Raw genomic sequence first — 56,871 nt, 5'->3', positions numbered from 1 at the left:
AGTCGTGGACAGGCCGGAACGCCGGCCCTTCCCCCTTGTCCGCAAACCAAAATTGCCAGAATTCGGGGCGTCGCACAATATGTTTCGGCGCGACGATCCCGGCGTTGCAGGCTTATTCCACGGTCACGGATTTCGCCAGGTTGCGCGGCTGATCGACATCGGTACCCATGAAGACGGCGGTGTGATAGGCGAGCAGCTGGATCGGCAGAGAGAAGATCATCGGCGCGATGATTTCGTCGACCACAGGCAGGGTGATCGTCGCCATGGTCGGCAGTTTCGAGGCCGCCGCACCCGCCTCGTCGGTGATGAAGATGATGCGGCCGCCGCGGGCTGCGACCTCCTGCATGTTCGAAACGGTCTTTTCGAAGAAGCGGTCGTAGGGAGCGATGACGATGACAGGCATGTTCTCGTCGATCAGCGCGATCGGCCCGTGCTTCAATTCGCCGGCGGCATAACCTTCGGCGTGAATATAGGAGATTTCCTTGAGCTTCAGCGCGCCTTCCATGGCAAGCGGAAAGCTGGTGCCGCGGCCGAGATAGAGCACGTCCTTGCACTTCGACAGTTCGCGCGACAGGCTTTCCATTTGCGGCTGGATCAGGTTCAGCACCCGGCTCATGATGCGCGGCATTTCGGCGAGATGGCGCACCAGCGCCCTCTCTTCGTCGGCACTCACCGTGCCGCGCGCCTTGCCGGCGCCGATTGCCAGCGACGCCAGCACGGCAAGCTGGCAGGTGAAGGCCTTGGTCGAGGCGACGCCGATTTCGGGGCCGGCCATGATCGGAAAGACGGCGTCGGATTCGCGGGCGATCGTCGATTCGCGCACATTGACGACGGCGCCGATCTTCAACCCGTTGTCGCGGCAATAGCGCAGCGATGCCAGCGTATCGGCGGTCTCGCCGGATTGCGAGATGAAGAGCGCTGCCTGCGACGGCGACAGCGGCATTTCGCGGTAGCGGAATTCGGAGGCGACGTCGATTTCAACAGGCAGGCGGGCATAACGCTCGAACCAGTACTTGCCGACGAGGCCGGCCAGATAGGCAGTGCCGCAGGCCGAGATCGCCAGGCCGGTGGCCGCCTTGAAGTCGATCGCGGCGGCATTGGCGCCGATCGTGTTTTCGGCGAAATCGACATAGTGGCTGAGCGCGTGGGAGATGACCTCCGGCTGCTCGTAGATTTCCTTTTCCATGAAATGGCGGTGGTTGCCCTTGTCGACGACATAGGCGGTCGCCTGCGAGATCTGGCGGGCGCGCTTGACCGGCTTGCCGGCGAAATCGAGCACCGACACGCCGTCGCAGGTGAGGACGGCGCAATCGCCGTCGACGAGATAGCTGATCTCGTTGGTGAAGGGCGACAGCGCGATCGCGTCCGAACCGAGGAACATCTCGCCGCGGCCATAGCCGACCGCAAGCGGCGGGCCGGAACGGGCGGCCATGATCGTGCCGGGATCGTCCTTGAGCATGACGGCGAGCGCATAGGCGCCGGTCACCCGGTTCAGCATCTTCAGCATGGCGGCGCGCGGCTCCAGGCCCTCGCGCAGATATTTCGCCATCAGCTGGGCGACGACTTCGGTATCGGTCTGGGTTTGAAAGACCGCGCCCCCTTCGGTCAACTCGTCGCGCAGCTCGGAGAAATTCTCGATGATGCCGTTATGGACGACGGCGACACCTTCGACGAAATGCGGATGGGCGTTGGTCTCATTGGGAACGCCATGGGTCGCCCAGCGTGTATGGGCGATGCCGGTCGTGCCGGGCAGCGGTTCGGTGTCGAGGCGCTTTTCCAGATTGAACAGCTTGCCCTCGGCGCGGCGGCGATCCATCACGCCGTTATGAATGGTGGCGACGCCGGCGGAATCATAACCGCGATATTCAAGGCGCTTCAGCGCATCGACCAGGCGCCCGGCAACAGGCTGAGCTCCGACGATCCCCACAATACCGCACATAAAATATCCCCATGAACCTCTGACAATGAGGCCAGTCCTAACGATTTTCGCTTATTTCTCAATCGCCTCGGCGGTCACTTTGAATTTCCGCCGGTTACGCAAATCAGCCTCAGCTCTTCGCCTTCTTCGCCGCCTTGATGGCGAGCGCGCGTTCACGCAGCAGCGTCGCGCGGCCGGGCTTGATCTCCTGCCGGGCACGGCCGAGCGCCAGCGCATCGGCCGGCACATCGACGGTGATGACGCTGCCGGAGCCGATATAGGCGCCGTCGCCGATGGTCACGGGCGCGACCAGTGAGGAGTTGGAACCGATGAAAGCGTTTTCGCCGATCACCGTCTCGTTCTTGTTGACGCCGTCATAATTGCAGGTGATCGTGCCGGCGCCGATATTGGCTCCGGCGCCGATGACGGCATCGCCGATATAGGTGAGATGATTGACCTTGGCGCCCTCGCCCAGCCGGCCGTTCTTCACTTCGCAGAAATTGCCGACCTTCGAACCGTTGCCGAGGTCGGCACCCGGCCGCAGCCGCGCGAAGGGGCCGACGGTGGCACCCTGGCTGACATGGGCACCTTCGATGTGCGAGAAGGCATGGATGACGGCGCCGCTGTCGATCACTGCGCCGGGGCCGAAGACGACGTTCGGCTCGATCAGCGCATCCTGGCCGATGACGGTATCGTAGGAGAGAAAGACGGTTTCCGGCGCGATCATCGTGACGCCGGCCAGCATCATCTCGTGGCGGCGGCGCTCCTGCCAGAAACGCTCGATGACGGCGAGTTCGGCGCGGTTGTTGCAGCCGGTCATCTCGATCTCAGGCGCATCGACAGCGGTGACGCGGCCGCCGAGCGACCGGGCGATCTCGACGAGATCGGTCAGATAGAATTCGCCCTTGGCATTGGCATTGCCGATGCGTGAGAGAAGATCGAGCGCCTTGCGGCCGTTGATCGCCATCAGCCCGCTGTTGCACCACGTCACGGCGCGCTCGGCATCGGTCGCATCCCTCTCCTCGCGGATGGCGATCAGTTCTCCGTCCTTGACAAGCAGGCGGCCGTAGCCGGTCGGACGGTCGGTGTGGAAGCCGATGACGACGACATCGCTGCCCTCGGCAAGGCCCTGGCGGGCGGCCTTCAGCGGTCCGTCTGTCTGCAGCGGCACATCGCCATAGGTGACGAGGATATCGTCATAACCCGTGGCGATCGCTTCGCGCGCCGCCAGCACCGCATGACCGGTGCCGAGGCGCTCCTTCTGCAGATAGGATTCGATGCCGACGCCGGCGATGGTTGCGGCCTTTGCCACATCCTCGGCATCGCGGCCGACCACGAGCGCGACCGACGAGATGCCGGCGGAGGCGACCGCCTCGACCACATGGGCGATCATCGGCCGTCCGGCGACCGGATGCAGCACCTTCGATTTCGAGGATTTCATCCGCGTGCTGTCACCGGCGGCAAGAATGACGGCAAGACAAGTACGTTCCATGATCAGCTCCGCGAATCCGCGCCATGAGGCGGCTTTGTTGCCTCATACTGCATAATTCCTGAAATCGGAATCGATTTTCGGAAAGCACGATGCGCGGAGGCAAAGCGTCAGGGCGTCGGCTGCGCGCCTGAAAATATGCGCGGCGCTGCCGGGCAAGCAAGGCTTCACAGAGGTGAAATTGCCGACGAAATAGGCTCCATGACGGCAGTCGAACCGCGGGCCGCGAAGGCTTGGTGCACGTGATCGCGACCGTCCAGAATGACGAGTTCCATCGCACGGCGTGCGGCGGCGCTGTCACCGGAAACGATCGCATCGACGATGCGCATATGGGTATCGGCGATATTGGCGAAACCGTTTTCCGAGGGAGGCGTACTCATGCGGAACATGCCGACGAGAGCCGCTTCGATGAGGCTGCCCAGCGTCCGCATAAAGGGATTGTGCGAGGCCTCGGCGAGCGCCAGGTGAAAACGCAGGTCGGCGAGCGCCAGGCTGTCGGCCGTGTGACCGCTCGCCGCCATCTCCAGCGCCAGCCCGCGCAGCGTCTCGATATCCTCTGCATTCGCCCGTTCGGCGACAAGGCCGGCGGCGAAGGGTTCGACAGCGAGACGGATATCGTAGAGCTGCAGTAGGAATTCTTCCGTCACGCCATTGTCGAAGTGCCAGGCGATGATCTCGCTGTCGAACATGTTCCAGAAGTTCTTCTCGGTCACACGCGTACCGACCCGCGCCTTGGCGACGACCATGCCCTTGGCGGCGAGCGTCTTCATCGTCTCGCGCAAGACGGTGCGGGACACCTTGAAGCGTTGCGCCAGTTCCGTATCACCCGGCAGGATCGAGCCGACCGGATAGGTGCCGGCCACGATCGCCTTGCCGAGTTCGTCGACCACCTGCGCGTGGCTCGTCCGGGTTCTGCGTCCCGTCTTACGTGTCTCGTCCAATTTGTTGCGCAAGCGATCCGTCTCCTCTCAAGCGTACCTCTTGTTCAGACTGGAAACGAACAGGATGGCTTTCTGCATCAGGATGAATGCAAACAGCAGAAGGCCAATCAGGATCTTGGTCCACCAGCTCGACAGGGTGCCGTCGAAGGTGATGTAGGTCTGAATGAGCCCCTGGATCAGGATACCGATCAAGGTCCCCGCCACGAATCCCGCTCCTCCGGTCAGCAGCGTCCCTCCGATGACGACCGCCGCAATGGCATCGAGTTCGACGCCGACTGCTGCAAGAGAATATCCGGCAGAGGTGTACAGCGAAAAGACGATCCCGGATAGACCTGCAAGAAAGCCCGACAGCGCATAGATCTGAATTGTCGTGCGGCCGACCGGCACGCCCATCAGCCGAGCCGTCTGCGGGCCGCCGCCGAGCGCGTAGACGTTGGTGCCGAAGCGGGTGCGCTGGGCGAGGAAAATGCCGGCGGCAAAGACCAGAAGCATGATGCCGCCGATCAGCGTCAGCCTTCCGCCGCCGGGCAGACGCCAATAGAGGCTCGTCAGCGTCGAATAATATTCGTGATCGATCGGGATGCTGTCGATCGAGAGCACGAAGGCCATGCCGCGCGCCAGGAACATGCCGGCGAGCGTGACGATGAAGGCCGGCATTTCGAGATAGTGGATGATCGCGCCCATGATGCCGCCAAAGGCGGTGGTGATGACCAGCACGATCGCAAAAGCAAGCAGCGGATGGATCGAGGTCTTCTGCAGGATCACCGCGAGAAAGACGCCGGTGAAGGCGATGACCGATCCGATCGACAGATCGATACCGCCCGAGATGATGACGAAGGTCATGCCGACGGCAGCGATGCCGAGAAAGGCGTTGTCGGTCAGAAGATTGCCGATGACGCGCGTCGACAGCATGTTCGGATATTGCAGCGTGCATCCGGCATAGGCGAGCACGAAGATGACGATGGTCGCAAGCAGCGGCAGGTATTTGGAGTTCATTTCGACTGCTCCCTTCCGCCCTGCCGGCGGCTGGCGAAGATGGCGAGCGATTGCATCGCCGGCGACTGAATGACGAGGATGACGATGATAATGACGGCTTTGATGATCAGGTTGAATTCAGGCGGGAAACCGGAGGACAGGATGCCTGTGTTCACCGCCTGGATGATCATCGCGCCGATCAACGATCCGAGAATGCTGAAACGGCCGCCGAGCAGCGAATTGCCGCCGACGACGACGGCGAGGATGGCGTCGAGTTCCAGCCAGAGGCCGGCATTGTTGGCATCGGCGCCCTTGATGTCGGCGGCGACGATGATGCCGGCGATCGAGGCGCAGAGCCCGCTCAGCATGTAGACCGCCATCAGTAGCACCGGCGTTTGAATGCCGGAGAGCGTGCTGGCGCGGCGATTGATGCCGACGGCCTCGATCAGCATGCCGAGCGCCGTGCGGCGGACGAGCAGGATGACGAGCAGGCCGACGAGAAGCCAGGTGATAACAGGCATCGGCAGAAGCAGGAAGGAACCGCTGCCGAAGAAGGTCAGTCCGTCATCGTTGAAGGTCAGGATGGCGCCTTCGGTGATGAGCTGGGCGATGCCGCGGCCGGCCACCATCAGCACCAGCGTGGCGATGATCGGCTGGATATTGAGGACGGCCACCAGGAAACCGTTCCAGACACCGCAGGCAAGCCCGATCGCCAGTGTTAGGATAACGGTATAAGCAACTGAATTTCCAGATACAATCGATGATGCGGCAACAGCGCCACAGATCGCAATGACCGCACCGACGGAAAGGTCGATGCCCTTGGTGGCAATGACCAGCGTCATGCCGATCGCCAGGAGCGCCACCGGCGCACCGCGGTTGAGCACGTCGATCAGGCTGCCATAAAGCCGGTCGTTCTGAACCACGACATTAAAAAACTGCGGTGACGTGATGAAATTCAACAAAAGAATGACAACAAGCGCAATCAATTGCGGCGCCAGGCGATAGGCCAGCGCCTTCAGCGAGGACCTCATGCCTCCTCCATCTTATGTTCGGCGGCAGCAATGGCTTCGACGATGCCGGCCGCCGTGATACGTTCGCCCGTGAGTTCGGCGATATGTTGCCGGTCGCGAAGCACGATGACACGTGAACTATAGGCGACAAGCTCTTCAAGTTCCGAGGAAATCACGATCAACGACATGCCTTCGGCGCAGAGCTGTTCGATCAGCCGGATGATCTCGGCATGGGCGCCGACATCGATACCGCGGGTCGGCTCGTCGAGGATCAGAAACTTCGGATTGGTCGCCAGCCAGCGGGCGAGGATCGCCTTTTGCTGATTGCCGCCGGAGAGCAGCCGGATCGGCTTTTCGCGATCGGTGGTGCGGATATCGAGCGCCTTGATGTAGCGGTCGGCGAGCGCATTCTGCTCGGCGCGCGAAAGCGGCCGGGTCCAGCCGCGGCGGGCCTGCAGGGCAAGCGCGATGTTTTCCCGGATCGACAGGTCGCCGATGATGCCATCGGTCTTGCGGTCCTCGGGGCAGAAGCCGAAGTCTTTTTCGATTGCGGCGCGTGGGCTCGAAAGCGTCACCGGCTGGCCATCGATCGTGGCGCTGCCGCTATCGGCATGTTCGATGCCGAAGAGCAGTTCGGCAGTTTCGGTACGGCCGGAGCCGAGCAGCCCGGCGATGCCGACCACCTCTCCGGCGCGCACCTCAAGGTCGAAGGGTTTGACTTTGCCGCGTTTGCCGTAGCCTGAGAAACGGTATCGGACCTCGCCGGCCGCAAGGCTGCGTTCCCTCACCGTCTCCTCGACATGAGCCAATTCGCGGCCGAGCATCATGGCGATCAGCCCCTGGCGCGGCAGATCGGCGGCGTCGCGGGTGCCGACGAGCTTGCCGTTGCGCAGCACGGTGATCCGGTCGCTGATCGCATAGACCTGCTCGAGAAAATGGGTGATGAAGACGATGCCGAGGCCGCGCTTCTTCAGGTCCTCGATGATGCGGAAGAGCAGCGCCACTTCCTGATTGTCGAGGCTTGCCGTGGGCTCGTCGAGGATCAGCACCTTGCCGGAGAGATCGACGGCGCGGGCGATGGCAACCACCTGCTGGACGGCGACGGAGAAGCGGCTGAGTTCGGCGGTGACATCGATATCGACACCGTAGCCGGCGAGCAATTCGCGTGCCTTGCGGTTCATCGCACGCACATCGGTCATGCCGAAACGCCTTGGCTGGCGTCCGAGAAAGAGGTTTTCGGCAACGCTCAGATTGGCGAGGAGGTTGACCTCCTGGTAGACGGTGCCGATGCCGAGTTTCTGGGCGGCGAGCGTATTGGCCGGATTGATTTCATGGCCGTCGAGCGTCAGGCTGCCCTCGTCACGATGATAGGCGCCGGTAATGCATTTGATCAGCGTCGATTTGCCGGCGCCGTTCTCGCCAAGCAGCGCATGCACCTCGCCCTTGCGCAGCGTGAAATCGACCTTGTCCAACGCCACTGCGCCGGGAAAGAATTTCGATATTCCGGAAGCCGCGAGAACGTTCTCGAAATCGTGAATCATAGGGGCCTGTTTTCCTGATATTGCGGCAAAAGCCGCGCCGCGGCCGGACATGACGTCCCCAGGCGGCAAGGCAGTTCCGCACCGGTCCATGACGGGCCGGTGCGGTTCTACAGCGCCACGTGTCTTTTCAGGCACGTGACGCTGTAGCGCTTTGAATGCTGCATAATTCCCCCAATTCGATTCCGATTGTGGAATGATGCAGTCGTGTCAAATCAGATCAGTAGCCCTGACCCTTCTTCTCTTCGTAGACCTTCAACGGTTCGTCGGCAGGCGTGTAGAGCTTGGACTCGGTCTGGATCCACTTCGCCGGAGCCTTCTTGTCCTTCAGATAGGCTTCGAGCGCATCGAAGGCCGGGCCTGCCATATTCGGCGTCAGCTCGACCGTGGCGTTGGACTCGCCTTCGGACATGGCCTTGAAGATATCGGGCACGGCGTCGATGGAGACGACGAGGATATCCTTGCCCGGCTTCAGGCCGGCTTCCTTGATCGCCTGGATGGCGCCGACGGCCATGTCGTCATTATGGGCGTAGAGAGCGCAGATATCCTTGCCGCCATTCTCGGCCTTCAGGAAGCTTTCCATGACTTCCTTGCCCTTGGTGCGGGTGAAGTCACCGGTCTGGCTGCGAACGATCTTCAGGTTGTCGTGACCGGCAAGGGCCTCTTCGAAGCCCTTCTTGCGGGCGATGGCCGGCGACGAACCGGTGGTACCCTGCAGCTCGACGACGTTGCACTTCTTGTCGCCGACAGTCTTGACCAGGAAGTCGCCAGCAACCTTGCCTTCGTGAACCAGGTCCGACGTCACCGCCGTCAGGTAGAGATCGTCGGGAGCCTTGATGGTGCGGTCGAGAAGGATGACCGGAATCTTGGCTTCCTTGGCTTCCTTGAGAACGTCGTCCCAGCCGGTTTCGACGACCGGAGCAATGAGAATGGCATCGACGCCCTGAGCAATGAAGGAACGCAGAGCCTTGATCTGGTTTTCCTGCTTCTGCTGCGCATCGGCAAATTTCAGATCGATGCCGCGCTTCTTTGCCTGCTCCTTGGTGACGGTCGTTTCAGCCGCACGCCAGCCCGATTCCGAGCCGATCTGCGAGAAGCCGACGGTCAAGCCGGCGGCCGAAGCCGAACCGAACATGCAGGCAGCAAGAATCGTGGCACTCAATAGTGCAGTCTTCAATTTCATGATTTCCTCCCAAGCCGCGTCTCGCGGCGCAGGGTCAAAAAATCATATAGTATTACTTTTGTAAATCGGAATCTTGGCATGCACTGCAACAAAAAAGAGCGCCCACAGGGGGCGCTCTTCGCAACTGCGAATTGAACGCGGATTATTGCGCCGGCAGCTTGTCGTCGACGCCTTCGACGTAGAAGTTCATGCCGAGCAGTGTGCCGTCATCGGCCTTCTCGCCGGCCTTCAGCCAGGGCGTGCCGTCCTGCTTGTTGATCGGGCCGGTGAAGGGATGCAGTTCGCCTGATTTGATCTTGGCTTCGGTTTCCTCGGCCATCTTCTTCACGTCATCAGGCATGTTGGTGTAGGGCGCCATCTTCAGGATGCCGTCCTTCAGGCCGTCCCAGCTCTGCTCGGACTTCCAGGTGCCGTCCAGAAGCGCGTGAACGCGCTTGGAGTAGTAGGTGCCCCAGGTATCGACGATCGCCGTCAGCTGCGCCTTCGGGCCTGCCGCGATCATGTCGGACGCCTGGCCGAAGGCATGGATGCCGCGTTCTTCGGCGACCTGCATCGGCGCGGTCGTGTCGGTGTGCTGCGTCAAGACGTCGACGCCCTGGTCGACCATCGCCTTGGCGGCATCGGCTTCCTTGCCGGGGTCGAACCAGGTGTTGACCCAGATAACCTTCAGCTTGAAGCTCGGATCGACCGACTTGGCGCCCTGTTCGAAGGAGTTGATGCCCATCACGACTTCCGGAATCGGGAAGGAGGCGATGTAGGCGGCGCCGTGATTCTTCGAGGTCTTCGCAGCGATCTGGCCGAGGATGTAGCGGCCTTCATAGAAGCGCGAATTGTAGGTCGCGAGATTCGGGCCGGACTTGTAGCCGGTGCCGTGCTCGAACTTGACGTCCGGGAACTTGGCGGCGACCTTGACCGTCGCATCCATGAAGCCGAAGGACGTCGTGAAGATCAGCTTGCAGCCGGAACGGGCAAGGCGCTCGATGGCGCGCTCGGCATCCGGGCCTTCCGGCACGTTTTCGAGATAAGGCGTGTCGATCTTGTCGCCGAACTCGGCCTGGACCTGCTGGCGGCCGAGATCGTGGGCCTGCGAATAACCGCCGTCGGTATGCGAACCGACATAGACGAAGCAGACCTTCGTCTTATCAGCGGCCTCTGCGGCGGAAGAGATGCCGATGACGGCGGCAGCCGAGGCGGCAAGTGTGAGTGCTAACTTCTTCATAGTAACCCCTGTTGGTTTGAAGTTGGGAAACCCGTCTTATGTTGTTGCTTTATCGCTCCGGCACGAAGGCTTTTCCGAGCGACGCGGGCGTGTTGATCAGCGTCGTGCGCCGATTATGAGAAATGATGATGAGAACCACAATAGTCGCGGCATAGGGCAGCATCGAAAGGAACTGCGAGGGAATGCCGAGACCGAAGGCCTGCGCGTGCAGTTGCAGAATGGTGACCGCGCCGAAGAGATAACCGCCGGCAAAGACCCGCCACGGCCGCCAGGAGGCGAAAACGACAAGCGCCAGCGTGATCCAGCCACGGCCCGCCGACATGTTCTCCGCCCATTGCGGCGTGTAGACGAGCGAAAGCTGCGCGCCGGCAAGACCGGCGCAGGCGCCGCCGAACATCACCGCCAGGTAACGCGTGCGGATGACGTGAATCCCGAGGGCATGGGCTGAGCCGTGATTGTCGCCGATCGCCCTCAGCTTCAGCCCGGTACGGCTCTTGAACAGGAACCAGCTGACGCCGACCACCAGCGCAATCGACAGATAGAAGATCAGATCCTGCCTGAAGAGAACGTGGCCGATAACGGGGATATCCGACAGGACGGGAATGACAATCTCTTCCAGCCGGATGCCGGGCACGCTGACATAGGCTTCGCCGAGCATGCCTGACGCGCCGAGGCCGAGAAGGGTGAGCGCCAGCCCGGTCGCCACCTGGTTCGCCACCAGCGTCAGCGTCAGGAAGGCAAACAACAGCGAAAACAGCGCGCCTGCCACAATGCCGCAGACAATGCCGACATAAGGCGAGCCCGAGATTTGTGCGCCGGCAAAGGCAGCAACCGCGCCCATGATCATCATGCCTTCGACACCGAGATTGAGAACGCCGGAGCGTTCCGTCACCAGTTCGCCGAGTGCCGCGATGACGAGCGGCGTCGAGGCGGTAATGACGGTCAGCAGAATGGCTTCGAAGATGCTCATGCCGCCCCACCCCTTAACCGCGACCAGACAATGCGGATTTTGTAGTAGATCAGCGTATCGCAGGAGAGCACGAAGAACAGCAGCAGGCCCTGGAAGACGCGGGTAACCTTGTCGGAAACGCCGAGCGAAAGCTGTGCCGCCTCGCCGCCGAGATAGGTGAGCGCCAGCACCAGGCCCGAGGCGATGATGCCGAGCGGATTGAGGCGGCCGAGGAAGGCGACGATGATGGCGGTGAAGCCATAACCCGGCGAGATCGCCGGCTGGAGGTGGCCGATCGAGCCGGAGACCTCGGCGATGCCGGCAAGGCCGGCCAGCGCGCCCGAAAAGAGAAAGCTGAACCAGATCATCTTCTTGGAGGAGAAACCGGCAAAGCGCCCTGCCCGCTCGGATTGGCCGAGCACGACGATCTCGAAGCCTTTCAGCGTATAGCGCAGCATGAACCAGACGCCGATCGCCGCAATGATGGCGAAGATGAAGGCCCAATGGGCGCGGCCCGATTCTTCCCAGATCGCCGGCAGCACCGCTTCCGGTGCAAAATCGCGCGAGACCGGAAAGTTGAAGCCCTTCGGATCGCGCCAGGCGCCGCGGATCAGCCAGTCGAGGAAGAGCTGGGCGATATAGACCAGCATCAGCGACGTCAGGATCTCGTTGGTGTTGAAATGCGCCTTCAGCAGCGCCGGAATGGCGGCGAAGAGCGCACCGCCGAGCGCGCCAAGGATCAGCATCAGCGGCAGCACCAGCGGCGAATGCCAATCATAAAAGACGATCGGCAGATAGGAGCCGGTGATGGCGCCGATGGTGAACTGGCCTTCGGCGCCGATATTCCAGTTGTTCGAGCGGTAGCAGACCGCAAGGCCGACGGCTATCAGGATCAAGGGTGCCGCCTTGATCGCCAGTTCGTGCAGCGACCAGACCTCGAGCAGCGGCTCGATGAAGAAAGCGTCGAGGGCCTCGACCGGGTCCTTGCCGAGCATGGCGAACATGATGGCGCCGAACACCAGCGTCAGGACAAGGGCCAGGAGCGGCGAGACGAAAGCGTAGAGCTTCGAGACGTCGGGGCGTTTTTCAAGTTCAATGCGCATGGGGCGCCTCTTCAATGCGCATGCGGCGCCTCCGGGGCAGAGCTGCTGTCGTGCAGGCCGCCCATCAGCAGGCCGATCTTTTCCCGCGTCAGTTCGCCTGCCGGGAACGGACGGGAAAGGCGGCCCTCGGAGATGACGGCGATATCGGTCGCCACTTCGAAGATTTCGTCGAGATCCTGGCTGATGACGACGACGGCTGAACCGCTCCGTGCCAGATCGACCAGCGCCTGGCGGATGCGGCTTGCAGCCCCGGCATCCACACCCCAGGTCGGCTGGTTGACCACGAGCACCGCCGGCTGGCGGTCGAGCTCGCGGCCGACGATGAATTTTTGCAGATTGCCACCGGACAAGGAGCCGGCGGCAGGATCGTCGCCGCTCTTGCGGACATCCATGGCCTCGGAAATACGCCTTGCGGCGGATCTCACCGCGCCACGGCGGATGACGCCGAGCAGGCCGAGAAAGGCTTTGCGGTCGGACTGGCTGCGGGCCAGCACAAGATTGTCGGACAGTTTCATGGCGGAGACGGCGGCATGGCCGTGGCGCTCCTCCGGCACGAAGCCGGCGCCGAGAAGGCGGCGGGCGGTAATGCCCTGATTGCCCACGTGCTTCTTGCGGATGACGATCGCCTCGGCCGAAGCAACCGGATATTCGCCGGATAGCGCGTCGAAGAGCTCGCTCTGGCCGTTGCCGGCGACACCGGCAATGGCGAGAATCTCACCCGAGCGCACCGTCATCGACACATCGCGCAGCGGCATGGCGAAAGGGGTGCGGGCGGCAACGGAAAGATTGGCCACGGCAAGCTGTACCTCGCCCTTGTCGCTGCGCTCCGGATGGGTGACAACAGCCACTTCGCTGCCGACCATCATGCGGGCGAGCGAGGCCGGCGTTTCCCGCTTCGGATCGCAGGCGCCCGTCACGCGGCCATGGCGCAGCACGGTGGCGCGATCGCAGATGCGCTGCACCTCTTCCAGACGGTGGCTGATATAAAGAACCGAACGCCCTTCGGCGCGCAGCTTGAACAGCGTCTCGAACAGCCTGTCGGCCTCCTGCGGCGTCAGCACCGAGGTCGGCTCGTCGAGAATGATCAGCTTCGGGTTCTGCAGCAGCGCGCGGACGATCTCGATGCGCTGACGCTCGCCGACCGAGAGATCGGCAACATGGGCATCCGGATCGAGCGGCAGGCCGTAGGCGACCGACAGCGCCCTCGCCTCCTCGGCGATCCTGTCGATCGGGATGGCGTCGTCGAGCGACAGCGCGATGTTTTCGGCAACCGTCAGCGCTTCGAACAGCGAAAAATGCTGGAAGACCATGCCGATGCCGTGCTTGCGGGCTTCTCCCGGCGAGGCGATCGCAACCGGCTGGCCCTGCCAGAGGATATGCCCGCCCGTCGGCTCGAGAACGCCGAACAGCATCTTCACCAGGGTGGATTTGCCTGCGCCGTTTTCGCCGAGAAGCGCATGAATTTCGCCCGGCGCGATATCGAGATCGATTTCATTGCAGGCGGCAAAGCTTCCGAAGAACTTCGTCAGCTTCTGGACCGATAATAACGCACCGGAATCCGGCACATTCAATGGCGACACGTTCCCCTCATTTCTTCTGCCAACCGGTCCGTTTCGGATCTCATGGAATCAGCAGCGTCGTTCCTGTTGTTTTTCTTGTTTCCAGATCCGCGTGAGCCTGCCCAACCTCGCGTAACGGATAGGTTTGATTGATATTGATACGCACTTTGTTGCTTTGCACAATATCAAATAGCGCTTTGGCACTGTCGATCAGTTCCTGGCGCGCGGCGATATAGGTGAAGAGCGTCGGCCGGGTCGCAAAGAGCGAACCCTTCTGCGCCAGTGCCGCGAGGCTGAAATTCTCGATCGGCCCAGAGGATTGGCCGAAGGAGGCAAAAAGGCCGCGCGGCTTCAGGCAGTCAAGCGACTGTGGAAAAGTATCGCGGCCGATCGAATCATAGACGACATCGACGCCCTTGCCGCCGGTGATGTCGCGGACACGGTCGACGAAGCTGTCGCTCTTATAATTGATCACATGGTCGTAGCCATGGGCGAGCGCCATCTCGACCTTGTCTTCAGAGCCTGCCGTGCCGATGACGGTGGCGCCGAGCGCCTTTGCCCACTGGCCGGCGATCAGGCCGACGCCGCCGGCAGCCGCATGGAACAGCAGGACCGTCTCAGGCCCGACCTTGAAAGTGCGGTTCAATAGATATTCGGCGGTCATGCCCTTCAGCATCATCGCCGCCGCCGTGTCGAGCGCTATGCCGTCAGGCACATGCACGAGATGGCGGACTTGGATATTGCGCTCAGTGCTGTAAGCACCGTCGGCGCCGGCATAGGCGACGCGATCACCGACCTTGAAATCCGTCACGCCGGGGCCGACCGAGGTCACGGTGCCGGCGCCCTCCTTGCCGGTGACGAAGGGCAGATGCGGCGGCTTATAGGTGCCGTTGCGGAAATAGACGTCAATGAAGTTGAGGCCGATCGCCGCCTGCTTGATCTGCACCTCACCCGTCGAGGGCGTGGGAAGATCGACCTCGCCATAGTCGAAAACCTCCGGTCCGCCCGTCCTCGAGAATGAAACCACCTGCGTTTTGGTCATCTGCCTATCCTATGCTTCGCGTCCAAGGGCGGGGAAGAATTGCAGCACCGCGCCGATGACGTAAAGATAGATTCCGGTCACGATAAAGAGAATGAGCGCCCATTCGGGCGTGTCAAAATGCATCAGCAGCGAAAAAATGCCGAGCGCCGACCACAGGAAAAAGACGCCGAGATTGAGCGGGCGCAGCCTTTTGACCCGGACCGGGTGCAGGAAATTGATCGGCAGGAAGGTCAGCACCACCGAGACAATAACCACGGCAAGCGCTGTCGTGGCGCTGGCATCGATGACGAACAGGGTGAAGACGATCATGTTCCAGACGACCGGGAAGCCGGAGAAAAAATACTCGTCCGTCTTCATGCCCATATCGGCATAGTAGATGGCGCTGGAGACGACGATCATGCCGGCGGCGACGAAGGACCAGGGCTCGCCGATCATGCCGCTCTGATAGAGCGCGAAAGCCGGCAGCAGCACATAGGTGACGTAGTCGATGATGTTGTCGAGCGTATCGCCCGACCAGTTCGGCAGCACTTCCTTGACGCGCACCTTCCGGGCGATCGGCCCGTCTATGCCGTCGACGAGAAGGGCAAGGCCCAGCCACCAGAACATGTCGATGAAGCGGTGCTCGGCGGCGGCAACGACGCCGAGAAAGGCAAGGAAGGAGCCGGATGCCGTCAGGATATGGACGGAAAAGGCGCGCATCTCCGCATAAGGAACACGCTTGTAGTTGAAAATCTTCATATTCCCCCGACCGCCCTATCGTGCTCGCCCCGGCAAGCATCATTATCAGCCACACATCGCCGGACCCTGTTGCTGAATCGGGTTCCGCCGCCGTAGGCCTTTGTTGTCGCACCCTTTTTGCCGAAAACCGGTATCCATGTCAGGCGCGCCGTTCTAATATGCATCCTTTGCCGGGCTTCGCCAGCGGGAAATACGACATTCCCCGCCTGTCCTCTGATCGCCCTGGCGGCCATTGAATCCTGACAATGACATGCATATTTCCCTTCTAAAGCGTCGCGTGGAATGGAATGCCTTTAATTCCGGCCCGATATGTAATATCAGCCTCGCATCCGACAGTTCATCCGACGAAACGGGATCCTCTACCGCAATGAACGCGCCTGCAAAGACCGAAGACTTCGCCTCGTCCATCCCCGCCGGCGTCTATGCCGAGACGGTGCTCGCTGTGACGCATTATACCGACCGGCTCTTTCGCTTCACGATGACCCGGCCGCAGGGCTTTCGTTTCCGTTCCGGCGAATTCGCGATGATCGGCCTGATGGTCGAGGGCAAGCCGGTGTTCCGCGCCTATTCGATCGCCAGTCCCGCCTGGGCCGAAGAGCTGGAATTCTTCTCGATCAAGGTGCCGGACGGCCCGCTGACCTCGCATCTGCAGGCAATCAAGCCGGGCGACCAAGTGCTGATGCGCAAGAAGCCGACGGGAACGCTGGTGCTCGATGCGCTGACCCCCGGCCGTCGTCTTTATATGTTCTCGACGGGCACGGGCGTAGCGCCCTTCGCCAGCCTGATCCGCGATCCCGAGACCTATGAAAAGTTCGAGGAAGTCATCCTCACCCATACGACACGCGATGTCGCCGAGTTGAAATACGGCTTCGACCTCGTGCACGAAATCCAGAACGACGAATTGCTGAAGGAAGTCGTCGGCGACAAGCTGCGCCACTATGCGACCGTCACGCGCGAGGATTTCGAATATCGCGGCCGCATCACCGACCTGATTTCGTCAGGCAAGCTGTTTACCGATCTCGGCGTACCGCCGCTCGATCCGGCAATCGACCGCGGCATGATCTGCGGCTCCTCGGCGATGCTGAAGGACACCAAGGAACTGCTCGAAAAGGCCGGCCTCAATGAAGGCGCCAACAGCAAGCCCGCCGAATTCGTCATCGAGCGCGCTTTCGTCGGCTGAGGTTTTTCTCGAAATCAGATCTGGCAGCGGCTCCGGAAACGGGGCCGTTTCTATTCCTGGCCGAGATAATTGATCAGCGTCGCCATGGTGGCGCGCGCCTCATCCTGCCTGCCCTGATGGATGGCGTGGATGACGGCCACGTGTAGCGCGATGGCGCGATCCATACGCTCCGGGCTTGCGGTGGAGTACCAGAGGCGGCGCGAATGCGTCTGCACCGGGCCGAGTGCCGCCATGATGAAGCCGTTCGGGCAGGCATCTTCAAGGATTTCGTCGAAGGCCTTGTCGGCAGCGAAGAAGCCGGCGAGATCGCCGGTGACGGCGCATTCGCCCATGACGCGGGCACAGTCGATGAGGCGCGCGCGCTGCTCGTCGCTCGCATGTTCGGCGACCAGACCTGCCGCGATCGGCTCCAGCTCGCGGCGCACCTGCATGACATTGCGATGATCCTCAGCCGCGATCTCGGCGACCTGCAGCCCGACGCGCGGTTTCACCAGGATCAGCCCCTGCCAGGCAAGCTTCTGGATCGCCTCGCGCACCGGCGTCCGCCCGTGGCCCGCCATGTCGATCAGCTGCTTTTCGGTAACGAGCGCGCCGGGCTTCAGAGCCAGTGTTACGATCAGGTGCTCCAGCGCGAGATAGGCAAGATGGCTCTGTGAAGTCTGCAATAAGGAGCTCCGTCGCCAAACCTGATATATCACATAGTGGCACGGTCAAAAACCGAAGACAAGTCGGCATCGAAATATCAGAATAGAGACAGATAGATAACATTGGCGGGACTGCTGAAAATCGGCGAATGCCATTGCCGGCATGGGCTCTACGCCGTGAGTGGCTCCTGCCGACCGCCCCACTCTCCGTTATGCTCGGCCTTGAGCCGAGCATCCACCCCGCATCCATCAGCAGCCGCGGCATGGGTCCTCGGCTCAGGGCCGAGGAGGACGGAGAGTGCGGTTGGCTTTCTCACCAAACTCGCCCTCACCTACAGAGGCAAAGCGCGCGGCACCCACTCCTCGGTCACACCTTGCGGAACGCCCGGCTGGAAACCGAGATCGAATTTTGACACGGGTCTTTTGCGTTGGCGAACTGATAGCCATCGGCTTTATGGATGGCTCCGAACTCCAGGCCATTCTCCGCGCATCGTCTGCAAAAAGCCTCGACGTCCTCCACGTCGAAGACCAGCTTGACGGTGGATTGGCCGCTCCGCTGCCCCTTGGCGGCTTGATGCAGCATTATATTGGCACCGCCGTCCTGAGCGATGAGTTCAATGATCCTGTCTTCCGGCAGGCTGGTCGCCTTGAAACCGAAGTGCTTCTCATAAAAGCGCGCCGTTTCCTCGACATTCCCAGCATAGATCACCAGCCTGTTGAGCGGCATGATGCTTGGCCTCCGATAGCGGTTGCGTTCGATTGACAAGAGCACAGAGACATCGTGCGTTTTGGGCTTCGTCGAGTTTATTTCAGTGCAAGGCAACTGCATCCTCTTGCAGTTGCCTTGCTGCAGGCTGGCCTCAACTAAACAAAGTTCCCGACACTTGTGTGCCGTCTGCAAGGTAGAATAACTCGATGGTATTGGATCCGGCGTACCAGTCTTGCAATATCACCGTGGCATTTTCATACCCTGTGCCAGGCTGCGCGTCGGCATGAGATTGAAGGACGAGATCATCCCCTATTCTCGTGTTATCAAAATCCGCCAAGGACTGGACCCTGTCCAAATACACAGTGTCACTTCCTCCAACCCCGGTGTCCTTGATTGTCGCCGCGAGAACCATGTTCACATGGTAGGTATCGCCGTCGTTGCCGCCATCTGCAAACCCTTGGCCCGATATCAGGTTCAGCGTGTCGTTGCCGTCGCCACCATAGAGGTGGACTTCGCCTGCCCCGCTAAAGAGCGCATCATCGCCGCTGCCGCCATGAAGCTGATCGTTTCCGCCACCGCCATTCAGCGTGTCATTGCCGGTTCCGCCGGTGATGATGTTATCACCGCTGTTGCCGGTCAGTGTTGCGTTGCCGGTTCCGGTATAGGTGAGGCGCTCGACATTGGCGTGGTTCGCCATCGAATATGACGTTGCAGAGGTGCGGATCTCGTCGTCGCCGGCACCTGCCGATTCGGTGATGACGATGTTCTGGGAGCTGACGACATAGGTATCGTTGCCGCCGCCGCCCTGCAGCGTCTGGGTGGTCGTGGCAGTCGAGCCGAGCGTGTCGTTGAAGGCAGAGCCGATGACCTGTTCGATGTTGAGGAGGCGGTTGCCTTCCGCATCGCCGCCCGATGCGACCGTCGTCACCCCGCCAGCCCCCAGGGTCACGTTGACGGCGGCAGCCGAGCTGGAATAACTCACGGTGTCGGTGCCGACGCCGCCGTTGAAGGTGACGGCCGTGCCGTTGCCGACGAAGGTGTCTTTGGAGGAAGAACCGATGAACGCTTCGATGCTGCTGAAGGTGTCGCCAGCGGCGTCGCCGATGTGGACCCCGGTCTTCAGGTTAACAGTGACCGCGGCCCCCGCATTGGCGTAACTGGCGGTATCCGTCCCTGCGCCGCCGATCAACTGATCGGCGCCGGCGCCGCCAATCAGCGTATCGTTCCCCGTTCCGCCGGTAATGACGTTGTTGCCGGCATTGCCGGTCAGCGTCGCGTTTCCGGTACCGGTGAAGGTCAGCCGCTCGACATTGGCGAAGGACGCCATTGAATAGGTTGTGAGCGCGGTGCGGATTTCATCCGTGCCTCCGCCAGCAGCCTCCGCAATCATCACGGCTTGGTTGCCGACAAGATAGATATCGTCTCCGGCTCCTCCGACGAGGGCGTGCCCGGAAGTCGAAGAGGCCAAGGTGTCGGCGAAGGATGATCCTACGACACGTTCGAAGTTGGCGAGAACATCGCCCGCCCCATCGCCACCACTAACGACGCTGGTCGTCAGGTTGACGTTTACCGCAGTACCGGAAAGCGAATAATCGATCGTATCCAGAGTGCCGGCGCCGCCATTCAGAGTATCCGCCGACGCGGAGCTGAAGAAGGTGTCGTTGAAGCTCGAACCGATGAACGCCTCGATGCTGTCGAAGGTGTCGCCGGCGGCGTCGCCTGTATGGACCCCGGTCTTCAGATTAAGAGTGATTGCGGCCGCCGCATTGACATAGCTGGCGGTATCCGTCCCTGCGCCGCCGACAAGTTGGTCGGCGCCAGCGCCACCGATGAGGATGTCGTCACTGGTGCCGCCAATCAAGGTGTCGTTGAAGTTTGATCCCGCGAATGCTTCGATGCTGCTGAAGGTGTCGCCGGCGGCGTCGCCCGTATGGACCCCGGTCTGCAAATTAAGGGTAATCGCGGCCGCCGCATTGACATAGCTGACGGTATCAGTCCCTGCGCCGCCGATCAGTTGGTCGGCTCCCGCGCCCCCAATGAGCACGTCATTGCCATCGCCTCCGTTCAGAATATCGTTGCCGGTGCCGGCGGTGATGATGTTGTCGCCGGTATTGCCCGTCAGGGTCGCGTTGCCGCTGCCGGTGAAGGTGAGACGCTCGACATTGGCGTAGGACGACATCGAGTAGGATGTCGCGGTGGTGCGGATCTCGTCGTCGCCGCCCCCGGCAGCCTCGACGATTCCGATGACCGCCGATCCGACGACATAGGTGTCGTTGCCGGCCCCGCCCTGCAGCGTGTAACTGAACGGGGAAGTCGAGCCGAGCGTGTCGTTGAAGGCAGAGCCGATGACCTTCTCGATGTTGACGAGGCTGTTGCCCTGAGCATCGCCGCCCGATCCGACCGTCGTCACACCTGGACCCGCAAGGGTCACGTTGACGGCTGCCGCCGAGGCGGAATAGTCGACAGTATCATCGCCGGCGTAGCCGTCGAAGGTGATGGTCGTGCCGTTGCCGACGAAGGTGTCAGCGGAGGCAGAGCCGCTGAGCACCTCGATGCTGCTGAAGGTGTCGCCGGCGGCCTCGCCAGTGTAGACCCCAGTCTTCAAATTAAAAGTGATCGCACTGGTCGCCATGGCATAGCCGGCAGTATCCGTCCCCGCACCGCCGATCAACTGGTCGGCCCCCGCGCCGCCGGTGAGGATGTCGTTGCCGGTGCCGGCGGTGATGATGTTGTCGCCGGTATTGCCCGTCAGGGTCGCGTTGCCGCTGCCGGTGAAGGTGAGACGCTCGACATTGGCGTAGGACGACATCGAGTAGGATGTCGCGGTGGTGCGGATCTCGTCGTCGCCGCCCCCGGCAGCCTCGACGATTCCGATGACCGCCGATCCGACGACATAGGTGTCGTTGCCGGCCCCGCCCTGCAGCGTGTAACTGAACGGGGAAGTCGAGCCGAGCGTGTCGTTGAAGGCAGAGCCGATGACCTTCTCGATGTTGACGAGGCTGTTGCCCTGAGCATCGCCGCCCGATCCGACCGTCGTCACACCTGGACCCGCAAGGGTCACGTTGACGGCTGCCGCCGAGGCGGAATAGTCGACAGTATCATCGCCGGCGTAGCCGTCGAAGGTGATGGTCGTGCCGTTGCCGACGAAGGTGTCAGCGGAGGCAGAGCCGCTGAGCACCTCGATGCTGCTGAAGGTGTCGCCGGCGGCCTCGCCAGTGTAGACCCCAGTCTTCAAATTAAAAGTGATCGCACTGGTCGCCATGGCATAGCCGGCAGTATCCGTCCCCGCACCGCCGATCAACTGGTCGGCCCCCGCGCCGCCGGTGAGGATATCGTTGCCGGTGCCGGCGGTGATGATGTTGTCGCCGGTATTGCCCGTCAGGGTCGCGTTGCCGCTGCCGGTGAAGGTGAGACGCTCGACATTGGCGTAGGACGACATCGAGTAGGATGTCGCGGTGGTGCGGATCTCGTCGTCGCCGCCCCCGGCAGCCTCGACGATTCCGATGACCGCCGATCCGACGACATAGGTGTCGTTGCCGGCCCCGCCCTGCAGCGTGTAACTGAACGGGGAAGTCGAGCCGAGCGTGTCGTTGAAGGCAGAGCCGATGACCTTCTCGATGTTGACGAGGCTGTTGCCCTGAGCATCGCCGCCCGATCCGACCGTCGTCACACCTGGACCCGCAAGGGTCACGTTGACGGCTGCCGCCGAGGCGGAATAGTCGACAGTATCATCGCCGGCGTAGCCGTCGAAGGTGATGGTCGTGCCGTTGCCGACGAAGGTGTCAGCGGAGGCAGAGCCGCTGAGCACCTCGATGCTGCTGAAGGTGTCGCCGGCGGCCTCGCCAGTGTAGACCCCAGTCTTCAAATTAAAAGTGATCGCACTGGTCGCCATGGCATAGCCGGCAGTATCCGTCCCCGCACCGCCGATCAACTGGTCGGCCCCCGCGCCGCCGGTGAGGATGTCGTTGCCGTCGAGGCCGGAGATTTGGTCATCTCCGGTCGTGCCATTCAAAGTGTCGTTACCTGCCGTCCCCGTAATAACTGCCATTTTAGCCTCTCTGGCGATTCAAATGTTGAAAAGAATGATGTTATTCGTCCCGAAACACGTGCTGGACGTGGTCGCTGATTGGTTTCATGAGATAGGAGAGGACCGTTCGATGCGTCGTGCGGATGAAAATCTTCGCGGGCATGCCGGGCATAAGCGTAACGTCTGAGCGCCAACATATTGATTATACATGAAAAAGAGAACGCGTTACCTAAAGCGGCGAGACAACTCCGCCGCCCGTCAGGCTGCATCCTATCCAAGCAGCACATCTCCTTCGCCAGAATAGTTCCCCGCAAGATCGTTACGGCGATAGAAATCCAGGTGCAACTTTTAATTTCAAATCTTGACAGAGTGTGAAGCCCATGCTTGCCCTAGCTCGGGTCCAATCAGCGTGACGCATCCTAATAATTATTTCATATTTAAATCATAAACTTATTTCGATTTTCGAATTCAATAAATGAGGAGCTCGGATGGCGGCGGATTTCGCCGCTTTGGGAAGATATACACGATATTGTTGAGCACTTCCGACTACTCCAACAAGCGCCCGCGCTCAATTCATGCCAATAAACGCACTGTCGACGGCCGCTTGAGACGGCCGCCTGTCTCCAAGTTTCTTCCGGGCTATTTCATAATCATCGAAGTCGGAATAATGCCGAGCGCAATTGCGAGATAGCCGGCATGACGTGGCCCCCGCGCGTCGAGTTTTTCTGCGGCGGAATTCAAGGCAGCGCGCACGGCGGTACCCGAAACCGAACGCATGTCGCCAATCTGCTTGATTTCATAGCCGCCAACGTAAAGCGCCAGATAGTCCGTTTCCTTGGCGGTCAATGCGGAAAACGTCCGAGCTACGGGTTTGACCTCGATCTCAGCGGTCCGAAGCTGAATGGCTTTGCCAATTTGAATGAGCGATGGCAAAGCGCGCGCCTTAAACGCCGCCCAATCGTCCCCTTCAAGATTTGATGTGACGCTGAACAGCGCCCGCCCGGCCTGAGCATCAACAAGAGGTATGGAGACACCATTGTTGCCAACGCCATAGCGCTCGGCTTCTGCGAAGAAGGAAGCAGTTTCCTTCGATGCAGATCTTAAAAGGTTCCAGTCCAACGGTTGAGATGTTTTGCGTGCCGCGATCTCGATGGGATCTGTCCGAAGATAGTTTTTCGACAGATAGAGTTTCTTCCACTTGTCCGAATAGGTCGCTGCAATCAGTCGATCATCGGCCACACGGCCGGGAATGAAGAGAGCTTGATAAGCGAGATTGGCAGCTCCAACCAATGTGCGTAGTTGATGGACAATTGCCGAAAGATGGCCAATTTCATGAAGGTTGCGGACGCAGCCGAGTGCCTCCTGCAGGATATGTTGGTCGGCGGGCATTTTCTTCCGAGATCGATATTTTCAACCAGTGGCAGACCGAGGCCGTCCACGCATCCTCATACGTAAGGATTGCAACGAGCATTTTACAGTACAGGTTGTATTTATCCAATCTGCATGATTTCACGGGCAAATCGTCGTCGTTGGTGGATTAAAGCGCCGTTGCTAAGGCCGCTCTACTGGTCGACCTGGTCACCAGTATCGGGGAGCCACGGCCCTTTTCATTCGTGCCGCAGCGCCTCGATCGGGTTCAACTGCGCGGCCCTTCTCGCCGGGAAATAGCCGAAGATCATGCCGATTGCCGCGGAGAAGAGAAAAGCGACGGCGACCATCAGGGGGCTGAAGACGAAGGGCACTTTCAGCAGCGTCACGGCGCCGAAACCGAGGCTGAGCCCCAGCACGATACCGGTGATGCCGCCGAACAGCGATAGCGCCACCGCCTCGACCAGGAACTGGGTGAGCACCTGGCTTTCGAGCGCGCCGATCGCCAGGCGGATGCCGATCTCGCGGGTGCGCTCGGTGACGGAGACCAGCATGATGTTCATGATGCCGATGCCGCCGACGAGCAGGCTGATCGCAGCGACGGCGCCGAGCAGGCCGGTCAGCAACGTCGTCGTACCGGTCATCGCCTCGGCGATCTGCGTCATGTCGTTGACATTGAAATCGTCCTGGCGACCGGGCACGATCTTGCGGCGCTCGCGCAGGAGATTTTCGACATCGGACTGCACCTTGGCTGTGGAGACGCCGTCGCGCGCCGAGATGATGATCTGCGGCACGTTGCTGCTGCCGCTGATGCGCCGCTGAAACACCTTGACCGGCATGATGACGACATCGTCCTGGTCATTGCCCATGCCGGACTGGCCGCGCTTGGCAAGCACGCCGATGACGGGGCACGAGACCTTGCCGACGCGAATCTGCTGGCCTGTGGGGTCGGCGCTGCCGAAGAGCTGCGAGCGCACCGTTTCGCCGATGATGCAGCGCGCCTGGCCGCGTTCCTCAGCGGGCAGGAAATTGCGGCCGAGCGCCAGATTCCAGTCCTGGGCGATGAAATAATCATTGGTGGTGCCGGAGACGCTGGTCGAATGGTTCTGGCCGCCGAAAATCACCGTCGCCGTCGACTGGTTGAGCGGCGCCACCGCCCTGAGGCCGCCGATCTGGTCGCGGATCGCCGCGACGTCCTTGATGCTGAAGCGCTTGGCCTCGGAGCTCGCCCGGCCGGGGCCGAACTGGCCGGGACGGACGAACAGCATGTTGGTGCCGAGCCGCGACAGCTCGGTCGACACCTGTGCGGTCGTGCCGTTGCCGATCGTCACCAGCGCGATGACGGCGGCAACGCCGATGACGACACCAAGCACGGTCAGGAAGGAGCGCAGCATGTTGCGGCTGATGGCCCGCAACGCCAGCTTCAGCGTCTCAAAGAACATGATCCGCCCTCCTCCGGTGCTCGACCTCGGTCTCCAGCTTGCCGTCGACGAAACGCAGCAGCCGCTGGGCATAGGCGGCAATATCGGGCTCATGGGTGACCATGACGATGGTGATACCCTGCTCGCGGTTCAGCCGCGTCATCAGGTCCATGATCTCGACGCTGGTCTTCGTATCGAGATTGCCGGTGGGCTCGTCGGCCAGCAGCAGCGCCGGCTCGGTGACGATGGCGCGGGCGATGGCGACGCGCTGCTGCTGGCCGCCGGACAGTTCCTGGGTCTTGTGATGTTCGCGGCCGGTGAGGCCGACCAGCGCCAGGGCTTCGCGGGCCCGCTCGCGCCGTTCGCGCACCCCCATGCCGCGATAGATCAGCGGCAGTTCGACATTTTCGACGGCCGAGGTGCGCGACAGGAGGTTGAAACCCTGGAAGACGAAGCCGAGCATGTGGCGGCGCAGCAGCGTCAGCTGGCTGCGGTCGAAGCCGCTGGTCGGAATGCCTTCGAAGATGTAGTCGCCACCACTCGGCACGTCGAGGCAGCCGAGGATGTTCATCGCCGTCGACTTGCCGGAGCCTGACGGACCCATGATCGCGACGAATTCATGGGCATTGATCGCCAGATCGACGCGGTCGAGCGCGCGGATCGCCGCCTCGCCCTCGCCGTAGATTTTCGAGACCTGCCTGAATTCGATGAGCGGCGGGCTTGCCATCCGTCCCTCCGCCTAGTTCGCACGCGTCGTGGCGTCGGTCACCAGTGCATCGTCTTGCTTGATGTCGCCGGAGACGACCTGGGTGAACTGGCCGTCGGATGAGCCGACCTGGATGATAACGGGCACTGGCCGGCCGTTCCGCAGCACCCAGACGCGCCGCTGCGTGCCGGTCAGCGCCGAACCGGCATTGTTGTTGCGCTGGCGCGGCGGGCCGAAGATGCCGAAAATGCCACGGCCGCGCCGTTCCGCCTGCGCCGGGGCGTAGCGCAGCGCGGCGTTCGGCACCATCAGCGTATCCTTGACGGCCTCGACGGTAACATCGGCCGTGGCGGTCATGCCGGGGCGCAGCAGCAGATCGGCATTGTCGACCGACAGCACCGCCTTATAGGTCACGACATTGTTGACCACTTCGGAGGCGAAGCGGATCTGCTCGATCTCGGCGGGAAAGGTGCGATCCGGATAGGCGTCGACCGTGAACTTGGCCTTCTGGCCGACGGCGATCTGGCCGACATCGGCCTCGTCGACATCGACCTGCAGCTCCATCTTCTTCAGGTCGCCGGCGATGGTGAAAAGGATCGGCGCCGACAGCGAGGCCGCGACCGTGGCACCCGGATTGACCGAGCGGGTGAGGATGACGCCGTCGATCGGCGAGATGATCTTTGCCTTGGCGAGATTGACTTCGGCGAGTTGCAGGTCGGCCTCCGCGGCGAGAACCTCGGCCTCATTAATCTGTTTGGCGGCGACGGCGGAATCATATTTGTAGCTGGCGTCGTCGAGGCTCTGCTGGGTGGAGACATTGCTCCTGACCAGGCTCTTCAACCGCTCGAGCGAGGTGGCCGCCGATTGCATATCGGCATTGGCCTTGACGACGTTCGCCTTGGCCGAATTCAGCTTGGCGCGCGAACTCTTCACATCCGCCTCGAGCTTGTTGGTATCGAGGAGAGCGAGCACCTCGCCTGACTTGACCGTGCTGTTGTAGTCGACGTTGACGTCGCGAACCGTGCCGGAAAGTTCGCTCGATATGTCCACCTGCTCGGTCGGCTGCACCGAGCCGGTGGCGGTGACGAGCACCGTCAGGTCGCCGCGTTTTGCCGGCTGGGTGGCGTAGCTCACTTCACTCTGCCCGCGGCCCATATAAAAATACGCGGCGGCGGCGGCGACGGCGATGACGATCAAAAGGATGAGCAGGCGTCCGCGCCAGCGGCTGCGCTTGCCCTGCCGGCCCGATGCGGCAAGGACGGCTGCGAGGTCGGACGCGCCGCTTGTCTGTGCCCCGGTCTTCTTGCCGGTTCCGGTATCGTTCATGTCATCCTCGATCAGTCAGCGTCTCGGCCCCGCAATGAAATAAGCACAGCGCAGATGAACCGTGCATTAGCGTTGCCGCGGAAGTGGCACGGAATTGCGGATGGGGGAAATGAAATATTGGTAAGAAAAGTCAAGTTTCGGTGCGGGGACCGACCGTCAATCCGCATCCTCGGCAAATTGGCCGGCGCCGGGCAAAGGGTGCAGCCACGGTTCCCGCCGCTTGATCCAGACTTCATAGTCCGGCGCAAGGTCGGTCGGCGGGTGGTCGAGCGAACCGAGACGGATTTCCGCCTCGTCTTCCCTGAGGCAGAAAAGCCGGCTGCCGCAGGTGGGGCAGAAGCTGCGGCCGGCGAACATGGCGATCTCTCCGTTGTGGGAAAAAGCCCGGCGCGGCCAGACCGCGAAGAAGACGAAGGCCGAGCCGCTCGATTTGCGGCAATCGGCGCAGTGGCAAAGGCCAACACGAAGCGGCTCGCCTTCCAAGTGATAGGCGACCGCCCCGCAAAGGCAGCCTCCGGTTCGGATCTTCATCAGGGGCCGTCAGGCGTCGAGACTGGACGGAAGGCCCGGCGGGCGCCGCTTAGCCGCCATCAACAGGTCGAGTTCTGTGGCAGACGGGCCAAACTTCTCATAGAGGCGCTTCGCCTCCTTGTCGTCGAGCCGGTATTTCCTGGCAAATTCCCCGATGCTGTAGGGGCGGCCCCGCAACACTCTTCGCGCCGGGGTCGCCGTATTCGGTGCGTCGGTCATGGTTTTCTCCTTTTCGTCAGATACCCTTTAAGCTAGAGCGACCCGTCGATTTGGAAAGAGCCGGCGAGCAGCATCGGGGCTTCCGGCACGGGTGGATGCGGTTGTTTTCCTGAACCTTTTCGTCGACATGCGCATTTTTTGATCGAGGTTGCGGGCGGGTGACCGCCGTCATTCCATCCTGAACCGGGTGTGGCAGGTCGTGCAGGTCTGTAGCATGAGGTGGAACGCGTGTTCCGCCGCCATCGTCGACAGTTCGTGCTCGTTGCGGATGTGCGTGCCGAAGGGACCGCCACCCATGGCCTCTCCGGGCTTCATGCGCATACTGGCGGTCATCGGCCCGGGGTTCTGCTGTGCGGCGGCATCCAGCGCGACGGCGTAGTCGCGCAGGTCGTTGGCGATGCGGTCGAACCGGTCGCGCTCCCTAAGGATGTTCGGCCCGGCCTTCGACTGCCGACTGTCGGCCTCGGACGCGAAATGTGCGGAGAGAACGCCTCCGGACCTGTCGCGGATGGTGTCGGCTGCCCATTTGAACTCGCTGGCCTTGTAGGTCGTCGAATCCTTGAACATGCCGGAGATCGTCTTTGCCGCCGCGGCCATGGCTTTCATGTCCGCCTGCCGAATGGCGACAATGTCCTCCGCGGCCGAAGACACGGTTGCTAACATCAGGACCGCCATGAAGGCGAACAGTCCGAATTTGTTCGCGTCAACTGTTAATCTCATCGACGACGCCGCCTGGATTGGTGACCATAATGTTGCAACGGATATCCGATGCCGTGACCGGATATCCATCTTTATCTGGGCAGCAAGAGGGCGGATCGCGCCCGTCAGGCGGCCGGCGCATTCACAGCTTCCAATCGGCGGTTGATCTGTAGCGCTCAGATCTTTTTGCAACTGGCGATGAGAAAGCATTAACCGTCGCCGATTAGTCTGCGCCCTTCGCTCGGAGAGGATCGATGAAGAGTGGCTACTCGCTCGCCCAGATAGGACTCCACTGGCTCGTCGCCTTCATGGTGCCGGTCCAGTATCTGACCGGCGGCAGCATCGAGAAAACCCACCACGCCGTCCACATGGGTCTCACACCATCCTATTGGGACGTCGTCCAGCACCAACTTCACAACTATGCGGGAATGGTGATCGGCCTGCTGATGGGTCTGCGGCTGGTTCTTCGTCTCCTTCAGCCGCCCGAAACCAACAGGCCCGGTCCATGGGCCGGGCGGGCCGCGAAGGCGCTTCACTACGGTTTCTACGTCGCAATCATCGGACAGGCTTGCATGGGGTTCGTCGCGAGCTATCTCTCGTTCGCCATCGCGCCGTATCACGTGATCGGGTCGAGGATTATCCTGGCGATGGTCGCGCTGCACCTCGCCGCAGCGGCCTGGCACACGCTGGTCGCCCGGGACGAGACGGTCGACCGCATGGTGTTCTCGCGCCGGAAGCGGTCAGCCGAGAACTTCTAAAATAGCCAGCGTCAGCACGACATAGCGGCCGGTCTTGGCGGCGAACCCCAGGATCGTGAACGGGATGATGTTCGTGCCACATAAAGGACTCGAACATCGACGACAGGTGAGTTGCAATTGAAATCGAGCTGCTTTGCATGTAGTTCGAGGAGCATGGGCAAGATGTACCGAATCGCAATGAGCAGGCTGCTCGTGATGATGCGGCTGGTGATCATCGTATCACTGGCGGGGTACTCGCTGTCGAACGCCAGCGCCGCCATGCACGGCTCCTCCTTCCCCGAAATGGCAGCGGTCGTGTCCGAAACCGATGCCGCGCAGCATCACGATGGCCATGACATGACCAAGATGGCTGTCCATGACCATTCCCAAGGCGAGGCCAGCGATGACGCAGATGGCGTATCGAAGCCCGTCAAGCAAGAATGCTGTAAGGATTTCTGTGGCGGGCTCGGTATTATTTGTGAAGGCCAGGATGTCGGCGGACCTGTCGTAACCTCGATCCGGCAGTTCATCGACGACCGCACGACCCTTGGCGAACTGCCGCCCCTCAACCGTCCCCCGAATATCTGAAGAGAGAGGCACCCGCTTGATCGGGTCTAGTCGGACGCTTGCCTGCTTCTGGGCGAGCGCCCTGTAGGCTATCTCCTATTCGGATATTTCATAATGAAACCCTCGTTTTTCGTGGTGGGGCTGCCGCTTGTTGCCGGTGGCTGCGCATCCACGCTTCCTCCCGACGTGGTGGCGTTACCCACCGCGGTCGTTCAGCCGTCCGCGCTTCCGGCGGCATACAGGTCGCCAATCACAGGTTACGTCGCCCGCCAGCCGGTCGATCCCAAACCCTGGCGCAGACAGAACGATCTGCAGTCTCCCATGAACGGAGGCGGCTCATGATCGGCACCACAAGACTGATCGCGGCGCTGGCATTTCCGCTCGCCTTGAGCGGCTGCGTTACAGGCGCCGACTATTCCCGCAAAGGGGCGGGCTTCACCGCCGTTGCCAATAAAACCGCCATTGTCACGGCGAAAGAGACCGTCTGGATCCAGAACCAGAACCAGGCCCGATCGGCGGCCGCGCAGGTCAAAGACCTGCTTGCTCGGACGAAGCCTCTCGACGTCGAGACGGCCGTCCAGATCGCGCTGCTCAACAACAAGGGCCTCCAGGCCGCCTATGCCGATCTTGGCGACAGCGCCGCCGACGCCTGGCAGTCGACGATGTTCATCAACCCGACCGTCTCCATCGGCACGACCGGGATCGGAACTCCGGAACTGCAGGCGTTCAAAACGATCGAAGGGATGATCACGACGAACATCCTGGCGCTCGCCACGAAGAACAGGGACATGGCGATCGCCGACACCCGCTTCCGGCAGGCGCAATTGATCGCGGCGGTGAAGACGCTTCAGGTCGCCGCTGACACCCGGCGCGCCTGGATCGGTGCGGTCGCCTCATGGGAGAATGTCGGGCAGCTCCAGCACGCCCAGGCGACTGCCGATGCGGCCTCCGAACTCGCCGAGAAACTCGGCGAGACAGGCGCAATGGCCAAGGGCGCCCAGGCCCGTGAACATGTCTTCGTCGCCGAACTCGCCGGGGAAACGGCGAAGGCCCGCTTGTCCGCCCGTCTTGCCAAGGAGGAGTTGACGCGGCTGATGGGCCTCTGGGGCTCCGATCTGGACTACCAGGTTCCGAACAGCCTGCCGCCGCTCCCCAAGTCCGTTGTCAGACGTGATACCATCGAGGCCGAGGCTCTCAGGAGCCGCATCGACCTGCAGATCGCCAAGCTCGACCTTGAGGCCACGGCCAGATCCTACGGCCTCACCGAGGCGACGCGCTATGTGACCGACCTCGAGATCCTGACCGGTTTCGAAACGGAGCGGGAAATCGAGGACGACGAGACGAAGACGCGAACCACTGCGCAGGTCGAGCTTGAGTTCGCCATCCCGATCTTCGACACCGGCAAGGCCCGGATGCGCAAGTCCGAGCTGGCCTATATGCGGGCGGCGAACCTCTTGGCAGAGAAAGCCGTCAACGTCCGCTCGGAAGCACGCTCCACCTACGAGGCTTACCGCTCGCACTACGATATCGCGCGGCACTACCGCAACAACGTCGTGCCGCTGCGCACCAAGGTCGAGGAGGAATCCCTGCTGACCTACAACGGCATGATCTCGAACACCTTCGAGCTGCTGGCGGACACCCGCGACAAGATCAACTCCACCCTGCTTTCCGTCAACGCGAAGCGAGATTTCTGGCTCGCCGAAGCCGATCTGGCGCCTGCGATCTACGGCGGCGGCGCGACGAAGGCCTCGGCAGAGACCGAGGTCGCCGCTGCTTCCGAAAGCAGCGCTGGCGGCGGTCATTGAGAAAGGACACACCATGTTCAACAGACGACAACTTTTTGGAGCCAGCGCTGCTCTGCTTGCCACAGCCGCCTGGACGAAGACGTCGGCGATGGGTCTGCCCGACGCTCCGACGATGGAATCGGCGGACATGCAGCCGCCACTCCACCCTAGCTCCGGTCCGGACTATCAGCCGGTGGTCACCCTCAACGGCTGGACCTTGCCGCATCGGATGAACAACGGCGTCAAGGAATTCCACCTCGTCGCCGAACCGGTCGAACGCGAGATGGCAGACGGCATGACCGCCTATCTGTGGGGCTACAACGGACAGTCACCGGGGCCGACGATCGAGGCTGTCGAGGGAGATCGCGTCCGCATCTTCGTCACCAACAAGCTGCCCGAGCACACGACGATCCACTGGCACGGCATGATCCTGCCGTCGGGCATGGACGGCGTCGGCGGCCTGACGCAGCCGCATATTCCAGTCGGCAAGACCTATGTCTACGAGTTCGACCTCGTGAAATCCGGCACCTTCATGTACCACCCGCATTCCGACGAGATGGTGCAGATGGCGATGGGCATGATGGGTTTCTTCGTGATCCATCCGAAAGATCCCAAGTTCATGCGCGTCGACCGAGACTTCGTCTTCCTGCTCAACGCCTACGACATCGACCCCGGCTCCTACGTGCCGCGGATCATGGAGATGACCGACTTCAACATGTGGTGCTGGAACAGCCGCGTGTTCCCGGACATCAGCCCTCTCGTCGTGTCCAGGAATGACCGGGTGCGCGTCCGGGTCGGCAACCTGACGATGACCAACCATCCGGTCCACATGCATGGCTACGATTTCGAAGTGACCTGCACCGACGGCGGCTGGGTGCGGCCGGAAGCGCGGTGGCCGGAGGTCAGCATCGACATCCCCGTCGGCGCGATGCGTGCCTACGAGTTCGACGCCAAATATCTCGGCGACTGGGCGATCCACTGCCACAAGTCGCACCACACGATGAACGCCATGGGTCATGACATTCCAACCTTCATCGGCGCGGACAAGTCGAAGGTCGCCGAAAAGATCAGGAAGCTGCAGCCGGAATACATGCCCATGGGTACCAAGGGCATGGCCGACATGGGCGAAATGGAAATGCCCATCCCCGAGAACACCGTTCCGATGATGACCGGCTGGGGGCCGCATGGTCCGATCGAAATGGGCGGCATGTTCTCGGTCGTGAAAGTCCGCGAGGGGATCTCGGCGGACGATTACTCAGATCCCGGCTGGTACGAAAACCCGCCCGGAACGCAGGCCTGGGAATGGACCGGAGAACTTCCGGACGCGACCAAGGCCAAAGACGCGAAAACGCAAATCACGCCAAAGCCGACAAACGGCTGAGGTCCAATCTCAACATCGAAAAGGAATGACGGATGAAGAATTATCTCATGGCACTGGCCCTCGCAGCACTCGCGTCGCCAGCACTTGCCTCCGGCAATCATGCCGGTGGCCACGGCGAGAAGATGACTGTCGGAGAACCCGGCGACAAGGCCAAGGCGACACAGACCATCCGCGTCACGATGACGGAAACCGACGACGGAAAGATGCTGTTTACCCCTGCGCTCTTCAACGTCCGAAAAGGGCAGACGGTCAAGATCGCGATCAAGAATGCCGGAACCGTCGACCACGAATTCGTGCTCGATCAGGAAGACAAGATCCTGGAGCACAAGAAGGTCATGGAGAAGTTCCCGGAAATGGAACATGCCGACCCCAACTCCATCCGTCTTCCGGCTGGCCAATCCGGCGAGATCGTCTGGAAGTTCACCACCGACGGCGAGTTCAAGTTCGCCTGCCTGATCCCCGGTCACTACGAAGCCGGCATGCATGGCGACGTCACCGTCGCCGGCAAATAATCTGCAACAAAGGAGCTACACGCATGAAAACTGCAATGATCAAAATCGGCCTCGCCACCCTGCTCTGCGCCAGCGCAGCCTTCGGCGCATTCGCCGAGGAATTCACCAAGGGTGTCGTCAACAAGGTCGACACAAAGGCAAGGAAGGTCACCATCAAGCATGAGGACCTGAAGAACCTCGACATGCCTGCGATGACGATGGTCTTCCGCGTCGAAGACCTGGCTTTGATCGAGAAACTGAAAGAAGGCGCGAATGTCGAGTTCGTTGCCGAGCGTGTGAATGGCAAGCTGACCGTCACCAATGTAAAATAGCCACCTCCTGCCGCCCGGGTCGATCCGGGCGGCAGGACATCGAGGAGCGCAGACGATGCACGGAAGAAGAAGTTTCATTGCAATGGCGGGCTCTGCCCTGGTGTTGTTGAGCGGAAAGGCCCGTGCCACGGCTCCGGCAGAAATGACTGTCTACAAGGACCCGAATTGCGGCTGTTGCCACGAATGGGCGAAAGCAATGGCAGAGGCAGGTTATTCCGTCGATCTCCGCAACACCGACGACCTTGCCGCAGTCAAGGCACGGCTTCGCGTTCCTGCCGAAATGGAAGGATGCCATAGCGCTGTCGTGGAGGAATACTACCTTGAGGGGCATATTCCGCTCGATGCCGTGCAGCGCCTGCTCCGAGAGCGGCCGCCGGTCCGAGGACTGGCCGTGCCGGGGATGCCGTCCGGCTCATTGGGAATGGGTGTCGATCCGGCCACGGTCTATGACGTCTATGCGATCCCCTCGGGAACCGGCGCGCCATACGTGTTTATGGAGGTTCGTCCTCGGAAGGCTTGACGCCTGGATCAATCAAGCGCGAGCCGCCGCTTAAGACAGACGCCGTCCCTCCTCGCCGAAGAGGTGCAGGACCTCGGGATCGAGATGCAGCGGTAGGCTGTCGCCGGATTTCAACCGCTGCTGGCCGGCAAAGACGGCAATCAGTTTCTTCCCGCCTGCGTCGGCGTGGACGACGGTCTCCGAGCCCAGTTCCTCGACAAGGGTAACACGGGTATCCAGCCTGCCCGCTGAACCCGCGTCGGCAAGGGTGATATGTTGCGGCCGGATGCCGATGCTGACTCTCTCGCCGATCGGATGCGCCTCCCGGGCAACAACGGAAAGCCGCTGGCCGCCGACTGTTTCGACTTGCGTGAAACCGGCGTCGTGGCCGACGATGGCGCCTTCCAGGAAATTCATATGCGGCGCGCCGATGAAACCGGCGACGAAGCGGTTGGCCGGCTTGTTGTAGAGTTCCAGCGGCGTTCCCACCTGCTCGATCCTGCCGCCTCTCAGCACGACGATGCGGTTGGCAAGCGTCATCGCCTCGACCTGGTCATGAGTGACATAGATCATCGTCGCCTTGAGACGGGCGTGGAGGGCGGCGAGTTCGGCGCGCATGCTGACCCTGAGTTCGGCGTCGAGATTGGACAGCGGCTCGTCGAGCAGGAAGGCATCCGGCCGCCGCACGATGGCTCGGCCGATGGCGACGCGCTGGCGCTGGCCGCCGGAGAGCTGGCCCGGACGGCGCTGCAGGAAAGGCTCGATCTCGAGCATGCGGGCGGCGTCAGCGATGCGCGCTTCGATCTCGGCCTTTGCCACCTTGGTGTTCTCCAAACCGAAGGCGAGATTCTCGCGCACGCTCATATGCGGATACAGCGCGTAGGACTGGAAGACCATGGCCAGGCCCCGATCGGCGGCGCCGATCCCGGTGACATCCTTGCCGTCGATGGCGATGCTGCCGCCGGTGGGCTTATCGAGGCCGGCGATCAGCCGCAGCAGCGTCGATTTCCCGCAGCCGGACGGGCCGACGAAAGCGACGAACTCGCCGTCATTGACCTCAAGCGAGACATCGCGGATGACCTCGACGGCGCCGAAATTCTTAACGATGTTCCTGAGCTCGAGCCCGCTCATGCACTCTCCTGTTTGTATTGTCAGCTGGTCTATTTCAGGCCAGAGCCGGCGATGCCTGTGGTGATGAAGCGCTGCAGGAAGACGAAGATCAGCACGACGGGGATCATCGAGACAACGGTCATCGCGAGGATGTAGTGCCATTGCACATTGAGCTCGCCGGCATAGACGTTGAGGCCGACCTGCAGCGTGTAGAGTTCCTTGCGCGAGAGCACGATCAGCGGCCAGAGGAAGTCGTTCCAGCGCCAGACGACCGAAAAGATCGCCAGGACCGCCAGCGCCGGCGCCGACAGCGGCAGGATGATGCGCCAGTAGATCTGCCATTCGCTGGCCTTGTCCATGCGCGCGGCGTCGAGCAATTCGTCGGGGATGGTCAGCATGTATTGGCGGAGCAGGAAGACGCCCGTGGGGGTGGCGACCGTCGGCAGGATGACGCCCCAGAGGCTGTCGAACAGGTTCAGCGTGCCGATGACGGAATAGAGCGGCACGACGATGACCGAGAGCGGCACCATCAGCGTCGCCAGGATCATCAGCATGACGGCGGTGCGGCCGGGGAACTGGTATTTCGACAGCGCGAAGGCGGCCATGGAATTGACGAGCAGCGTGATGACAGTCGCCACGACGGTCACGAAAACGGAGTTGCGCAGGAACAGGAAGAAATCGAAGCGCTGGAACGGTTCGGTGTAATTGCCGCCGGCGAATTCCACCTTGCGCACCGGCGTGCGGTCCTTGATGTTGACCTTGACGATTTCGCCCGGCTGTTTCGGATCGACCATCTGGCCCATGATGCCGATGCGGCGGACTTCGGCGAGCACACGCGCGCTGCCATCCGGCATTGCGACATTATAGAGCTGCAACGGCTTGTCGTATCCCGGCACCACTGCCTGTTCGGTGACATAGGGCAGGACGGACGGCGGGAACTCGGCAAGGGCCGCCGGCGTCTTGAAGGAGGAGAAGACCAGCCAGACGGCCGGGCCGAACATCAGGATCACGCCCGAGATCAGCCAGATCCAGGTGACCACATCCGTCCAATGCCAGCCACGGCCGCGGCGGCGAAGCAGGAAGGTGCCGACAGCGCTCATTGGCGTGCTCCCTTCTTCTCGTTGCGGCTGCTGACCCCAAGCTGGACCAGCGTCAGGATGACGAGCACGATGCCCATCAGGATCGAGGCGGCCGAGGCAAGCCCCGGGTTGCGCAGCGAACTGGCAAAGCCGGTCTCGTAAATATACTGGGTGATATACATGGTGCTGGTGCCCGGCCCGCCGCCGGTGAGCACGAAGACCTCGTCGAAGATCTGCACGGCACGGATCAGCGCGAGGACCAGGACGACGATGAGGTTCGGCATCAGCAGCGGCAGGGTGATGCGCCGGAAGATGCGGGTGGGGCTCGCCTTGTCCATCGCCGCCGCCTCGTAGAGATCCTTGGGGATCGCCTGCAGGCCGGCGAGCAGGATCAGCGCGTAAAAGCCCATATGCGCCCAGACCGAAACGAAGACGGCGAAGAAGAAGGCCCAGAAACGATCGCTGAGCCAGGAGAAGGGCTCAAAACCGAAGGGGCTCAACGCGTAGTTCAGCAGGCCTTCACGCTGGAGGATCCATTTCCAGATCAGGCCGACGACAACAGGCGACAGCAGCACCGGGAAGAAGAAGACAGCGCGCCAGAAGCCGCGATTGGAAAGCTCGCGGTTGAGGATCAGCGCCGTTGCGAGCGCTGCGATCAGCATGACTGTGACCTGGAAGACGACGAAGACGGCGGTGTTGCGCACGGCCGCCCAGAAGGTGTCGGCAGCGCAAGTCGAAGGATCGAGATAAGAGCCGCAATCGAAGAGGATGCGGTACTGATCGGCGCCGACATAGGTCCTGTTCTGCAGGAAGATGGCGCTGCCGCTCGTCGTCGAATAGAGGAAGTTGATGACCAGCGGCAGCAGCACGAAGACGGAAAAGATCAGCATGTTCGGCGCCAGGAAGACGCCCGCCATGCCGTTCAGCCCGGTCAGCTTCTGCCAACCGCGCATGGGAATATCGACCAGCCCCATGAGGAGCCGGACAGGCGCCGAGAGCGCCTGCCGCAGGCCGGTTTTGACAGGTGGTTCGGAATAAACCGTCTTCTCCGCCATGCGTTCGTCCGTCAGTTGCCGCCAACCTTGGCCTTGATGTCCTCGTCGATGCGGGCATAGGCATCGTCGAGCTTCATTTCGCCGGCGATCACCTGGCTGATGCGGGCGACGATGGCGCTGTAATAGGCGTCGGACCACTTCCAGCCCGGCAGCTTCATCGCCGGTGCCGCCGTCTGGCCGGCCGATTCGACGAAGGCCTTCAGCGCCGCCTGCACATGCGGATTGTCGGTCTTGAAGTCCATCTGGCCGGCGGCCACGCCCTTATGCGCCGGAATGAACAGGCTGCGCTCGGCGAACTCCTTCTGCACATCGGCACCTGCCAGGTAATCCATCACCTTGGCGACGTCCTTCGGGTTTTTGGTGTATTTGACGGCCACCAGACCGGCGCCGCCCTGCATGCCGGTGCAGGCAACCGTGCCGCAGGGGCTTCCCGCCATCACCCAGTCGAAACTGTCGCCGATCTTCTGGGCAAAGCCCGAGATCTGCCAGCTGCCGGAGTAGAGATAGGCGAGGCCGCCATTGATGAAGTCTTCGGCGGCGGAGCGGTAGGTGGTGCCGGCGGCACTCACCCAGACATCCTTGTTGACGGTGCCATCCTCATTCCACTTGACGAAGCGGCTGAGGAACTCCTTGGCGCCCTGATCGATCGGCGCCGGCTTGCCGTCGGCGGCGATATAGTTGGCGCCGTAGGAAATATTCGGGCCGGAGACGCGGTGGCCGGAGCGGTCGATCGCCATGGCGAAGACCTTCTGGCTGTCGGCGACCTTCCTGGCTGCCGCCGCCCAGTCGTCCCAGGTGGCCTTCGGGCCGGGGATCTCGACGCCGGCCTGTTCGAACAGCGTCTTGTTGACGAAGCCGCCGGTCAGCGTCAACTGGGTCATGAAGCCGGTGATGGCGTTCGAGCCGTCGGGACGCATCCAGTCGGCCTGGGCACCGAAATTATCGTCCCAATATTTCGCATCGGCCAGGAGCGGGCGAAGATCGAGCCAATGCTGTGCCTGCGCCTTCAGATTGGTGACGCGGGCGATATCCGGCCCCTGCCCGGCTTCAAGCTGCACCGGCAGTTGTTCCTTGACGACGTCGTAGGAGACCTCGTCGAGGATGACGTTGATGTCAGGATTGGCCTTGGAGAAGCGCGCCAGCAGATCCTTGACGACAGCGCCTTCGCCGCCGTCGGAATACCACATGATGCGCACGTCGCCGGCATGGGCGGCAACGGAACTCAAGAGAATTGCAGCAAAAGCCGCGCCGATCGATTTCATTCTGGTCATTTTCTCCTCCACTTGACCGATCAATTCCTGCGTCCGGCCGGTCCTCCACCTGCCGGACATGTCGTCTACGAGGCCGCGCGCCGAGGCTGCCTGCCCGGTATCTTCAGATGTACCGCGTCTCCCCGCACCGACCAGTCCGTCGGGCGAAGAATGCGGCCTTCGGCGCGCACGGTGCCGTCCTCTTCGAAGACGACCCGGCCATAATCCGGATCGACGACGATCAGTGCGCCCTCTTCGTCGCGGCGGGCCGAAAGCGTGGCGAAACGCGCCTGCATGCCGTCAAGGCCACCCTCGCGCCCGATATCGGAGAGACGGACGATCCAGCGGCCCTTGCGGCCGGCCAGTCGCAGCTCGATATCCGTCGTCGGGCCTTGTTTCACCGGCTCCAGTGCGCCGTTGCCGATCAGCATCGCAATGCCGTTGCCGGAGCGGGCGAGCGCCAGATTGCCGTCGACCACCGTGTCGTCGAAGGCCTCGAGCGGGAACCAGGCATGGGTGAAATCCGGCTGGCCCTCATGGATCTCGAAATCGAGGATCGCCAGATCGCGATACTGATGCACGCGCGGCAGCGTTCCGCAGCCGCCCCAGAAGCTCGGCCGGCCATATCCGAATTGTATGGTCTCGCCGGGATGATTGATCCAGATCTGCGCTTCCGGCCGGTCGCCCAAGCGCAGATGCAGCACCGTCTCCTGATAGCCCCAGGCGCCGGGTCGATAATGGGCGATGGTGCCGAGCGCGGTGTCACGGGTCTTATAGTGATAGAGGGCGGCGAAACGGTTTTCGCCCTGGGAAAAGGTCCATTCCTGCGCGTCGTCGGACTGGTGCGCCGCAATCGCCGCAAGCGCTTCTGGAAAACGTAGGCCATGATCGCGAATGCAGACGGCAAGCTGTGGTAAAGCGTGGACACGCCGGCCGTACCAGCCGCGGCCCCAGAGCAGCCGGGCAATGGCGGAGAGTTCGACCGAGCGGCCGGGACGCAGCGTATGTTCATAGGAGCGACCCTGGCTGCCGGTCATCATGCCATGATGGGCCGAGCGGGCGACGATCTCCATCAGGCGGACGATGCTGGCGCTTGCCCGGTTGCGGATCGTCTCATCCGGCGCGCAGGCGGCCAGCGCCGTCAGCCCCTTGAGGTCGATCGGGAAATAAGGAACGGAATTCCACTCGGCCATTTCCCAGCGCTCGAAATGATCAAGCCAGGCGCGGACACGCTCTTCGCCGACCTGCATCTGCTCGGCGCCGGTGCGGCCGGAGCGGACAAAGACGGCATCGGGGAAAAGCCTGCCGCCGAGATAGGCGGCCGTATGGAAGAGAAGAGCGTGGTTTTCGGAAAAATACCACTGAACGTCGTTGCCGGGCTCATCCATCCAGTAGCGGTAATTGAGGACGGCGTGCTCGATCCTGTCGCGCAGCTCAGGTGACAGCAGATCGCTCCAGCGCGTATAGGCAAAGAGCAGCGGCACCAGCACGAAATCGGCGCAGTCGTGGCAATCCTCGATGACGGGAAGCATCGCCGAGATCATCGCCTCGGTGTCCTCGCCGCCCTGCCCCAGCGCAAGACGCGCGAAAGCACAGACCGTATCGGGCTCGGAATGGGAGGCGACCTCGGCCAGCGCCTCGGCGACGCGGTCCTCCAGGGCGGCGGGCGCTTCCCCCTGGCGTTGGGGATGACAGATCTCGACGCCGAGCGTGCGACCGAGCGAAAGCTCGCCTGTTTTGAAGGTGATCCGGAAATGGCGGAAATCGGCGGGCATATCCGCCGAGGTGCCGAGTTCCAGCTTGGTTGCTCCCGCTTCCAGCTCGAAATCATAGTCGAAGCGTTCGCTCGACATGAAGTCGCCTTCGATCTCAACATGACAGTTCAGCGCCACCGGCAGCGGCACGGGGAAGAAGATCGCCACGTCTTCGCCGAGATAGGCGGTGCGGTCGAAGCGCATGCCTTCGAGGATGACCTCCAGCTCATCCGCATCGCCGGCGGCGATGGGAACGGGCACGGCAGCTTCAACTTCCGGTCCTTCGACATAATCCAGCTGGAAATAGAAGCGCGCGTCGCGCTCGGCGAGATCGTCGAAATAGACGCGGATCTCGTTGAGACCGGCCGTAAGCTCGACCTCAAACAGCTGCTCGGCTTCGAGATTGCGCTGGTAAGGCGCCATGAAACCCTGCTCACGGCCATTGACGAAGAGGATCGCGCCGCCGCAGGTCGACAGGCGCAGCGTCGCAGGCCCCACTGAACGGGCATCGAGGAAGGTGCGCGCCCAGCAGCCGATACGCGTCGGGCGAAACCAGAATCCGGAGAGATCGACACGCGGGGAAGCAAAGGGAAGCCACCAGCGGATGGCTTCGAATTCGGTTGCCGGCTGCGGCCGCCGGCCGGAGAAGGATTTTTTGAATTCGGTGCGGCAGGGATATTCATGCGGGATGAAGTTCTTCGTCTTGGTGACGAAGAACAACGGATCCATGCTGCCGTCCATCGGGCGGTCGGCGACGTCGTAGCGCTCCTGCCACAGATGGGCGAGCTGCCAGTAGACGATCGGGCTATCCTTCGCCGTTGCGCGGCGGAGATGGGATTGCTGCTCAGTGGTCATATTTCAGCCCGCCCTGGAACAGCTAGAGCATGATGTCGTCCGAAAACCGCTCACACTTTTCGGCATCATGCTCGATCCTTGAGACGCCGGGTAAAACGCCGACGCATGGACTGGCCCTCAAGCCGCATCTTCAAAGCCTCCCTGCTCTGCCGCTTGTCGCGGACTCCTCAGGCAACAATTGTGCATAGGCATTCCATTTGCGCAATCTGAAAGATTTTTGCATAGTAGTTGGGAGCGAGGAGATGGCATGGCGGCGGAAGAGAAAAAAGGCAGGCGCACGCGGCTCGACGACATTGCCACCCGATGCGGCGTCTCGATCAGCACGGTGTCGCGTGCGCTGGCCGGCGAAAAGGGCGTCAGGCCGGAGATTCGCAAGCTGGTGCTGGAAACGGCAAGTGCGGTCAGCTACGCCCTGCCGGCAAGCGTTGCTGGCAAGAAGGTCATGCTCGTCGCCTCCGGCGCGGCAATGATCGACTATGTCCGCAACCAGTTCACCCTCTACGTGCTCGAAGGATTGAATGCGCGCGCGGCCGCCCTCGGCATCGAGGTGGCAATGCGCCCCGTCGCCGACAAGGGTGATGAAGCCCGCGTCGTCGCCGAGATGCGGGACGATCCGAGTTTCGGCGGCATGCTGATCCTGACCGTTGACGATGAGGATATGCTGGCGGCGGCCGCCAGCCTCGGAAAGCCTGTCGTTCTGGTCAACAGCGACGATCCCTATATGCGGCTTTCGAGTGTGACGCCCTGCAACCGCTCGGCCGCCTTCATTGCCGCAGAGCGGCTGATCAAGGCCGGGCATCAACGCATCCTGTTCATGCTGAGGCCGGGACGGCGAACGATCGAGCGGCGCCTGGAGGGCTGGCGCGATGCCCTGCAGCATCATGGGCTGACGGCCGACGCCGATCTGGTGCTCGAGGTCGACGACTGGCTACCGGAACTCGGCGCAGAAGCCGTCACCCGTGTTATCCGCGAAAAAGGCCTCACCTTCACCGCCATCCTGACGGCGGGCGACAGCCTTGCCAATGGCGCAGTGCGCGGATTGCAGGCGATGGGTTATGCAGTACCGCAGGACATCTCAGTTATGGGCATAGACGACCTGCCGCAATCGGCCTTTCTCAATCCGCCGCTCTCGACGGTGCATATTCCGATGCGCGAGCTCGGCGCCACCGCGCTCGATCTGCTGCGCGACATGATGCTCGGTCTTGCGGCCCCACGGCGGCGGGTCGAGCTTGCCTGCCATCTCGTCGAAAGGGGCAGCGTGGCGGCTGTCAGGCGCGTCCATGCCGTGACGGAGGGGCGCTGAACCCACACCACACGTTCGACGATATCAAGCCTCGATAAAGCTCGCCTCAAACAGTTCTCGCGCATAGGCATCATGGGTGGTGCCGGCCTGCAGATCCGCTCTGGTGAGTTCGTCGACGAAGCAACCATTCTTCATGATCAGCACCCGGTCGCACATATGGGCGATGACCGCGAGGTCGTGGCTGACAAGGAGATAGGTCAGGCCCTTTTCCTCGCGCTGATCGGCAAGCAGGTTGAGGATTTCGGCCTGGACCGAGACATCGAGCGCCGATGTCGGCTCGTCGAGCAACAGGATGGGCGGCGACAGGATCAGGGCCCGGGCGATTGCCACCCTCTGCCGCTGGCCGCCGGAAAGCTCATGCGGAAAACGGTTTGCGAAACTCGCCGGCAAACCCACCTGGATCAACGCCCTCTCGACCTTCGACCAGATATCCGAATGGCGCATGGCGCGCAGCGGCTCGGCCAAGGCGGTGCCGATACGATGGCGCGGATGCAGGGATCCGTATGGGTCCTGAAACACCATCTGAGCGAATTTCAGCTCTTCGCGGGAGCGCTTCTTGCCGATCGGTTTGGCGCCAAGCTCGATCTGGCCGGTCCAGCCGGCCTCCATGCCGGCGAGACACCGCAGCACCGTCGATTTGCCACATCCGGATTCACCGACAATGCCGAGCGTCTCCCCCTGGCCAACCTGAAAACTGATGCCCCTGACGACATGGTTGCTTGATTTGCCGGAGGCAAAGACGACATCGAGGTCACGCACATTGATCATTGCACCGTCTCCAGATCGAGTTTCGTCCTGTCGAGAACCGCAAGCCGGCGAACCGGATTCCTGGGGTCGGGCAGCGCAGCGATCAGCCCGCAAGTATAGGGATGGCGGGCGTCCTCGAGACGGGTAAGGGTCTCAACGATCCGGCCGGCATACATGACGATGATGCGCTCGCAAAAGGCTGCCACCATGCGAATGTCGTGGCTGATCAACAGCAGTCCGGAATTGTTCTCGCGCACCAGTTCATCGAGCAGCAGCAGCACGTCCTTGCGAACGCTGACATCGAGCGCCGAGGTCGGCTCGTCGGCGATGACGAGCTTCGGCCGCGCCAGCAACATCATGGCGATCATCACGCGCTGGCCCATGCCGCCCGATATCTGGTGGGGATAAAGCGCCATGACCCGGTCCGGATCGCTGATGCGCACGCGCTCCAGCATGGCGCGGGCCGCGTCAAAGGCCTGGCTCTTGCCAAGACCGAGGTGAAGGCGAGCGGCTTCGGCGATCTGCTTGCCGATCGACAGCACCGGATTCAGCGAATAACGCGGATCCTGCATGATCAAAGCGATATCCTTGCCGCGAAGCGCGCCCATCTGCCGCTCGCTCTTTAACAGCAGCGGATCGCCGCCGAGATCCAGACGTTCGGCGGTGACGACCGCCGCCGGCGGCAGCAGACGCATGATGGCGCGACCGGTCGTCGATTTGCCGGAACCGGATTCTCCGACGATGCCGACGCGTTCGCGCCCGACGTCGAAACTGACATTGGAGACGGCAGGCACGGCGCCTCGCCCGAAACGGACACTCAATCCTTCGACGGAAAGAACGGGCTGCAGATCATGATCTTGCATGGCGAGGATCCAGAATGTCGCGCAGAGCATCTCCGGCGATGTTGAAGGCAAGGCTGGTGAGGAGGATGGCGATACCCGGCATGACGGCAACCCACCAATAATCCAGCATGAATTTGCGGCCGCTGGAGATCATCGCGCCCCATTCCGGCGCCGGCGGCTGAGCGCCAAGACCGAGGAAGCCAAGCGAAGCTGCCGTCAGGATGATACCCGCCATGTTGAGCGTCAGGCGAACGATGACGGATGGGACGCACATCGGCGCGATATAGAGGAGAAGAATGCGCATCGGCGAGGCGCCATAAAGGCGGGCGGCGACCACATAGTCGGCGTTTCTGACGACAAGCGCCTCGGCGCGCGCGAGCCGGGCAATCGGCGGCCATGCGGTCAGCGAAATCGCGATGATTGCCGTGGTCAAGCCGGCGCCGAGTGCCGCAGCAAAAGCCAGAGCCAGGATCAGCGACGGGAAGGACAGAACGATATCGGTGGCGCGCATCAGCAGCGCATCGGTGCGCCCGCCGAAGAAGCCGGCAACAACGCCGATCAACAGGCCGATCGGGCCGACGATCAAGGAGATCGACAGCACGGTCTGGATGGTGATGCGCGTGCCGAAGATGAGGCGGCTCAAGATATCCCGGCCGAATTCGTCCGTGCCTGCCAGATGCGCGAGGCTCGGTGGCTGCAGGGCATCGCCAAGCGCCTGTATGGCCGGATCGTAGGGCGCCAGCAGCGGCGCGAAGATCGCGATCAAGCAAAGCAGACCGAGGATGACGAAACCTCCAAGACCAAGCGGCTCGGCCGCCAATTTGCGGCCGGCGCGCGCAAACGACGCCGCGATACGGGTCGACACACTTGGAGGGCGGATATGAATCTCGCTGCGGATGACATCGCTCATCGGGCCGCCTCCCGCATGCGCGGATCAAAGACGGCGTAAGCGACGTCGGCCAGGAAGTTCAACAACATGAAAATGAATCCCACAATGATAGTGCCGGCGACGATGGCGTTCATGTCACCGATCATCAGCGCGTTCGTCATGTACTGGCCAATGCCCGGCCAGGAGAAAACGATCTCGGTCACGACAGCGCCTTCGAGCAGACCGCCATAGGAAATGGCAAGGATGGTGATCAGTTGCACCGCAATGTTCGGCAGGACGTGGTGCCAGATCGTGCCGAGCGGGCTTACACCCTTGGCTCGGGCCGCAATGACATAATCCTGGCTCAACTGCTCCAGGGTGAAGCTGCGTGTCATGCGGGTGATGTAGGCCATCGCAGCATATGCGAGGATGACGGCCGGCAGAATGATATGGCCGAGCGCATTCCAGAAGATTTCCGTCTCGCCCTGCAACAGGCTGTCGACCAGCAAGAGGCCGGTTCTCGGCGTGACGAGGCCTTCGTAGAAGACATCGATCCTGCCCGGGCCGCCGACCCAATTGAGGCCGGCATAGAAGATGACCAGCCCGACGATGCCGAACCAGAAGACCGGGATCGAATGGCCGACGAGCGCCACCACCCGCGCCGTCTTGTCGATGAAGCTGTCGCGAAAGAGGGCCGCGACAAGCCCGAGCGGGACACCGACGAAGGTCGAAATGATCACCGCCAGCGTCGCGAGTTCGAATGTTGCCGGAAACGCCTGGGCAAGGTCCGAAGAGACGGGATTGCCGGTGAGGACGGCCGTGCCGAAATCACCATGCGCCAGCCCGTTCAGATAGAGGAAAAACTGCTGGTAGATCGGCAGGTCGAGGCCGAGACGCGCCCGCATCGCCGCATAGGCGGCGGGATCGGCGAGCTCGCCGACAATCGCGCCGACCGGATCGTTGGGCAAGATGCGGCCGATCACGAAGGTTACACAGAGGAGGATGAACAGGCTGACCAGCAAATGCGCCAGGCGTCGGCCAAATTCGGCTACGGAGAGTTCCTTCATGATCGGCTTGCCCTGGGAGTCTTACTGGGTTTCTACCTTGGTCACGCTCTCGAGACGCGTCAGCTGAGACGGATGCCCGATATATCCCTGCACCTTGCTGTTGAGGACGATCGGCTCAAAGCGCTCGAACAGCGGCAGCACGGCCGGCTTCTGATCCACGAACATTTTCTGCATCTGGACGTAGAGTTCGCCGCGCTTCTTGGCGTCCGGCTCCATCGATGCTTTCGCCGTCAGGGCCGTCAGTTCGGGAATGTCCCAGGCCGAGCGCCAGACGAAGTTGCCGGCATTGTTGGCTTCCTTCGAGTTATCGGGATTGGAGGAAAACTGCTCCATCGAGCCGAGCACGTTCGGCATGTAGGCGCTGGTCTGGGGGATCAGCAGATCGAAATCCCTGGCGCGATGGGCGGCAATGATTTCCGAGCCGTTGCCCTGCTGGATGTCGATCTTGATGCCGACCTGAGCAAGCGATGCCTGGATGGCGGTGGCAAGATCGATACGCGGCGTCTGCGCAATGGTCTTCAGCGTCAACGAGAAGCCGTCCTTGAAGCCGGCCTCGCTCAACAGCTGCTTGGACTTTTCGACGTCGAGATGCCAATCGGGGTTCGGGATGGCATATTCGAAATTCTCCGGAACGGGAACGTTTCTCGCCCGGCCGTAAGGACCCATGATGGTCTTTTCGATGCCCTTGTAATCGATGCCGTAGGCGATGGCCTCGCGGACCTTCGGGTTGGAGAGGTACTGGTTGCCGACATTCATCGACAGCACGTAGAAACCGCCCGTCGGAATACGCTGGATGGCAAAGCCTTGCTTGTCCTTGAACGTCGCGAGATCGGATGCCGTCAGCGCGCTGGCAATATCGATATCGCCGCGCTCGAGCATCAGCCGCTCGACCTGGCTTTCCGGCACATGGCGGACGATGACGCGCTTCATCTTCGGCGCGCCGGTCATATAGTCTTTGTTGGCATCGAGAATGACAAGCTCGTTCGGAGACCAGCGATTGAGGGTGAACGGACCGGAGCCGGCCGAATGCGTCCGCATCCAGGCGTTTCCATAGTCATTGTCGACGGCGTGTTTCTCGACCTCGACGCTGTCGACCACGCTGGTGGTGGTCGTCGTCAGCCGGTAGAGCAGAAGCTCTGCCGTCACCTGGTCGGAGAGATCGATCCGCACCGTCTGATCGTCCACCGCCGTGACAAGCTTTTCGACATTGTTCTTGTCGTAGCCGACGCGCTTGAGGTTGGCGGCGGCAGCCTGATCCATCTTCAGGAGCCGGGCCAGCGAATAGACCACGTCCTTCGAGGTGACCGGATTGCCGGAGGCGAAATTGGCCTTGCGCAGCGTGAATGTGATGCCCTTGTCGTCAATTTTCCAGCTTTCCGCCAGCTGCGGAAGGATCTTGCCATCCGCCGTACTGGCGACCAGCCGGTCGTAAAGGTTCGACATGATCTCGACCGCTTTGCCTTCGGTCGCCTGCTGCGGATCCAGCGACAAAACCTGCGCCAGCGATGTGCCCACAACCAGCTGGTCCTGCGGTGTCGCAGCTTGCAGCTGCGGCGCTGCGACCGTCAGGGCGCCCATGACCGCGCCGACGAATAAGCCCTTAGAAAAATGCTTCATTGTAACTCCTCCCTGGATTACTATAAGAGACATATTATGTCGTCCGTATGTCGTATTATGATTTAACGAGATCGAATATGATTTGCAAGAGCCGAACGGAAGACGTGATGCAGAGGGATGGGGAACGGACATGACGACACTCAGCCGCGGCCGGCAAAGACTGGCACAGCAGGTCATCGATCAGCTGCGGGCGCAAATCGAAACGGGGAAGCTGCGTGTCGGCGACCAGCTGCCGACCGAGCCGCAGTTGGAAGCCACCTTCGGCGTCAGCCGCACCGTGGTGCGCGAGGCAATTGCCGATCTGCGGTCGGCGGGCTTCGTCAAACCGATCCAGGGCAAAGGCGTCTTTGTCGCCGACCCGAAGGTTCATTCCGACCTGTCGCTGACGCCGGTGGAAATCAAAAGCATCCCGGAAACCCTGGAATTGCTGGAGTTTCGCATGGCGGCCGAAGGTGAAGCGGCGGCGATTGCCGCCTATCGCCGCACCGCCGAGCAGGAGGCGGCGATCCGCGAAGCCAACCGCAGAATGGCACAGCTCATCGAGACCGGACAGCAGACGGTGGAGGCGGATTACGCTTTTCACATGGCGATTGCCGCCGCCACGAACAACCGATTCTATGTCGATGTTCTCCGCCATTTCGGCCCCCGAGCCATCCCCCGCGGCCAGTTTCCGACGCTGCCTGAGGCCAATGACCGGGATTATCTGCAAAAGGTCTATGCCGAACATGTGGAAATCCTGTCGGCGATCGCCGACCAGGATCCGGAACGCGCCCGCCAGGCGATGCGGGCGCATATGATGGCCAGCCAACGGCGTTACCGCATGCTCGCCGAGCAGCAGTAGGGCTCGACACCTTCCAAAATTCATATTATGTCATATGACATTGTTGGATTTGGAAAGAGACTCAAATGTATCTGGGAACACAGGTCGCGGCGCGGGATGACGACGATTATCGTATCTTCGCGCAACTGGGTGTGAAGCATATCAACGCCGACCCGCCGGGAAAACCGAGCAGTTGGACGCTTTCCGACCTCGAGCGCCATCGCGACAAGGTCGAAAGCTTCGGCCTGATCCTCGACATGATCCAGTTGCCCCTGCCCTCGCAGCCGATCGAGAAGGCTTCCTATCCCGATATCCTGCTCGCCGGGCCCGAGCGCGACCAGCAGATCGACGCCGTCTGCAAGCTGATCGAGAATGCGGCGGCGGCCGGCATTCCGGCCGTCAAATATAATCTCAATCTGATCGGCATTCCCCGCACGCCGGATGAACCGGGGCGCGGCGGATCGATGAATGCCAGCTTCCGCTGGGACAAGACGGATCAGCGGGCCGAGCCCGGTCTGGCCGGCGTGCTCTCCGAAGACGAAAATTGGGAACGGATCGACTATTTCCTCGAGCGCGTCGTTCCGGTCGCCGCAAGCAACCGCGTCAGGCTCGCCTGCCATCCGCACGATCCCTATACGCCGCCCGGCTATCGCGGCGTCACGCGGGTGCTCGGCACCGTGGAAGGCCTGAAGAAATTCGTGCTGATGCGCGAAAACCCCTATCACGGCCTCAATTTCTGCCAGGGCTCGATCGGCGAAATGCTCGAAAATCCCGGCAAGGAGATCGACGATGTCATTCGCTGGTTCGGCGAGCGCGGCAAGATCTTCAATGTTCACTTCCGCAACATTCGCGGCGGCAAGCTTTCCTTCATGGAGACCTTCCCCGAGGAAGGCGACATGGACATGGTCCGCTCGGCCAGAATCTACAAGGAGGTGGGCTTCAAATACATGCTGATGCCCGACCACGTGCCGACCGTCAGCGGCAAGGATCCAACCGCCACCGCATTTGCCTTCTGCTACGGCTATATCGCCGCCCTTCTGCAGGTGCTGGAAAGCGCCTGACACGGTCTTCAACACGCAAAGAATAGGACTTCATGATGAACCCGATTGAACTGAAGAAGGCCGTTGGTAGTGGTCTCCTCTCGTTTCCGGTCACGCATTTCGACGATCAGCTCAAATTCGACGAAGCGAAGTACCGCCGCCATGTCGAGTGGCTTGCCGGTTATGACGCCGCCGCACTGTTTGCCGCCGGCGGCACCGGGGAGTTTTTCTCCCTCAATCCTGCCGAGATTCCGCAGGTCGTCCGGGCCGCCAAGGCGTCGGCCGGCAAGACGCCGATCATCTCGGGAACCGGCTACGGCACATCGCTTGCCGTCGAGATCGCACAGGCGGCCGAGAAGGCCGGCGCGGACGGACTATTGCTGCTGCCGCCCTATCTGATGTTTGCCGAGCAGGCCGGCCTGATCGCCCACGTCAAGGCGGTCTGCCAATCGGTCGGCGTCGGCGTCATCGTCTATAATCGCGACAACGCCATTCTTTCCGCCGAAAGCATTGCGCGCCTGGCGGAGGAATGCCCGAACCTGATCGGCTTCAAGGACGGCGTCGGCGATGTCGACAAGGTGATCGAGATCACCACGTTGCTCGGCGACCGTCTGGTCTATGTCGGCGGCATGCCGACCCATGAAGTCTATGCCCAGGCCTATTTTGCTGCCGGCGTGACGACCTACTCCTCGGCCGTCTTCAACTTCGTCCCTGCGCTGGCCCAGCGCTTTTATGGCGCCTTGCGCAGCGGCGATCAGGCGACCGTCGACGAGATCCTCAAGGGCTTCTTCTTCCCCTTCGTCGCCTTGCGCAACCGCAAGAAGGGATATGCCGTCTCGATCATCAAGGCCGGGCTTCGTGTCCTCGGGCAAAACCCAGGCCCCGTGCGCCCGCCTCTGACGGATCTTACCCAGGACGAGCTCGCGCTGCTGGAAAAGATCGTCCAGGCAAACGGCGTCACACGGATCGCGGCGGAATAATATATCGCCGCAGTAGGCCGCCGGGGTGGCCCGGCGGCTGTCCGGTTCGCACCAATCGACATCTGTCGATGTAGGAACCTCAGCTCTTGCAAGGGATAGAACCCCATTTTCTCCAAATAGCTGCTTTCAGTCCTCCAGAATGCCGGCGATCCTAACCAAATCTGCCACTGACGATGCGCGCATTTTCCGCATCATGTGGCCGCGGTGAAGCTTTACGGTCGCCTCGGCGAGCTGAACCTCAGCCGCAATCTGCTTGTTCAGTTTCCCGGCGACTACCAATGCCATGATCTGGCGCTCACGCTCGGTAAGCTTGGAATACCTCAAGCGTAACCCAGCCGTTTGGTTAGCCTCTTTGCGTCGAGCCTCATCATCCGCCAAAGCGCGGTTTACCGCCTCCAGTAAGTCCTGTTCGCGCACGGGCTTGGTCAGGACATCAATAGCTCCGGCTTTCATCGCGCGGACCGCCATCGCGACATCGACATGGGCGCTGATCAGCACCACCGACCTTGGATGTCGGCTTTTCGCCAGAGCTTCTTGAAACTCCAGACCGCTCTGGCCTGGCAGACGAATATCCAGAACAATACAACCTGCCCTGTCTGGATCATCAGCAGAAAGGAACTCCGGCACCGAGCCATGGGTTTCAGTGGCAAGCCCTACGGATTGGAACAATCCCCTCAAAGCTTCGCGGACGCTTTCGTCGTCATCTATGATGATGACGGTCGGCGGGCCTCTTTTGCGATCATCGATCATAGTCGGCTGTGACCTCCGCCATGGGCAATGTAAACGTAAACACCGTACCAACCCGACTGTCTGCCGCCGAAGCCCAAATCCGGCCGCCATGCGCTTCAATAATGGAGCGGCATATGGAAAGTCCCATCCCGATACCGTCGGCCTTCGTGCTGTAAAATGCTTCGAACACTCGGTCCAACTCTTCGGGAGGCACACCGCGCCCCGAGTCCGAGACACTCACTCTCACGAAACGCTGCTCGTCCTCGGTGCATCTGATCCTGATACGTCTTTCGCTTGAAGCAGCGGTCATCGCTTCGGCGCTGTTCATGACCAAGTTTAGAACTACCTGTTGCAGCTGAGTTCGATCTCCAATGACCTCCAGAGACCATTTCGGAAGATCGAGATCGAGTTCGATCTCTCGGTGACGAAGTTCCCCTCTCAAAAGATCCAGCACATCGCGCAAGGCGCCCTTCAAGTCAGTTTGCTCCATCCGGGCTGGTGACTTCTGAGCCAGTGCTCTGATACTCGCGATGATGTCGCCGGCGCGATGACCATCCTTGACGATCCTCTCCGCCGCGAGCCGGGCCTGTTCGATATCGGTATGTCCCGGTTGCAGCCAGCGCAGACATGTGCCGGCATTCGTGACGATTGCCATCAGCGGCTGGTTGACTTCATGGGCAATCGAAACGGCAAGTTCACCTGTGGCCGTCATCCGGGTCACATGCGCGAGGTCACTCTGGCTTTGCCGCAAGGACTCCTCCGCCCGTTTACGATCCTCGATATCCACGACGACGCCGTACCATCTCACAACATTTCCATCTGAATCCAGAAGGGGACTTTGCCGAAGGTTAAACCACCGATATTCGCCATCGGCGCGTCTGATACGGGCGTCTACCGGGCGGCTTTTTTTTGAGGCTACGATATCGTCCCAAGCCATACGCATCGGCTCGACATCATCAGGATGAAACATGCGATAAAAGCCGAAGCCGACGATCTCTTCAAAAGGTAGACCGACATAATCGATCAAATTTCGATTAAAATATTCAAGCTGGCCGTCCGAGGTGCAGGACCACGCCATGGCGGGTATCGTGTTGATGATAAGACTGAGCTTGTGTTCACTTTCTCTGAGCGCAGCTTCGCTTTCCCGAAGAGCATTCTCCGCACGTTGCAGGTCTTCGATATCGATGTTGACACCGAACCAACGAACGACGCCGTTGGCATCGACTAGCTTTCGCCCTGAGAAGTAAAACCAACGGTATTTTCCGTCTGCTCCGCGAATGCGTCCTTTCAAAACAGTGTGGTCGGAATGCTCAAGGTCTCTCTTCCAGATGTCCACCATACCGGGAATATCGTCCGGGTGATAAAGCTCCAGGAAGCCCCAGTCGAGAATTTGGTCAGCAGGACGGCCTGCATAGTCCAGCCAGCTTTTATTGACAAAATCGGCGCTGCCATCCGGTCGCGCTGACCATACGAGAACAGGCAGCGAATTGATGATAAGGCTAAGGTTCTGCTCGCTGGCCGCAAGTGCAGTCTTCGTTTCCTTCAATGCGTTTTCGGCCTGTTTGCGGTCTTCGATATCGAGGACCACACCATACCATCTCAAGACAGTTCCTTCGGCATCGAGCCGCGGCTTCTGCCGAAGCGTGCACCAACGATATTGGCCATCTGCGCGCCTGAGCCTGCCCACGACCTCTCTGGCATGCTTCGAGGCCATGATGTCACGCCATTCCGAAGCAAGATGTGACGTGTCGTCGGGATGAAATAGCTTATAGAATCCCACTCCAGAGATTTCCTCAAGTGGCGCTCCGATAAACTCGAGAAAGTGCTGGTTGGCAAAATCGAGCATGCCTTCCGACGTTGCGGACCACACCATGGCGGGGATCAGATCAATAATGGGATCGGTTTCCGGCTCTCGTTCCACCGCACTCTCCGTTCAGAGTTTGAGACGTGCCGGAGCCTAGAAGTTCCGACTCAATGTCAGGAAATAGAGAAGGGTGGCCAATCGTCCGCCGGAAATAGTTACGGGATTTCCAGGCGTTGCGTAAGGACAAATCGATATACGAAGGTCTATGGTTGCAATGCCATCGTCTAGCTGCACGTGACCTAGATCGCAATTGAGAGCGATTAGAAACCCGCTTACTCCTACACATAGGCCCTTGATGAATGGCGACGCCGGCAGGCCCGTCCTCGCCTTCACATCGAACGTGCATTGAAATTCTACATCACCGCCATTTCCTGGCCCGGAGCACAGCCTCCGGTGACCTTGTTTATCGCGACGGCGTTTACTCAGGCTGAACGGCCCAAAGCAGCCCTCACTCGAAACCAATTTTCGTTTTATCTCGACTTATGGGGAGACTATCATGCGTAGTTTGATTATGTGCCTGATGTTGGCGACCGCCAGCATGACCGCGGCAACAATGGCAAGCGCGCTTCCTGCGCACGCCGCGACGGGCGTCCGCGAAACTCCGGTTCCCATCCACTACCGAACTGCGAAAATCGAGGACCTCGATATCTTCTACCGAGAAGCCGGTCCGGCCGACGCTCCGGTCGTGCTGCTGCTCCATGGTTTTCCGACGTCCTCCCACATGTTCCGCAATCTGATCCCGCTCCTTGCAGACCGATACCACGTCATCGCGCCGGACTATCCGGGCTATGGACAAAGTGCATCTCCCGATCGTAGCAAATTTGCCTATACGTTTGCCGGGGTCGCCGATATCGTCGACCAGTTGCTGGATCATTTGGCGGTCAAAAGCTACGCGATGTACGTCATGGATTATGGTGCACCGGTGGGATACCGCCTGGCGCTGAAACATCCGGAACGGGTGAGTGCGCTGATCATCCAGAACGGCAACGCCTATGATGAAGGGCTGAAGGAATTTTGGGATCCCATCAAGACCTACTGGTCCGATGGGTCAGAGAAGAGCCGTGAGGCGCTCTCCGGTCTGGTCACGCTCGAAACGACCAAGTTCCAGTATACCGATGGCATGGAAGACGTGTCGCGCATCAGCCCTGACAACTGGGTTCACGACCAGGCCCTTCTGGACCGGCCAGGCAACAAGGATATCCAGCTCGATATGTTGTATGATTATCGCACCAACGTGCCGCTTTACCCTGCGTTCCAAAGTTTCTTTCGTGAACGCAAACCGCCCTCGCTCATCGTCTGGGGCAAGAACGATTATATCTTTCCTGAGGCCGGCGCTCATCCTTATCTCACGGATCTTCCGGATGCCGAAATTCATATCCTGAACTCAGGTCACTTCCTGCTCGAAGAAAAGCTGGACGTCGCTGCTCCGCTAATCAACGACTTCCTGGATCGCAACGTCGCAAAGAAGTGACCATCAGGTGCGACCAAGGTTCCGCCAAGCTGAGGTCGCACCGCTGAACAGCGGTTACTAAATTCCAGATGTTGGAGATCCCCCATGCCGTACCACTTTTTGGAAGTTGCAATCACTCCGAATGTACGGCTTGCACAAGCTGAAATGGCTGCCGACCAGATTTGGTTAGGCGACCACCATCGAGAATCCGACAGCTTCACCGACAGCGAACTGGCTTTCATCTCTGCACGGGACAGCTTCTACATTGCCTCTGTGTCGGAAAGTGGCTGGCCATATGTTCAGCATCGCGGAGGGCCACAGGGCTTTCTGAAAATAGTCGACAAGAAAACGCTGGCTTTTGCCGACTACAGGGGCAACCGCCAATATATCAGTACCGGAAACTTTGCCGCAAATGACCGGGCCTGTCTCTTTCTGGTGGATTATCCGCGACGAGCCCGCCTCAAAATATATATGCATGTCGAGAAGCTGACACTCGATGCCGACCCGGCACTGACCGACCTTGTTTTCGACGCCGGCTACCGAGCAAAGGCAGAACGGATTTTCCGGCTTCGGCTGGAAGCCTTCGATTGGAACTGCCCTCAACATATCACACCGCGTTACACCGAACACGAGGTCGAAAAAGCGGTAGCACCGTTGCGGGAACGCTTGGCCGAATTGGAGTCGGAGAATGTAGAATTGCGTACTCGGCTCGAGGCCTTGGGAGGAAAATAATGGACGCCACAAAACCCCCATTGCCGCCCTTTTCAGGGGCTTCTGCAACAGAAAAGGTTCGGCTTGCCGAGGATGGCTGGTACTTGCAAATGAACGCTGCCACCGCTCCTCAACAGACACACGATTGGATAAAGAAACGGGCTGTTGCGAGACCGACCGCCAGGTCATACGTTCTCTGATCCAACCTCAGAAGGAGCAGCAGATGCAGATCGACCTCGCAGGCAAGACCGCTCTGATTACTGGATCTACCGAAGGCATCGGCTACGCGATCGCCCGCCAGCTCGCGAGGGCTGGCGCGGACGTGGTGATCAACGGACGGTCTGAAGAAAAGACCGCAAAGGCCGCCGACCGCCTGAAAGGCGAAGGTGTCGGGGGCACCGTAGCCGCCGTCGCAGCCGATGTCGCAACCGCTGAAGGGTGCGGTGCTCTCGTCGCCAAGGTTCCTCATGTCGATATCCTGATCAACAATGCGGGCATCTTCCAGCCGCTCGACTTCTTCGAGGCGAACGACGAGGTGTGGGATCGCCATTGGCAGGTAAACGTCATGTCGGCCGTCAGGCTTTCGCGTGCCTACCTTCCGGGCATGCAGAACGTCGACTGGGGTCGGGTCATCTTCATCGCGTCGGAATCCGGCTTTAACATTCCGGTGGAGATGATTCACTACGGCGTCAGCAAGACCGCCGATATCGCGGTTGCCCGCGGGCTCGCCAAGCGCATGGCTGGTACGGGCGTTACCGTGAACTCGGTCCTCCCCGGCCCAACACTGTCCGAAGGCGTCGAGGCGATGCTTGCCGAAGAGCGCAGGAAGACGGGCAAACCGATCGAGGAGATCGCGGCGGACTTCGTCAAGAAGCATCGTGGCAGTTCGATCATCCAGCGAGCTGCAAGCGTCGAGGAAATCGCCAACCTCGTAACCTATCTGGCGTCGCCTTTGGCATCCGCGACGACCGGGGCTTCCATGCGCGTGGACGGAGGACTGATCGACACGCTCTGAGGTGATCCCTCGCCTGCTAGAGCGCCACACCGGTGCCGCGATCGAAGACGTGGACCTGATCGCTGGTGATGCTTGCCTCGAACACCGCGCCGTAGCGGGCGGGATATTCGCCGTCGACGATGGCGGTCACCTGCTGGCCGGCGAGGTCGAAGACGACATGGGTCTGGGCGCCGGTCGGTTCCACCAGCGTCGTCCGGCCGGCAAGCGGCGTGCCGCCTGATATGCCGGGAACGAGATGTTCGGGGCGCAGGCCGATGGTGATGGCCTGGCCGGGCTTGACCTTGCGGTCGGGCGCGATGCGGATCGCCGTTCCGTCGCTGAGACGAGCAGCAGGCCCACCATTTTCGCCGTCGACCGTGCCTTCGAGCATGTTCATCGCTGGCGATCCGATGAAGGCGGCGACGAAGAGATTGGCCGGTTTCTTGTAGAG

At 61.2% G+C, this 56,871-nt stretch carries 52 protein-coding genes and 1 pseudogene (1 of these 53 running past the window's edge); 17 read left to right on the top strand and 36 right to left on the bottom strand.

Annotated features, from left to right (window positions below; genetic code table 11):
• Window positions 1–112 precede the first annotated feature (112 nt).
• The 13 genes from glmS to pcsA form a co-directional block, all read right to left on the bottom strand.
• Window positions 113–1,939, bottom strand: a complete 1,827-nt coding sequence (gene glmS, locus QMO82_RS11570; protein ID WP_183607362.1) for a glutamine--fructose-6-phosphate transaminase (isomerizing) — start codon at window positions 1,937–1,939, stop codon at window positions 113–115.
• Window positions 1,940–2,048: 109 nt separating this feature from the next.
• Window positions 2,049–3,410 carry a bifunctional UDP-N-acetylglucosamine diphosphorylase/glucosamine-1-phosphate N-acetyltransferase GlmU gene (glmU, locus tag QMO82_RS11565; protein ID WP_183607363.1) on the bottom strand — a complete coding sequence of 454 codons (1,362 nt, stop codon included), beginning with the start codon at window positions 3,408–3,410 and terminating at the stop codon, window positions 2,049–2,051.
• Window positions 3,411–3,574: 164 nt separating this feature from the next.
• The gene (locus QMO82_RS11560) at window positions 3,575–4,360 is read right to left on the bottom strand and encodes a FadR/GntR family transcriptional regulator (RefSeq protein ID WP_183607364.1); all 786 of its coding nucleotides are present in this window, start codon (window positions 4,358–4,360) and stop codon (window positions 3,575–3,577) included.
• A gap of 15 nt (window positions 4,361–4,375) precedes the next feature.
• Complete coding sequence (gene yjfF / locus QMO82_RS11555; RefSeq protein WP_097619772.1) at window positions 4,376–5,344, bottom strand: galactofuranose ABC transporter, permease protein YjfF; 969 nt, start codon at window positions 5,342–5,344, stop codon at window positions 4,376–4,378.
• On the bottom strand, window positions 5,341–6,354 hold the full coding sequence (locus tag QMO82_RS11550; RefSeq protein WP_183607365.1) for an ABC transporter permease: 1,014 nt from the start codon (window positions 6,352–6,354) through the stop codon (window positions 5,341–5,343). The genes yjfF and QMO82_RS11550 overlap by 4 nt, the downstream gene beginning before the upstream one ends.
• Window positions 6,351–7,874: a galactofuranose ABC transporter, ATP-binding protein YtfR gene (gene ytfR, locus QMO82_RS11545; RefSeq protein ID WP_183607366.1), complete on the bottom strand. Its 1,524-nt coding sequence runs from the start codon at window positions 7,872–7,874 to the stop codon at window positions 6,351–6,353. Before ytfR ends, QMO82_RS11550 begins: the two co-directional genes overlap by 4 nt.
• A 217-nt stretch (window positions 7,875–8,091) precedes the next feature.
• Window positions 8,092–9,054, bottom strand: coding sequence for a galactofuranose ABC transporter, galactofuranose-binding protein YtfQ (gene ytfQ / locus QMO82_RS11540; RefSeq protein WP_007628908.1), 963 nt, complete (start codon window positions 9,052–9,054; stop codon window positions 8,092–8,094).
• Window positions 9,055–9,196: 142 nt separating this feature from the next.
• A complete protein-coding gene (locus tag QMO82_RS11535; RefSeq protein WP_183607367.1) occupies window positions 9,197–10,273 on the bottom strand; it encodes a BMP family ABC transporter substrate-binding protein in 1,077 nt (358 codons plus the stop codon).
• 49 nt (window positions 10,274–10,322) lie between these two features.
• Complete coding sequence (locus QMO82_RS11530) at window positions 10,323–11,243, bottom strand: ABC transporter permease (protein ID WP_183607368.1); 921 nt, start codon at window positions 11,241–11,243, stop codon at window positions 10,323–10,325.
• On the bottom strand, window positions 11,240–12,325 hold the full coding sequence (locus tag QMO82_RS11525; protein WP_183607369.1) for an ABC transporter permease: 1,086 nt from the start codon (window positions 12,323–12,325) through the stop codon (window positions 11,240–11,242). Before QMO82_RS11525 ends, QMO82_RS11530 begins: the two co-directional genes overlap by 4 nt.
• Window positions 12,326–12,336: 11 nt before the next feature.
• On the bottom strand, window positions 12,337–13,905 hold the full coding sequence (locus tag QMO82_RS11520) for an ABC transporter ATP-binding protein (RefSeq protein WP_183607370.1): 1,569 nt from the start codon (window positions 13,903–13,905) through the stop codon (window positions 12,337–12,339).
• Window positions 13,906–13,945: 40 nt separating this feature from the next.
• Window positions 13,946–14,926 carry a quinone oxidoreductase gene (locus QMO82_RS11515; protein ID WP_183607371.1) on the bottom strand — a complete coding sequence of 327 codons (981 nt, stop codon included), beginning with the start codon at window positions 14,924–14,926 and terminating at the stop codon, window positions 13,946–13,948.
• Between the two features lie 9 nt (window positions 14,927–14,935).
• Window positions 14,936–15,664: a phosphatidylcholine synthase gene (pcsA, locus tag QMO82_RS11510; protein WP_130654553.1), complete on the bottom strand. Its 729-nt coding sequence runs from the start codon at window positions 15,662–15,664 to the stop codon at window positions 14,936–14,938.
• Between the two features lie 367 nt (window positions 15,665–16,031).
• On the opposite strand from pcsA, the gene QMO82_RS11505 reads away from it, so the two are divergent.
• On the top strand, window positions 16,032–16,844 hold the full coding sequence (locus QMO82_RS11505) for a ferredoxin--NADP reductase (protein WP_010060954.1): 813 nt from the start codon (window positions 16,032–16,034) through the stop codon (window positions 16,842–16,844).
• 50 nt (window positions 16,845–16,894) lie between these two features.
• Here QMO82_RS11505 and QMO82_RS11500 read toward each other — a convergent pair whose 3' ends face one another.
• The 10 genes from QMO82_RS11500 to QMO82_RS11455 form a co-directional block, all read right to left on the bottom strand.
• Complete coding sequence (locus QMO82_RS11500; RefSeq protein WP_183607372.1) at window positions 16,895–17,509, bottom strand: GntR family transcriptional regulator; 615 nt, start codon at window positions 17,507–17,509, stop codon at window positions 16,895–16,897.
• A 346-nt stretch (window positions 17,510–17,855) separates the two neighbouring features.
• A complete protein-coding gene (locus tag QMO82_RS11495) occupies window positions 17,856–18,215 on the bottom strand; it encodes a VOC family protein (RefSeq protein WP_183607373.1) in 360 nt (119 codons plus the stop codon).
• A gap of 133 nt (window positions 18,216–18,348) precedes the next feature.
• Window positions 18,349–22,245 (bottom strand): S-layer family protein, encoded by a 3,897-nt coding sequence (locus QMO82_RS11490; RefSeq protein ID WP_283196643.1) that lies wholly within the window; start codon window positions 22,243–22,245, stop codon window positions 18,349–18,351.
• Between the two features lie 618 nt (window positions 22,246–22,863).
• A complete protein-coding gene (locus tag QMO82_RS11485) occupies window positions 22,864–23,613 on the bottom strand; it encodes an autoinducer binding domain-containing protein (protein WP_183607375.1) in 750 nt (249 codons plus the stop codon).
• A 218-nt stretch (window positions 23,614–23,831) separates the two neighbouring features.
• Window positions 23,832–25,034 carry an ABC transporter permease gene (locus QMO82_RS11480; protein ID WP_183607376.1) on the bottom strand — a complete coding sequence of 401 codons (1,203 nt, stop codon included), beginning with the start codon at window positions 25,032–25,034 and terminating at the stop codon, window positions 23,832–23,834.
• Window positions 25,024–25,740, bottom strand: coding sequence for an ABC transporter ATP-binding protein (locus tag QMO82_RS11475; protein WP_183607377.1), 717 nt, complete (start codon window positions 25,738–25,740; stop codon window positions 25,024–25,026). The genes QMO82_RS11480 and QMO82_RS11475 overlap by 11 nt, the downstream gene beginning before the upstream one ends.
• A 12-nt stretch (window positions 25,741–25,752) precedes the next feature.
• Window positions 25,753–27,045 (bottom strand): efflux RND transporter periplasmic adaptor subunit, encoded by a 1,293-nt coding sequence (locus QMO82_RS11470; protein WP_183607378.1) that lies wholly within the window; start codon window positions 27,043–27,045, stop codon window positions 25,753–25,755.
• A gap of 156 nt (window positions 27,046–27,201) precedes the next feature.
• The gene (locus tag QMO82_RS11465) at window positions 27,202–27,576 is read right to left on the bottom strand and encodes a GFA family protein (RefSeq protein WP_183607379.1); all 375 of its coding nucleotides are present in this window, start codon (window positions 27,574–27,576) and stop codon (window positions 27,202–27,204) included.
• Between the two features lie 9 nt (window positions 27,577–27,585).
• Entirely contained in the window at window positions 27,586–27,795 is a 210-nt protein-coding gene (locus tag QMO82_RS11460) for a hypothetical protein (protein WP_097619788.1), read from the bottom strand.
• 168 nt (window positions 27,796–27,963) lie between these two features.
• Window positions 27,964–28,515 (bottom strand): cytochrome c, encoded by a 552-nt coding sequence (locus QMO82_RS11455; RefSeq protein WP_183607703.1) that lies wholly within the window; start codon window positions 28,513–28,515, stop codon window positions 27,964–27,966.
• Window positions 28,516–28,748: 233 nt separating this feature from the next.
• Between QMO82_RS11455 and QMO82_RS11450 the strand changes: the two genes are divergently transcribed.
• The 8 genes from QMO82_RS11450 to QMO82_RS11415 all read left to right on the top strand — a co-directional run bounded on the left by QMO82_RS11450 (window position 28,749) and on the right by QMO82_RS11415 (window position 34,306).
• The gene (locus QMO82_RS11450; RefSeq protein WP_183607380.1) at window positions 28,749–29,252 is read left to right on the top strand and encodes a cytochrome b; all 504 of its coding nucleotides are present in this window, start codon (window positions 28,749–28,751) and stop codon (window positions 29,250–29,252) included.
• A 153-nt stretch (window positions 29,253–29,405) separates the two neighbouring features.
• Window positions 29,406–29,819, top strand: a complete 414-nt coding sequence (locus QMO82_RS11445) for a hypothetical protein (RefSeq protein WP_183607381.1) — start codon at window positions 29,406–29,408, stop codon at window positions 29,817–29,819.
• Between the two features lie 93 nt (window positions 29,820–29,912).
• Entirely contained in the window at window positions 29,913–30,140 is a 228-nt protein-coding gene (locus QMO82_RS11440) for a hypothetical protein (RefSeq protein ID WP_246718269.1), read from the top strand.
• Entirely contained in the window at window positions 30,137–31,603 is a 1,467-nt protein-coding gene (locus tag QMO82_RS11435; protein ID WP_183607382.1) for a TolC family protein, read from the top strand. The genes QMO82_RS11440 and QMO82_RS11435 overlap by 4 nt, the downstream gene beginning before the upstream one ends.
• Before the next feature lie 13 nt (window positions 31,604–31,616).
• Window positions 31,617–32,963: a multicopper oxidase family protein gene (locus QMO82_RS11430; protein WP_183607383.1), complete on the top strand. Its 1,347-nt coding sequence runs from the start codon at window positions 31,617–31,619 to the stop codon at window positions 32,961–32,963.
• A gap of 32 nt (window positions 32,964–32,995) precedes the next feature.
• Entirely contained in the window at window positions 32,996–33,475 is a 480-nt protein-coding gene (locus tag QMO82_RS11425) for a plastocyanin/azurin family copper-binding protein (protein WP_183607384.1), read from the top strand.
• Window positions 33,476–33,498: 23 nt separating this feature from the next.
• Window positions 33,499–33,786: a copper-binding protein gene (locus QMO82_RS11420; RefSeq protein ID WP_183607385.1), complete on the top strand. Its 288-nt coding sequence runs from the start codon at window positions 33,499–33,501 to the stop codon at window positions 33,784–33,786.
• A gap of 55 nt (window positions 33,787–33,841) precedes the next feature.
• Complete coding sequence (locus QMO82_RS11415; protein ID WP_183607386.1) at window positions 33,842–34,306, top strand: DUF411 domain-containing protein; 465 nt, start codon at window positions 33,842–33,844, stop codon at window positions 34,304–34,306.
• A gap of 30 nt (window positions 34,307–34,336) precedes the next feature.
• Here the strand turns inward: QMO82_RS11415 and QMO82_RS11410 are convergent, their stop codons facing one another.
• The 5 genes from QMO82_RS11410 to QMO82_RS11390 all read right to left on the bottom strand — a co-directional run bounded on the left by QMO82_RS11410 (window position 34,337) and on the right by QMO82_RS11390 (window position 41,388).
• Complete coding sequence (locus QMO82_RS11410; RefSeq protein WP_183607387.1) at window positions 34,337–35,416, bottom strand: ABC transporter ATP-binding protein; 1,080 nt, start codon at window positions 35,414–35,416, stop codon at window positions 34,337–34,339.
• 29 nt (window positions 35,417–35,445) lie between these two features.
• Window positions 35,446–36,495, bottom strand: a complete 1,050-nt coding sequence (locus tag QMO82_RS11405; RefSeq protein WP_183607388.1) for a carbohydrate ABC transporter permease — start codon at window positions 36,493–36,495, stop codon at window positions 35,446–35,448.
• Window positions 36,492–37,529, bottom strand: coding sequence for a carbohydrate ABC transporter permease (locus tag QMO82_RS11400; protein WP_183607389.1), 1,038 nt, complete (start codon window positions 37,527–37,529; stop codon window positions 36,492–36,494). The genes QMO82_RS11405 and QMO82_RS11400 overlap by 4 nt, the downstream gene beginning before the upstream one ends.
• A gap of 11 nt (window positions 37,530–37,540) precedes the next feature.
• Window positions 37,541–38,800, bottom strand: coding sequence for an ABC transporter substrate-binding protein (locus QMO82_RS11395; protein ID WP_183607390.1), 1,260 nt, complete (start codon window positions 38,798–38,800; stop codon window positions 37,541–37,543).
• Between the two features lie 65 nt (window positions 38,801–38,865).
• Window positions 38,866–41,388 (bottom strand): hypothetical protein, encoded by a 2,523-nt coding sequence (locus tag QMO82_RS11390; protein WP_183607391.1) that lies wholly within the window; start codon window positions 41,386–41,388, stop codon window positions 38,866–38,868.
• A 247-nt stretch (window positions 41,389–41,635) separates the two neighbouring features.
• Here QMO82_RS11390 and QMO82_RS11385 point away from each other — a divergent pair, with 247 nt between their 5' ends.
• Window positions 41,636–42,691 carry a LacI family DNA-binding transcriptional regulator gene (locus QMO82_RS11385; protein WP_183607392.1) on the top strand — a complete coding sequence of 352 codons (1,056 nt, stop codon included), beginning with the start codon at window positions 41,636–41,638 and terminating at the stop codon, window positions 42,689–42,691.
• Between the two features lie 24 nt (window positions 42,692–42,715).
• Here QMO82_RS11385 and QMO82_RS11380 read toward each other — a convergent pair whose 3' ends face one another.
• From QMO82_RS11380 to QMO82_RS11360, 5 genes are read right to left on the bottom strand one after another with little or no spacing between them, the layout of a single operon-like run.
• Complete coding sequence (locus QMO82_RS11380; protein ID WP_183607393.1) at window positions 42,716–43,459, bottom strand: ABC transporter ATP-binding protein; 744 nt, start codon at window positions 43,457–43,459, stop codon at window positions 42,716–42,718.
• On the bottom strand, window positions 43,456–44,301 hold the full coding sequence (locus QMO82_RS11375; RefSeq protein WP_183607394.1) for an ABC transporter ATP-binding protein: 846 nt from the start codon (window positions 44,299–44,301) through the stop codon (window positions 43,456–43,458). The genes QMO82_RS11380 and QMO82_RS11375 overlap by 4 nt, the downstream gene beginning before the upstream one ends.
• A complete protein-coding gene (locus QMO82_RS11370) occupies window positions 44,288–45,190 on the bottom strand; it encodes an ABC transporter permease (RefSeq protein WP_183607395.1) in 903 nt (300 codons plus the stop codon). The genes QMO82_RS11375 and QMO82_RS11370 overlap by 14 nt, the downstream gene beginning before the upstream one ends.
• On the bottom strand, window positions 45,187–46,215 hold the full coding sequence (locus QMO82_RS11365; RefSeq protein WP_183607396.1) for an ABC transporter permease: 1,029 nt from the start codon (window positions 46,213–46,215) through the stop codon (window positions 45,187–45,189). The genes QMO82_RS11370 and QMO82_RS11365 overlap by 4 nt, the downstream gene beginning before the upstream one ends.
• A gap of 21 nt (window positions 46,216–46,236) precedes the next feature.
• Window positions 46,237–47,832 carry an ABC transporter substrate-binding protein gene (locus tag QMO82_RS11360; protein WP_183607397.1) on the bottom strand — a complete coding sequence of 532 codons (1,596 nt, stop codon included), beginning with the start codon at window positions 47,830–47,832 and terminating at the stop codon, window positions 46,237–46,239.
• A gap of 130 nt (window positions 47,833–47,962) precedes the next feature.
• Here QMO82_RS11360 and QMO82_RS11355 point away from each other — a divergent pair, with 130 nt between their 5' ends.
• The 3 genes from QMO82_RS11355 (at window position 47,963) to kdgD (ending at window position 50,672) form a co-directional block, all read left to right on the top strand.
• Complete coding sequence (locus tag QMO82_RS11355; protein WP_183607398.1) at window positions 47,963–48,673, top strand: FadR/GntR family transcriptional regulator; 711 nt, start codon at window positions 47,963–47,965, stop codon at window positions 48,671–48,673.
• 65 nt (window positions 48,674–48,738) lie between these two features.
• Window positions 48,739–49,713, top strand: coding sequence for a mannonate dehydratase (locus tag QMO82_RS11350; protein ID WP_183607399.1), 975 nt, complete (start codon window positions 48,739–48,741; stop codon window positions 49,711–49,713).
• 32 nt (window positions 49,714–49,745) lie between these two features.
• On the top strand, window positions 49,746–50,672 hold the full coding sequence (gene kdgD, locus QMO82_RS11345) for a 5-dehydro-4-deoxyglucarate dehydratase (protein ID WP_183607400.1): 927 nt from the start codon (window positions 49,746–49,748) through the stop codon (window positions 50,670–50,672).
• Window positions 50,673–50,798: 126 nt separating this feature from the next.
• Here kdgD and QMO82_RS11340 read toward each other — a convergent pair whose 3' ends face one another.
• Window positions 50,799–51,422 (bottom strand): response regulator transcription factor, encoded by a 624-nt coding sequence (locus QMO82_RS11340; RefSeq protein ID WP_183607401.1) that lies wholly within the window; start codon window positions 51,420–51,422, stop codon window positions 50,799–50,801.
• Window positions 51,412–53,322, bottom strand: coding sequence for a PAS domain S-box protein (locus QMO82_RS11335; RefSeq protein WP_183607402.1), 1,911 nt, complete (start codon window positions 53,320–53,322; stop codon window positions 51,412–51,414). Before QMO82_RS11335 ends, QMO82_RS11340 begins: the two co-directional genes overlap by 11 nt.
• A 439-nt stretch (window positions 53,323–53,761) precedes the next feature.
• Here QMO82_RS11335 and QMO82_RS11330 point away from each other — a divergent pair, with 439 nt between their 5' ends.
• From QMO82_RS11330 to QMO82_RS11315, 4 genes and pseudogenes are all read left to right on the top strand, one after another.
• The gene (locus tag QMO82_RS11330; protein WP_272782620.1) at window positions 53,762–54,736 is read left to right on the top strand and encodes an alpha/beta fold hydrolase; all 975 of its coding nucleotides are present in this window, start codon (window positions 53,762–53,764) and stop codon (window positions 54,734–54,736) included.
• A gap of 84 nt (window positions 54,737–54,820) precedes the next feature.
• Complete coding sequence (locus QMO82_RS11325) at window positions 54,821–55,447, top strand: pyridoxamine 5'-phosphate oxidase family protein (protein ID WP_183607404.1); 627 nt, start codon at window positions 54,821–54,823, stop codon at window positions 55,445–55,447.
• A pseudogene (locus QMO82_RS11320) lies at window positions 55,447–55,527 on the top strand (DUF1348 domain-containing protein); the annotation flags it as partial. The gene QMO82_RS11325 and the pseudogene QMO82_RS11320, both read left to right, overlap by 1 nt.
• A 122-nt stretch (window positions 55,528–55,649) precedes the next feature.
• Complete coding sequence (locus QMO82_RS11315) at window positions 55,650–56,441, top strand: SDR family NAD(P)-dependent oxidoreductase (protein WP_183607405.1); 792 nt, start codon at window positions 55,650–55,652, stop codon at window positions 56,439–56,441.
• Window positions 56,442–56,457: 16 nt separating this feature from the next.
• On the opposite strand, the gene QMO82_RS11310 is transcribed toward QMO82_RS11315, so the two are convergent.
• On the bottom strand, window positions 56,458–56,871 hold the 3' end of the coding sequence (locus tag QMO82_RS11310; protein ID WP_183607406.1) for an ABC transporter ATP-binding protein. It continues 660 nt past the right edge of the window; the window shows 414 of its 1,074 coding nt (coding positions 661–1,074); the start codon falls outside the window, past its right edge; it ends in the stop codon at window positions 56,458–56,460.

The sequence above is a fragment of the Rhizobium sp. BT04 genome, assembly GCF_030053135.1.
In the GTDB taxonomy this organism is placed as follows: Bacteria; Pseudomonadota; Alphaproteobacteria; order Rhizobiales; family Rhizobiaceae; genus Rhizobium; species Rhizobium binxianense.
The sequence above is the reverse complement of the archived record's forward strand: the minus strand, read 5'-3'. Positions and strand labels throughout refer to the sequence as shown.

Coding starts and splice junctions, on each gene's coding strand:
- QMO82_RS11455 (WP_183607703.1), bottom strand. CDS start 28,515: ATGAGATTAACAGTTGACGCGAACAAATTCGGACTGTTCGCCTTCATG.
- QMO82_RS11515 (WP_183607371.1), bottom strand. CDS start 14,926: ATGACCAAAACGCAGGTGGTTTCATTCTCGAGGACGGGCGGACCGGAG.
- QMO82_RS11535 (WP_183607367.1), bottom strand. CDS start 10,273: ATGAAGAAGTTAGCACTCACACTTGCCGCCTCGGCTGCCGCCGTCATC.
- QMO82_RS11435 (WP_183607382.1), top strand. CDS start 30,137: ATGATCGGCACCACAAGACTGATCGCGGCGCTGGCATTTCCGCTCGCC.
- QMO82_RS11495 (WP_183607373.1), bottom strand. CDS start 18,215: ATGCCGCTCAACAGGCTGGTGATCTATGCTGGGAATGTCGAGGAAACG.
- QMO82_RS11390 (WP_183607391.1), bottom strand. CDS start 41,388: ATGACCACTGAGCAGCAATCCCATCTCCGCCGCGCAACGGCGAAGGAT.
- QMO82_RS11505 (WP_010060954.1), top strand. CDS start 16,032: ATGAACGCGCCTGCAAAGACCGAAGACTTCGCCTCGTCCATCCCCGCC.
- QMO82_RS11425 (WP_183607384.1), top strand. CDS start 32,996: ATGAAGAATTATCTCATGGCACTGGCCCTCGCAGCACTCGCGTCGCCA.
- QMO82_RS11325 (WP_183607404.1), top strand. CDS start 54,821: ATGCCGTACCACTTTTTGGAAGTTGCAATCACTCCGAATGTACGGCTT.
- ytfR (WP_183607366.1), bottom strand. CDS start 7,874: ATGATTCACGATTTCGAGAACGTTCTCGCGGCTTCCGGAATATCGAAA.
- QMO82_RS11485 (WP_183607375.1), bottom strand. CDS start 23,613: ATGCCCGCCGACCAACATATCCTGCAGGAGGCACTCGGCTGCGTCCGC.
- QMO82_RS11445 (WP_183607381.1), top strand. CDS start 29,406: ATGGGCAAGATGTACCGAATCGCAATGAGCAGGCTGCTCGTGATGATG.
- QMO82_RS11370 (WP_183607395.1), bottom strand. CDS start 45,190: ATGAGCGATGTCATCCGCAGCGAGATTCATATCCGCCCTCCAAGTGTG.
- QMO82_RS11355 (WP_183607398.1), top strand. CDS start 47,963: ATGACGACACTCAGCCGCGGCCGGCAAAGACTGGCACAGCAGGTCATC.
- QMO82_RS11385 (WP_183607392.1), top strand. CDS start 41,636: ATGGCGGCGGAAGAGAAAAAAGGCAGGCGCACGCGGCTCGACGACATT.
- QMO82_RS11465 (WP_183607379.1), bottom strand. CDS start 27,576: ATGAAGATCCGAACCGGAGGCTGCCTTTGCGGGGCGGTCGCCTATCAC.
- QMO82_RS11480 (WP_183607376.1), bottom strand. CDS start 25,034: ATGTTCTTTGAGACGCTGAAGCTGGCGTTGCGGGCCATCAGCCGCAAC.
- QMO82_RS11380 (WP_183607393.1), bottom strand. CDS start 43,459: ATGATCAATGTGCGTGACCTCGATGTCGTCTTTGCCTCCGGCAAATCA.
- QMO82_RS11450 (WP_183607380.1), top strand. CDS start 28,749: ATGAAGAGTGGCTACTCGCTCGCCCAGATAGGACTCCACTGGCTCGTC.
- QMO82_RS11330 (WP_272782620.1), top strand. CDS start 53,762: ATGCGTAGTTTGATTATGTGCCTGATGTTGGCGACCGCCAGCATGACC.
- QMO82_RS11420 (WP_183607385.1), top strand. CDS start 33,499: ATGAAAACTGCAATGATCAAAATCGGCCTCGCCACCCTGCTCTGCGCC.
- QMO82_RS11405 (WP_183607388.1), bottom strand. CDS start 36,495: ATGAGCGCTGTCGGCACCTTCCTGCTTCGCCGCCGCGGCCGTGGCTGG.
- QMO82_RS11350 (WP_183607399.1), top strand. CDS start 48,739: ATGTATCTGGGAACACAGGTCGCGGCGCGGGATGACGACGATTATCGT.
- QMO82_RS11475 (WP_183607377.1), bottom strand. CDS start 25,740: ATGGCAAGCCCGCCGCTCATCGAATTCAGGCAGGTCTCGAAAATCTAC.
- kdgD (WP_183607400.1), top strand. CDS start 49,746: ATGATGAACCCGATTGAACTGAAGAAGGCCGTTGGTAGTGGTCTCCTC.
- ytfQ (WP_007628908.1), bottom strand. CDS start 9,054: ATGAAATTGAAGACTGCACTATTGAGTGCCACGATTCTTGCTGCCTGC.
- QMO82_RS11550 (WP_183607365.1), bottom strand. CDS start 6,354: ATGAGGTCCTCGCTGAAGGCGCTGGCCTATCGCCTGGCGCCGCAATTG.
- QMO82_RS11395 (WP_183607390.1), bottom strand. CDS start 38,800: ATGACCAGAATGAAATCGATCGGCGCGGCTTTTGCTGCAATTCTCTTG.
- QMO82_RS11340 (WP_183607401.1), bottom strand. CDS start 51,422: ATGATCGATGATCGCAAAAGAGGCCCGCCGACCGTCATCATCATAGAT.
- QMO82_RS11360 (WP_183607397.1), bottom strand. CDS start 47,832: ATGAAGCATTTTTCTAAGGGCTTATTCGTCGGCGCGGTCATGGGCGCC.
- QMO82_RS11410 (WP_183607387.1), bottom strand. CDS start 35,416: ATGAGCGGGCTCGAGCTCAGGAACATCGTTAAGAATTTCGGCGCCGTC.
- QMO82_RS11400 (WP_183607389.1), bottom strand. CDS start 37,529: ATGGCGGAGAAGACGGTTTATTCCGAACCACCTGTCAAAACCGGCCTG.
- QMO82_RS11440 (WP_246718269.1), top strand. CDS start 29,913: ATGAAACCCTCGTTTTTCGTGGTGGGGCTGCCGCTTGTTGCCGGTGGC.
- QMO82_RS11460 (WP_097619788.1), bottom strand. CDS start 27,795: ATGACCGACGCACCGAATACGGCGACCCCGGCGCGAAGAGTGTTGCGG.
- yjfF (WP_097619772.1), bottom strand. CDS start 5,344: ATGAACTCCAAATACCTGCCGCTGCTTGCGACCATCGTCATCTTCGTG.
- QMO82_RS11490 (WP_283196643.1), bottom strand. CDS start 22,245: ATGGCAGTTATTACGGGGACGGCAGGTAACGACACTTTGAATGGCACG.
- QMO82_RS11415 (WP_183607386.1), top strand. CDS start 33,842: ATGCACGGAAGAAGAAGTTTCATTGCAATGGCGGGCTCTGCCCTGGTG.
- QMO82_RS11315 (WP_183607405.1), top strand. CDS start 55,650: ATGCAGATCGACCTCGCAGGCAAGACCGCTCTGATTACTGGATCTACC.
- QMO82_RS11470 (WP_183607378.1), bottom strand. CDS start 27,045: ATGAACGATACCGGAACCGGCAAGAAGACCGGGGCACAGACAAGCGGC.
- glmU (WP_183607363.1), bottom strand. CDS start 3,410: ATGGAACGTACTTGTCTTGCCGTCATTCTTGCCGCCGGTGACAGCACG.
- pcsA (WP_130654553.1), bottom strand. CDS start 15,664: ATGAAGATTTTCAACTACAAGCGTGTTCCTTATGCGGAGATGCGCGCC.
- QMO82_RS11375 (WP_183607394.1), bottom strand. CDS start 44,301: ATGCAAGATCATGATCTGCAGCCCGTTCTTTCCGTCGAAGGATTGAGT.
- QMO82_RS11365 (WP_183607396.1), bottom strand. CDS start 46,215: ATGAAGGAACTCTCCGTAGCCGAATTTGGCCGACGCCTGGCGCATTTG.
- QMO82_RS11430 (WP_183607383.1), top strand. CDS start 31,617: ATGTTCAACAGACGACAACTTTTTGGAGCCAGCGCTGCTCTGCTTGCC.
- QMO82_RS11525 (WP_183607369.1), bottom strand. CDS start 12,325: ATGCGCATTGAACTTGAAAAACGCCCCGACGTCTCGAAGCTCTACGCT.
- QMO82_RS11530 (WP_183607368.1), bottom strand. CDS start 11,243: ATGAGCATCTTCGAAGCCATTCTGCTGACCGTCATTACCGCCTCGACG.
- glmS (WP_183607362.1), bottom strand. CDS start 1,939: ATGTGCGGTATTGTGGGGATCGTCGGAGCTCAGCCTGTTGCCGGGCGC.